At 46.6% G+C, this 57,671-nt stretch carries 48 protein-coding genes, 5 tRNA genes and 3 rRNA genes (2 of these 56 running past the window's edge); 6 read left to right on the top strand and 50 right to left on the bottom strand.

Going from position 1 to position 57,671, the window contains the following annotated elements:
* The 31 genes from rpsQ to ACPUEK_RS03920 form a co-directional block, all read right to left on the bottom strand.
* Nucleotides 1-151, bottom strand: partial view of a 30S ribosomal protein S17 gene (gene rpsQ, locus ACPUEK_RS04070; protein WP_055462811.1) — the 5' portion only. Its footprint begins 116 nt before the window's first position; 151 of the gene's 267 nt are visible here — the first part of the coding sequence; its start codon is at nucleotides 149-151; the stop codon falls past the left edge of the window.
* A gap of 1 nt (nucleotide 152) precedes the next feature.
* A complete protein-coding gene (gene rpmC, locus ACPUEK_RS04065) occupies nucleotides 153-344 on the bottom strand; it encodes a 50S ribosomal protein L29 (RefSeq protein ID WP_055462810.1) in 192 nt (63 codons plus the stop codon).
* Entirely contained in the window at nucleotides 345-758 is a 414-nt protein-coding gene (rplP, locus tag ACPUEK_RS04060; protein ID WP_067037074.1) for a 50S ribosomal protein L16, read from the bottom strand.
* A gap of 10 nt (nucleotides 759-768) precedes the next feature.
* Complete coding sequence (gene rpsC, locus ACPUEK_RS04055) at nucleotides 769-1,449, bottom strand: 30S ribosomal protein S3 (RefSeq protein ID WP_067037072.1); 681 nt, start codon at nucleotides 1,447-1,449, stop codon at nucleotides 769-771.
* Nucleotides 1,450-1,463: 14 nt separating this feature from the next.
* The gene (gene rplV / locus ACPUEK_RS04050; RefSeq protein ID WP_067037070.1) at nucleotides 1,464-1,796 is read right to left on the bottom strand and encodes a 50S ribosomal protein L22; all 333 of its coding nucleotides are present in this window, start codon (nucleotides 1,794-1,796) and stop codon (nucleotides 1,464-1,466) included.
* A gap of 14 nt (nucleotides 1,797-1,810) precedes the next feature.
* Nucleotides 1,811-2,086, bottom strand: a complete 276-nt coding sequence (rpsS, locus tag ACPUEK_RS04045) for a 30S ribosomal protein S19 (RefSeq protein ID WP_067037068.1) — start codon at nucleotides 2,084-2,086, stop codon at nucleotides 1,811-1,813.
* A 15-nt stretch (nucleotides 2,087-2,101) separates the two neighbouring features.
* Nucleotides 2,102-2,926 carry a 50S ribosomal protein L2 gene (rplB, locus tag ACPUEK_RS04040; RefSeq protein ID WP_067037066.1) on the bottom strand — a complete coding sequence of 275 codons (825 nt, stop codon included), beginning with the start codon at nucleotides 2,924-2,926 and terminating at the stop codon, nucleotides 2,102-2,104.
* Between the two features lie 14 nt (nucleotides 2,927-2,940).
* A complete protein-coding gene (rplW, locus tag ACPUEK_RS04035) occupies nucleotides 2,941-3,237 on the bottom strand; it encodes a 50S ribosomal protein L23 (RefSeq protein ID WP_067037064.1) in 297 nt (98 codons plus the stop codon).
* A complete protein-coding gene (gene rplD, locus ACPUEK_RS04030) occupies nucleotides 3,234-3,839 on the bottom strand; it encodes a 50S ribosomal protein L4 (RefSeq protein WP_067037062.1) in 606 nt (201 codons plus the stop codon). The genes rplW and rplD overlap by 4 nt, the downstream gene beginning before the upstream one ends.
* Before the next feature lie 10 nt (nucleotides 3,840-3,849).
* Complete coding sequence (rplC, locus tag ACPUEK_RS04025) at nucleotides 3,850-4,488, bottom strand: 50S ribosomal protein L3 (RefSeq protein ID WP_067037060.1); 639 nt, start codon at nucleotides 4,486-4,488, stop codon at nucleotides 3,850-3,852.
* A 127-nt stretch (nucleotides 4,489-4,615) separates the two neighbouring features.
* Entirely contained in the window at nucleotides 4,616-4,927 is a 312-nt protein-coding gene (gene rpsJ / locus ACPUEK_RS04020) for a 30S ribosomal protein S10 (protein WP_012071937.1), read from the bottom strand.
* Between the two features lie 196 nt (nucleotides 4,928-5,123).
* The gene (gene tuf / locus ACPUEK_RS04015) at nucleotides 5,124-6,347 is read right to left on the bottom strand and encodes an elongation factor Tu (RefSeq protein ID WP_067037058.1); all 1,224 of its coding nucleotides are present in this window, start codon (nucleotides 6,345-6,347) and stop codon (nucleotides 5,124-5,126) included.
* A 41-nt stretch (nucleotides 6,348-6,388) separates the two neighbouring features.
* Nucleotides 6,389-8,476 (bottom strand): elongation factor G, encoded by a 2,088-nt coding sequence (gene fusA / locus ACPUEK_RS04010; RefSeq protein ID WP_067223473.1) that lies wholly within the window; start codon nucleotides 8,474-8,476, stop codon nucleotides 6,389-6,391.
* A gap of 18 nt (nucleotides 8,477-8,494) precedes the next feature.
* A complete protein-coding gene (gene rpsG, locus ACPUEK_RS04005; RefSeq protein ID WP_067037053.1) occupies nucleotides 8,495-8,968 on the bottom strand; it encodes a 30S ribosomal protein S7 in 474 nt (157 codons plus the stop codon).
* Nucleotides 8,969-9,064: 96 nt separating this feature from the next.
* A complete protein-coding gene (rpsL, locus tag ACPUEK_RS04000) occupies nucleotides 9,065-9,436 on the bottom strand; it encodes a 30S ribosomal protein S12 (protein ID WP_013659444.1) in 372 nt (123 codons plus the stop codon).
* 133 nt (nucleotides 9,437-9,569) lie between these two features.
* Entirely contained in the window at nucleotides 9,570-13,772 is a 4,203-nt protein-coding gene (gene rpoC / locus ACPUEK_RS03995) for a DNA-directed RNA polymerase subunit beta' (RefSeq protein ID WP_067037051.1), read from the bottom strand.
* A 66-nt stretch (nucleotides 13,773-13,838) separates the two neighbouring features.
* Nucleotides 13,839-17,939, bottom strand: coding sequence for a DNA-directed RNA polymerase subunit beta (gene rpoB, locus ACPUEK_RS03990; RefSeq protein WP_067037154.1), 4,101 nt, complete (start codon nucleotides 17,937-17,939; stop codon nucleotides 13,839-13,841).
* A 187-nt stretch (nucleotides 17,940-18,126) separates the two neighbouring features.
* Nucleotides 18,127-18,498, bottom strand: coding sequence for a 50S ribosomal protein L7/L12 (rplL, locus tag ACPUEK_RS03985; RefSeq protein WP_067037049.1), 372 nt, complete (start codon nucleotides 18,496-18,498; stop codon nucleotides 18,127-18,129).
* 78 nt (nucleotides 18,499-18,576) lie between these two features.
* Nucleotides 18,577-19,077: a 50S ribosomal protein L10 gene (gene rplJ, locus ACPUEK_RS03980; protein WP_067037047.1), complete on the bottom strand. Its 501-nt coding sequence runs from the start codon at nucleotides 19,075-19,077 to the stop codon at nucleotides 18,577-18,579.
* Nucleotides 19,078-19,293: 216 nt separating this feature from the next.
* Nucleotides 19,294-19,989: a 50S ribosomal protein L1 gene (rplA, locus tag ACPUEK_RS03975; RefSeq protein ID WP_067037046.1), complete on the bottom strand. Its 696-nt coding sequence runs from the start codon at nucleotides 19,987-19,989 to the stop codon at nucleotides 19,294-19,296.
* Nucleotides 19,989-20,423: a 50S ribosomal protein L11 gene (gene rplK / locus ACPUEK_RS03970; RefSeq protein ID WP_067037044.1), complete on the bottom strand. Its 435-nt coding sequence runs from the start codon at nucleotides 20,421-20,423 to the stop codon at nucleotides 19,989-19,991. Before rplK ends, rplA begins: the two co-directional genes overlap by 1 nt.
* A 48-nt stretch (nucleotides 20,424-20,471) precedes the next feature.
* Nucleotides 20,472-21,005, bottom strand: a complete 534-nt coding sequence (gene nusG / locus ACPUEK_RS03965) for a transcription termination/antitermination protein NusG (RefSeq protein ID WP_067037042.1) — start codon at nucleotides 21,003-21,005, stop codon at nucleotides 20,472-20,474.
* Between the two features lie 9 nt (nucleotides 21,006-21,014).
* The gene (gene secE, locus ACPUEK_RS03960; RefSeq protein ID WP_067037040.1) at nucleotides 21,015-21,383 is read right to left on the bottom strand and encodes a preprotein translocase subunit SecE; all 369 of its coding nucleotides are present in this window, start codon (nucleotides 21,381-21,383) and stop codon (nucleotides 21,015-21,017) included.
* A gap of 40 nt (nucleotides 21,384-21,423) precedes the next feature.
* Nucleotides 21,424-21,499 (bottom strand) — tRNA-Trp (locus tag ACPUEK_RS03955).
* 118 nt (nucleotides 21,500-21,617) lie between these two features.
* Nucleotides 21,618-21,693 (bottom strand) — tRNA-Thr (locus ACPUEK_RS03950).
* 6 nt (nucleotides 21,694-21,699) lie between these two features.
* A tRNA-Gly gene (locus ACPUEK_RS03945) sits at nucleotides 21,700-21,774 on the bottom strand.
* 7 nt (nucleotides 21,775-21,781) lie between these two features.
* Nucleotides 21,782-21,865 (bottom strand) — tRNA-Tyr (locus tag ACPUEK_RS03940).
* 76 nt (nucleotides 21,866-21,941) lie between these two features.
* Nucleotides 21,942-22,685 carry an SPOR domain-containing protein gene (locus ACPUEK_RS03935; RefSeq protein WP_067037038.1) on the bottom strand — a complete coding sequence of 248 codons (744 nt, stop codon included), beginning with the start codon at nucleotides 22,683-22,685 and terminating at the stop codon, nucleotides 21,942-21,944.
* The gene (locus tag ACPUEK_RS03930; protein WP_244502837.1) at nucleotides 22,686-23,420 is read right to left on the bottom strand and encodes a type III pantothenate kinase; all 735 of its coding nucleotides are present in this window, start codon (nucleotides 23,418-23,420) and stop codon (nucleotides 22,686-22,688) included.
* Nucleotides 23,404-24,357 carry a biotin--[acetyl-CoA-carboxylase] ligase gene (locus ACPUEK_RS03925; protein WP_067223484.1) on the bottom strand — a complete coding sequence of 318 codons (954 nt, stop codon included), beginning with the start codon at nucleotides 24,355-24,357 and terminating at the stop codon, nucleotides 23,404-23,406. Before ACPUEK_RS03925 ends, ACPUEK_RS03930 begins: the two co-directional genes overlap by 17 nt.
* A 24-nt stretch (nucleotides 24,358-24,381) precedes the next feature.
* Entirely contained in the window at nucleotides 24,382-25,530 is a 1,149-nt protein-coding gene (locus tag ACPUEK_RS03920; protein WP_425642399.1) for an alpha/beta hydrolase, read from the bottom strand.
* A 100-nt stretch (nucleotides 25,531-25,630) separates the two neighbouring features.
* On the opposite strand from ACPUEK_RS03920, the gene ACPUEK_RS03915 reads away from it, so the two are divergent.
* Nucleotides 25,631-26,062, top strand: a complete 432-nt coding sequence (locus ACPUEK_RS03915) for a GNAT family N-acetyltransferase (protein ID WP_067223491.1) — start codon at nucleotides 25,631-25,633, stop codon at nucleotides 26,060-26,062.
* 41 nt (nucleotides 26,063-26,103) lie between these two features.
* On the opposite strand, the gene ACPUEK_RS03910 is transcribed toward ACPUEK_RS03915, so the two are convergent.
* The 8 genes from ACPUEK_RS03910 to ACPUEK_RS03875 form a co-directional block, all read right to left on the bottom strand.
* A complete protein-coding gene (locus tag ACPUEK_RS03910) occupies nucleotides 26,104-27,678 on the bottom strand; it encodes a glucan biosynthesis protein (RefSeq protein ID WP_425642397.1) in 1,575 nt (524 codons plus the stop codon).
* A 1,026-nt stretch (nucleotides 27,679-28,704) separates the two neighbouring features.
* A 5S ribosomal RNA gene (gene rrf, locus ACPUEK_RS03905) occupies nucleotides 28,705-28,819 on the bottom strand.
* Nucleotides 28,820-29,055: 236 nt separating this feature from the next.
* Nucleotides 29,056-31,942 (bottom strand): 23S ribosomal RNA (locus ACPUEK_RS03900).
* A gap of 310 nt (nucleotides 31,943-32,252) precedes the next feature.
* Nucleotides 32,253-33,794, bottom strand: a 16S ribosomal RNA gene (locus ACPUEK_RS03895).
* The 16S, 23S and 5S rRNA genes sit together here, the layout of an rRNA operon.
* A 400-nt stretch (nucleotides 33,795-34,194) precedes the next feature.
* Nucleotides 34,195-34,989, bottom strand: coding sequence for an ABC transporter permease (locus ACPUEK_RS03890; protein ID WP_067222353.1), 795 nt, complete (start codon nucleotides 34,987-34,989; stop codon nucleotides 34,195-34,197).
* Entirely contained in the window at nucleotides 34,986-35,873 is an 888-nt protein-coding gene (locus ACPUEK_RS03885) for an ABC transporter permease (protein WP_425643015.1), read from the bottom strand. The genes ACPUEK_RS03890 and ACPUEK_RS03885 overlap by 4 nt, the downstream gene beginning before the upstream one ends.
* Nucleotides 35,866-36,948 (bottom strand): ABC transporter ATP-binding protein, encoded by a 1,083-nt coding sequence (locus tag ACPUEK_RS03880; RefSeq protein ID WP_425642395.1) that lies wholly within the window; start codon nucleotides 36,946-36,948, stop codon nucleotides 35,866-35,868. The genes ACPUEK_RS03885 and ACPUEK_RS03880 overlap by 8 nt, the downstream gene beginning before the upstream one ends.
* A 73-nt stretch (nucleotides 36,949-37,021) precedes the next feature.
* Nucleotides 37,022-38,134: a substrate-binding domain-containing protein gene (locus ACPUEK_RS03875; RefSeq protein ID WP_425642394.1), complete on the bottom strand. Its 1,113-nt coding sequence runs from the start codon at nucleotides 38,132-38,134 to the stop codon at nucleotides 37,022-37,024.
* A 287-nt stretch (nucleotides 38,135-38,421) separates the two neighbouring features.
* Here ACPUEK_RS03875 and ACPUEK_RS03870 point away from each other — a divergent pair, with 287 nt between their 5' ends.
* Nucleotides 38,422-40,395: a methyl-accepting chemotaxis protein gene (locus ACPUEK_RS03870; RefSeq protein ID WP_425642393.1), complete on the top strand. Its 1,974-nt coding sequence runs from the start codon at nucleotides 38,422-38,424 to the stop codon at nucleotides 40,393-40,395.
* Between the two features lie 72 nt (nucleotides 40,396-40,467).
* Here ACPUEK_RS03870 and serA read toward each other — a convergent pair whose 3' ends face one another.
* The gene (gene serA / locus ACPUEK_RS03865) at nucleotides 40,468-41,697 is read right to left on the bottom strand and encodes a phosphoglycerate dehydrogenase (protein ID WP_067222342.1); all 1,230 of its coding nucleotides are present in this window, start codon (nucleotides 41,695-41,697) and stop codon (nucleotides 40,468-40,470) included.
* Between the two features lie 226 nt (nucleotides 41,698-41,923).
* On the opposite strand from serA, the gene ACPUEK_RS03860 reads away from it, so the two are divergent.
* Nucleotides 41,924-42,352 carry a hypothetical protein gene (locus ACPUEK_RS03860; RefSeq protein WP_067222340.1) on the top strand — a complete coding sequence of 143 codons (429 nt, stop codon included), beginning with the start codon at nucleotides 41,924-41,926 and terminating at the stop codon, nucleotides 42,350-42,352.
* 47 nt (nucleotides 42,353-42,399) lie between these two features.
* Here ACPUEK_RS03860 and trmA read toward each other — a convergent pair whose 3' ends face one another.
* From trmA to tkt, 10 genes are all read right to left on the bottom strand, one after another.
* The gene (gene trmA / locus ACPUEK_RS03855) at nucleotides 42,400-43,494 is read right to left on the bottom strand and encodes a tRNA (uridine(54)-C5)-methyltransferase TrmA (RefSeq protein WP_425642392.1); all 1,095 of its coding nucleotides are present in this window, start codon (nucleotides 43,492-43,494) and stop codon (nucleotides 42,400-42,402) included.
* A 91-nt stretch (nucleotides 43,495-43,585) separates the two neighbouring features.
* On the bottom strand, nucleotides 43,586-44,497 hold the full coding sequence (locus tag ACPUEK_RS03850; RefSeq protein WP_425642391.1) for a hypothetical protein: 912 nt from the start codon (nucleotides 44,495-44,497) through the stop codon (nucleotides 43,586-43,588).
* A 59-nt stretch (nucleotides 44,498-44,556) separates the two neighbouring features.
* Entirely contained in the window at nucleotides 44,557-45,252 is a 696-nt protein-coding gene (gene mtnN / locus ACPUEK_RS03845) for a 5'-methylthioadenosine/S-adenosylhomocysteine nucleosidase (RefSeq protein ID WP_082866249.1), read from the bottom strand.
* A 2-nt stretch (nucleotides 45,253-45,254) separates the two neighbouring features.
* Nucleotides 45,255-47,819 carry a hypothetical protein gene (locus tag ACPUEK_RS03840; RefSeq protein ID WP_425642389.1) on the bottom strand — a complete coding sequence of 855 codons (2,565 nt, stop codon included), beginning with the start codon at nucleotides 47,817-47,819 and terminating at the stop codon, nucleotides 45,255-45,257.
* Nucleotides 47,807-48,925, bottom strand: coding sequence for a hypothetical protein (locus ACPUEK_RS03835; RefSeq protein WP_067222319.1), 1,119 nt, complete (start codon nucleotides 48,923-48,925; stop codon nucleotides 47,807-47,809). The genes ACPUEK_RS03840 and ACPUEK_RS03835 overlap by 13 nt, the downstream gene beginning before the upstream one ends.
* Nucleotides 48,926-49,047: 122 nt before the next feature.
* Nucleotides 49,048-49,132: transfer RNA gene (locus ACPUEK_RS03830), tRNA-Leu, on the bottom strand.
* A 91-nt stretch (nucleotides 49,133-49,223) separates the two neighbouring features.
* Nucleotides 49,224-50,291 (bottom strand): class II fructose-bisphosphate aldolase, encoded by a 1,068-nt coding sequence (gene fba, locus ACPUEK_RS03825; RefSeq protein ID WP_067033883.1) that lies wholly within the window; start codon nucleotides 50,289-50,291, stop codon nucleotides 49,224-49,226.
* Nucleotides 50,292-50,545: 254 nt separating this feature from the next.
* On the bottom strand, nucleotides 50,546-51,709 hold the full coding sequence (locus tag ACPUEK_RS03820; protein ID WP_067222316.1) for a phosphoglycerate kinase: 1,164 nt from the start codon (nucleotides 51,707-51,709) through the stop codon (nucleotides 50,546-50,548).
* Between the two features lie 28 nt (nucleotides 51,710-51,737).
* Entirely contained in the window at nucleotides 51,738-52,772 is a 1,035-nt protein-coding gene (locus tag ACPUEK_RS03815; protein WP_425642386.1) for a type I glyceraldehyde-3-phosphate dehydrogenase, read from the bottom strand.
* 66 nt (nucleotides 52,773-52,838) lie between these two features.
* Nucleotides 52,839-54,839 carry a transketolase gene (gene tkt / locus ACPUEK_RS03810; RefSeq protein WP_425642385.1) on the bottom strand — a complete coding sequence of 667 codons (2,001 nt, stop codon included), beginning with the start codon at nucleotides 54,837-54,839 and terminating at the stop codon, nucleotides 52,839-52,841.
* A gap of 366 nt (nucleotides 54,840-55,205) precedes the next feature.
* Between tkt and metK the strand changes: the two genes are divergently transcribed.
* The 3 genes from metK to ACPUEK_RS03795 form a co-directional block, all read left to right on the top strand.
* Nucleotides 55,206-56,369, top strand: a complete 1,164-nt coding sequence (gene metK, locus ACPUEK_RS03805; protein ID WP_067033894.1) for a methionine adenosyltransferase — start codon at nucleotides 55,206-55,208, stop codon at nucleotides 56,367-56,369.
* Between the two features lie 51 nt (nucleotides 56,370-56,420).
* Nucleotides 56,421-57,152 (top strand): 16S rRNA (uracil(1498)-N(3))-methyltransferase, encoded by a 732-nt coding sequence (locus ACPUEK_RS03800; RefSeq protein WP_425642384.1) that lies wholly within the window; start codon nucleotides 56,421-56,423, stop codon nucleotides 57,150-57,152.
* Between the two features lie 138 nt (nucleotides 57,153-57,290).
* Nucleotides 57,291-57,671, top strand: partial view of a TolC family outer membrane protein gene (locus ACPUEK_RS03795; RefSeq protein WP_425642383.1) — the 5' end (the start) only. It continues 1,260 nt past the right edge of the window; only the first 381 of its 1,641 coding nucleotides appear in the window; the start codon lies at nucleotides 57,291-57,293; the stop codon falls past the right edge of the window.

The raw sequence follows: 57,671 nt of genomic DNA, 5'->3' as shown, positions 1-57,671 counted from the left end.
CATGAGCGTGCAGTTTAGATGAACGACGAACGAACTTACCGTATAAAGGGTGACGTTCCGTACGCTCAACTAGTACTACGATGGACTTATCCATCTTATCGCTTACTACTTTACCAGTAGCTGTACGAGCTTGAGTTTCTACACTTGCCATCTTAGTTACCTGCCTTATCATTTAGCACGGTTTTAACACGTGCGATATTGCGGCGAACTTGCGAGAGCAAATGAGTTTGAGCCAACTGACCAGTGGCCTTCTGCATGCGCAGTGTAAATTGCTCACGTAGCAGTTCGATCAAGGTCTGCTGTAGCTCAGCTACAGACTTTTCTTGCAATTCTTTTGCTTTCATCTACATCACCGTACGCGTTACGAAAGTTGTGGATAGAGGAAGCTTAGCCGCCGCTAGCGCAAACGCTTCGCGTGCTAGAGACTCAGATACGCCCTCAACTTCATAAAGCATCTTGCCTGGTTGGATTTGAGCCACCCAGTATTCTACGCTACCTTTACCTTTACCCTGACGCACTTCTAGAGGCTTCTGAGTAATCGGCTTGTCTGGGAATACACGGATCCAAATTTTGCCGCCACGTTTGATGTGACGAGTCATTGCACGACGCGCCGCTTCAATTTGACGAGCAGTAAGACGACCACGTTCAGTCGACTTCAATCCGAATTCACCAAAGCTAACTTGGTTTCCGCGAAGTGCTAGACCGCGGTTACGGCCCTTTTGCATCTTACGGAACTTAGTACGTTTCGGCTGTAACATTTACTACCCCCTACTTAGACTTCTTCTTCTGTGCGCCTTTGTCAGCTCGCACTTGTTCAATACCGCCCAAGATTTCGCCTTTGAAGATCCACACTTTAACACCAATGATGCCGTAAGTAGTGTTTGCTTCATAAGTAGCGTAGTCAATGTCAGCACGTAGAGTGTGTAGAGGCACACGACCTTCACGGTACCACTCTGCACGAGCAATTTCAGCTCCGCCTAGACGACCACTTACCTGAACCTTGATACCTTTCGCACCAGCACGCATTGCATTTTGCACTGCACGCTTCATAGCACGACGGAACATAACACGACGCTCAAGTTGACCCGCAATGTTTTGCGCGACCAATTTAGAGTCTAGTTCTGGCTTACGAATTTCTTCGATGTTGATGTGAACTGGAACACCCATCATTGCTGATACAGCGTTACGTAGTTTTTCAACATCTTCGCCTTTCTTACCAATCACGATGCCTGGACGGGCAGTGTGAATTGTAATACGAGCAGTCTGTGCAGGACGCTGGATCTCGATGCGAGACACAGAAGCCTGAACAAGTTTCTCTTCAAGGAACTTACGAACCTGAAGATCGTTTAATAGTTGCTTAGAGTAGTTTTGGTTGTTCGCATACCAAGTAGAAGTATGGTCTTTAACTATCCCTAGGCGAATTCCGGTTGGATGAACCTTCTGACCCATTGGGTTTCTCCTAATTAGTCAGCGACTTTAACTGTAATATGGCAACCGCGTTTTAGAATACGGTCAGCACGGCCTTTGGCACGTGGCATGATACGTTTCAGAGTCATAGCCTCATCAACGTAAGCCGTAGAAACACGCAAGTCATCTACATCAGCACCTTCGTTATGCTCAGCGTTAGCTATCGCAGACTCTAGTACTTTCTTGACAATTACTGCCGCCTTTTTAGGACTGAACGTTAAAATGTTCAGTGCTTCGCTAACAGATTTGCCGCGGATTTGATCTATAACCAAACGGGCCTTCTGCGCTGAGAGGCGAGCACCCTTCAATGAAGCGCTTACTTCACTCATGTTAATACCCCTTATTACCGTTTGGCTTTCTTGTCCGCAGCATGACCCTTGTAAGTACGGGTCGGAGCGAACTCACCCAATTTATGACCGACCATGTCTTCAGATACTAGAACTGGGACATGCTGGCGACCATTATGGACAGCGATAGTCAACCCTACAAATTCAGGGAAGATAGTAGAACGGCGCGACCAAGTTTTAATTGGACGACGGTCTTTCTTTTCTACCGCAGCCTCTACCTTTTTCAACAAATGAAGGTCGATAAAAGGACCTTTTTTTAGTGAACGTGGCACAGTCGTTTCCTCTTATTACTTAGTACGACGTCGTACAATAAGTTTATCAGTACGCTTGTTCTTACGAGTTTTGTAACCTTTCGTAGGAACACCCCAAGGTGTAACTGGGTGACGACCACCAGAGCTACGACCTTCACCACCACCATGCGGGTGATCCACAGGGTTCATTGCCGCACCGCGAACTGTAGGACGAACACCACGCCAGCGCTTAGCACCAGCTTTACCAAGAACACGTAGAGTGTGCTCAGAGTTAGATACTTCACCTAGAGTTGCACGACACTCAGTTAGAACTTTACGCATTTCACCAGAACGTAGGCGAAGAGTAACGTAACGACCTTCACGAGCAACAAGCTGAGCAGAAGCACCAGCAGAACGTGCAACTTGTGCACCTTTACCTGGCTTAAGCTCGATACAGTGAACAACACTACCTACAGGGATATTTTGCAGAGGCAAAGTATTACCCGCTTTAATAGGAGCACTTGCACCGTTAGAAACAACAGTACCAGCTTCCATACCTTTGGAAGCGATAATGTAACGACGCTCACCATCAGCATATTTTACTAGTGCAATGTTTGCAGAACGGTTTGGATCATATTCCAAACGTTCAACTACCGCTGGGATACCATCTTTGTTACGACGGAAATCTACGATACGGTAATGTTGCTTATGACCACCACCTACGTGACGCGTAGTGATGCGTCCGTTGTTGTTACGGCCACCAGACTTGCTTTTTTTGTCAAGTAAAGGAGCGTATGGCGCACCTTTATGCAAGTCAGTGTTAACAACCTTAACAACGTGACGACGGCCTGCAGACGTTGGCTTACATTTTACAACAGCCATTGACCTATCTCCCCTTATTCAGCGCCCAAGAAATCAATTTCTTGGCCTTCCGCCAAACGAACGTACGCTTTTTTCACGTCGTTACGCTTGCCTAGACCACGAGCTGTACGTTTAGTTTTACCATTCTGGTTCAACGTGCGAACAGACTCTACTTTGACTTCAAACAACGCTTCGATTGCTTGTTTAATCTCTGGTTTCGTCGCATTGTTTACAACGCGGAATACATACTGACCGTTACCTTCGGCAACGATAGTCGCTTTCTCAGAGATGTGTGGACCTAACAATACTTTATAAATGCGTTCGCCGATCATGCTAGTGCCTCCTCAACTTGTTTCAGAGCACCAACTGTCAACAACACTTTGTCGTATGCGATCAAGCTAACAGGGTCAATAGACGCTGCATCACGAACGTCAACGTTCGGAATGTTACGCGCAGCTAGGAACAGATTACTGTCTAGCTCTTGCGCAACTACAAGCGCGTTTTCAACATTCAATTCAGCCATTTTAGCTTTGAACAGCTTAGTTTTTGGAGCTTCGATAGAAAGCTCTTCAACTACTACAAGACGATCTTGACGAGCAAGCTCAGACCAGATGGTGCGCATTGCTGCACGGTACATCTTCTTGTTTACTTTCTGAGAGTGATCTTGGTTTTTCGCAGCGAACGTTACGCCACCAGAACGCCATAGAGGACTACGGATCGTACCAGCACGCGCACGGCCAGAACCTTTTTGTTTCCAAGGTTTGCGACCACCACCAGCTACTTCAGAGCGAGTTTTCTGTGCACGAGTACCTTGACGAGCACCAGCCAGGTAAGAAGTAACAACCTGGTGAACTAGCGCTTCGTTGTATTCACGTGCGAAGGTTACGTCAGAAACTTCTACAGTTCCCTCAGCACCTGTTAGATTCAAGTTCATTGTCTACCCCTTAGCGAGCTTTAACTGCTGGTTGAACGATTACGTCACCATTAACAGCGCCAGGAACCGCACCTTTTACAAGGATAAGGTTACGCTCAGCATCAACGCGAACAACTTCAAGAGATTGAGTCGTTACTTGAGCTGCGCCCATGTGACCAGCCATCTTTTTGCCTTTCCAAACACGACCAGGTGTTTGACATTGACCGATGGAACCAGGAGCACGGTGAGACAATGAGTTACCGTGAGTAGCATCTTGCATGCTAAAGTTGTGACGCTTAATTGCACCTTGGAAGCCTTTACCTTTAGATTGACCAATTACGTCAACTTTAGTTACAGCTTCGAAATCCGCAACAGTTAGCTCATCACCAACATTGATTTCTTTTTCGTCACCAGAAAGGCGGAACTCCCACAAACCACGACCCGCTTCAACGTTCGCTTTTGCATAATGTCCTGCAGCAGCTTTGTTTACACGGCTTGCACGGCGAGTACCTACAGTAACTTGAACAGCTGAGTAGCCATCAGTTTCTGAGTCTTTCACCTGCGTTACACGGTTCGGTTCGACCTCGATAACGGTTACTGGCACGGATACACCATCTTCGTTGAAGATACGTGTCATTCCGGCTTTACGTCCGACTAATTGAATAGCCATTTTATACCTCAATTGCCAGTTGTGTACGGGGCTATCACCCGCTACGGCTGATCATTCCAGATCATTCCACTATTGTGCTTAGGCCAACAGATACCTGTTGGTTATCGCACCCCTAAACCTTTGGGAATTAACCCAAAGAAATTTGTACTTCCACGCCTGCCGCAAGGTCTAGCTTCATTAGAGCATCAACAGTTTTTTCAGTTGGCTCAACGATGTCTAGAACACGTTTGTGAGTACGGATTTCGTATTGGTCACGTGCATCTTTGTTCACGTGAGGAGAAATCAGTACTGTGTAACGTTCTTTGCGAGTAGGAAGCGGAATCGGACCACGTACTTGAGCGCCTGTGCGCTTAGCAGTGTCCACAATCTCTTGCGTTGAAGCATCAATCAAACGGTGATCGAAAGCTTTCAAACGAATACGGATCTTTTGGCTTTGCATTTCCAACTCCAAATACTATGTTCAGATAAGTCATCTGTACAGAATTTGACCTACCATCCTTATTTAAGGACGGCGAATGTTAGCCGTTTAAAAATTGGTTGTCAAGTAACCAATTTGAAAACAGCACCTATAAAAAAAGGCCGCCCTGTAGAGCGACCTTTTTATGCAGCTATAAATAAATTAAGCGAAGCTTGAATTATTTAAGAACTTTAGCAACAACACCAGCACCTACTGTACGACCACCTTCACGGATCGCGAAACGTAGACCTTCGTCCATCGCGATTGGGTGAATTAGAGATACAGTCATCTGGATGTTATCACCAGGCATTACCATTTCTACGCCTTCTGGAAGCTCACAAGCACCAGTTACGTCAGTTGTACGGAAGTAGAACTGTGGACGGTAGCCTTTGAAGAATGGCGTGTGACGACCACCTTCATCTTTAGACAGAACGTATACTTCTGCTTCGAAATCAGTGTGTGGGTTAATAGAACCAGGCTTAGCTAGTACTTGACCACGCTGAACGTCATCACGCTTAGTACCACGTAGTAGTACACCACAGTTCTCACCAGCACGACCTTCGTCTAGAAGCTTACGGAACATCTCAACGCCAGTACAAGTTGTTTTTGTAGTATCTTTGATACCAACGATTTCAACTTCTTCACCAACTTTAACGATACCACGCTCAACACGGCCTGTTACTACAGTACCACGACCTTGGATAGAGAATACGTCCTCGATAGGCATGATGAATGCACCGTCGATTGCACGCTCTGGCTCTGGAATGTAGTTATCTAGAGCTTCAACTAGTTTAGTTACAGCTGTAGTACCCATTTCGTTGTCGTCTTGGCCGTTAAGAGCCATTAGAGCAGAACCTGGGATGATTGGAGTGTCATCACCTGGGAAGTCGTACTCAGATAGAAGATCACGTAGTTCCATTTCTACAAGCTCTTGCATCTCAGCGTATTCTTCAGTGTCCGCACCGCCACAGTCTTCAGCTAGAAGGTCTGCTTTGTTTAGGAATACAACGATGTAAGGTACACCTACTTGACGAGAAAGAAGGATGTGCTCACGAGTTTGAGGCATTGGACCATCAGTCGCACCACAAACAAGGATCGCACCGTCCATTTGAGCAGCACCAGTGATCATGTTTTTAACATAATCGGCGTGTCCAGGACAGTCTACGTGTGCGTAGTGACGAGTTGGAGAATCGTACTCTACGTGAGACGTTGCGATCGTGATACCACGCTCACGCTCTTCTGGAGCATTATCGATACCGTCAAACGCTACTGCTGTACCGCCAAATACTTCAGCACATACGCGAGTAAGTGCTGCTGTTAGGGTAGTTTTACCGTGGTCAACGTGACCGATTGTACCAACGTTAACGTGTGGTTTACTACGTTCGAACTTTGCTTTTGCCATGATACATACACCTTATGATTAGTAAGTATGATGATTAAATTTCAATTTTTAATGATCGCGTCTGCCACACTAGCTGGCGCTTCAGCGTATTTCAGGAATTCCATTGCATAGCTTGCACGCCCTTGCGACAAACTACGCACATCTGTTGCATACCCAAACATTTCGCCTAACGGCACTTCTGCTCGAATAATTTTACCAGATACGGAATCTTCCATCCCCTGAACAAGTCCTCGGCGACGATTCAGGTCTCCCATCACGTCTCCCATGTACTCTTCAGGAGTTACAACTTCTACTTTCATCATGGGCTCAAGAACACAAGGTTCTGCATCTGCAGCACCTTTCTTCAAGCCTTGAGAAGCTGCAATTTTAAAAGCCATTTCATTAGAGTCAACATCATGGTAAGAACCATCGAACAATACCACTTTCAACCCAAGCAATGGGTAGCCAGCAATAACACCGTTCTTCATTTGCTCTGAAATGCCTCTTTCGACAGCTGGGATGTATTCCTTAGGAATAGCACCGCCGACAATCTCATTCACAAATTCCAAACCCTCTTTATCGGTTGGAATAAGCTTCATGACTACATGACCGTACTGTCCTCGGCCACCTGATTGCCGCACAAATTTGTGGTTAACTTCCACTTCTTTGCGAATTTTCTCTCGGTAAGATACTTGTGGTTTACCGATATTGGCGTCAACTTTAAATTCACGCTTCATTCGATCCACCAGTATATCTAGGTGAAGCTCACCCATACCAGAGATAATGGTTTGACCCGTCTCTTCGTGTGTCTCTACGCGGAAAGAAGGATCTTCCTGCGCAAGCTTACCAAGAGCCACAGCCATTTTATCTTGATCCGCTTGAGATTTTGGCTCAACAGCGACAGAGATTACAGGCTCAGGGAACTCCATACGCTCGAGAACAACAACATCTTTGCCGTCACACAACGTATCCCCTGTTGTCACATCTTTCATACCAATCAAAGCTGCAATATCGCCTGCGCGTACTTCTTTGATTTCTTCACGGTTATTCGCATGCATCTGAACCATACGGCCCACACGCTCTTTCTTGTGTTTAACCGAGTTGTACACTGCGTCGCCTGAACTCAGAACGCCAGAGTATACACGTATAAAAGTTAACGTACCCACGAACGGATCCGTAGCAATCTTAAATGCTAAGGATGCAAATGGTGCGCTGTCATCCGCTTCACGAGCTACAACGGTCTCAGCATCTTCTAAGGTGCCTTCAATCGCTTTCACTTCTAATGGCGAAGGTAGATATTCAACAACAGCATCAAGAACTGCCTGCACTCCTTTATTTTTGAATGCAGAACCACAGGTCACTAATACAACTTCGTTAGCTAGCGTACGAGCTCGCAACCCTTTCTTGATATCTTCAATAGACAGGTCACCTTCTTCAAGGTACTTATCCATCAACTCTTCATTTGCTTCCGCGGCGGCCTCGAGCATTTTTTCACGCCACTCTTCAGCAACGTCAACCAAGTCTGCAGGTACATCTTCAAGATCATAGGTCATACCCTGATCTTCTTCGTTCCACATAATGGCTTTCATACTCAACAAATCAACCACACCAGCGAACTCGTCTTCGGTGCCAATGTTGATTTGAATAGGTACTGCATTTGCGCCCAAACGCTCTTCAAGCTGCCCTACGACGCTGAAGTAATCCGCACCTGTACGATCCATCTTATTGACGAACACCATACGAGGCACTTCATATTTGTTTGCTTGACGCCACACAGTCTCTGTCTGAGGCTGCACACCAGAGGATCCACACAACACCACAACGGCACCATCAAGTACACGCAAAGAACGCTCTACCTCGATAGTAAAGTCTACGTGCCCTGGGGTATCGATAATATTGATACGGTGCTGATCGAACTGCTGATTCATGCCACTCCAGAAGCAAGTTGTTGCTGCTGAAGTGATCGTGATCCCACGCTCTTGCTCCTGCTCCATCCAGTCCATGGTGGCTGCACCATCATGAACTTCACCGATCTTATGAGAAAGACCGGTGTAGAACAGAACACGCTCAGTAGTTGTCGTCTTACCCGCATCAACGTGCGCACAAATACCAATATTGCGGTAACGATTGATGGGTGTCTTACGTGCCACTTAAGCTTCTCCGGACGATTAGAAACGGTAGTGAGAGAACGCTTTGTTCGCTTCAGCCATACGGTGAACGTCTTCACGTTTCTTAACAGCTGAACCTTTGTTCTCAGACGCATCTAGAATTTCGCCTGCTAGACGTAGTGCCATTGACTTCTCACCACGTTTGCGAGCTGCGTCAACCAACCAACGCATAGATAGCGCTGAGCGACGAGCTGGACGAACTTCTACAGGTACTTGGTATGTAGCACCACCAACACGGCGAGATTTAACCTCAACCATTGGCTGGATAGACTCAAGTGCTTTTTCGAAAACCGACATTGGGTCTTCAGATTTAGTACGCTGCGCTACTGTTTCCAAAGCATTGTAAACGATGCTTTCTGCAACAGATTTCTTACCACTAACCATTACGTGGTTAATGAATTTAGCAAGCAGTTGGCTTCCGTGTTTAGGATCTGGAAGTATTTCACGCTTTGCGACTACGCGTCTTCTAGGCATGGGTTATGTCCTCTTCAGGTGAGTCCGAGACCATCTCTGTGCTCGGCCTTACTGTATTAAAAAATTATGTCTAAACGATTAAAGCAGCTTAATAGCTTACTTAGGACGTTTAGTACCGTATTTAGAACGGCCTTGCTTACGATTTTGTACGCCAGAAGTATCTAGGCTACCACGTACTGTGTGGTAACGAACACCTGGAAGGTCTTTTACACGACCGCCACGAATCAGCACTACGCTGTGTTCCTGTAGGTTGTGGCCTTCACCACCGATGTATGAAGTTACTTCGAAGCCGTTCGTCAAGCGAACACGACATACTTTACGCAAAGCCGAGTTCGGCTTCTTAGGCGTAGTAGTGTATACACGTGTGCAGACGCCACGGCGTTGCGGACAAGCTTGCAACGCAGGAACGTCACTTTTTGCCACTTTACGTTTACGTGGTTTACGAACCAACTGGTTAACGGTTGCCATTTAACAAGCTCCACATCCAAGTCTATTGGCGGAAATCGCCAAAAATAACGAGGCGCAAGTTTAATTTGCGCCTATAAAACAGTCAATAGGGAGGCGAACAAAAATTCACCTCCCATGCATATATCAACAGTGTTTAGTCTTTTAATGCTGCACTTAGCGCTTCTTCGACATCAGAAGCACTTACTGAAGCACTACCTTCAACTGCTGCTTTCGCAAGCTCTTTCTTAGCTTTGCGACCGCTATGGTAAGCCAAACCTGTTCCGGCTGGAATCAGACGACCTACTACAACGTTTTCTTTCAGACCACGTAGATGGTCTTTCTTACCAGTTACCGCACCTTCGGTTAGTACACGAGTCGTCTCTTGGAACGATGCCGCAGAGATAAATGACTCAGTTGCCAATGAAGCTTTAGTAATACCAAGTAGTACGCGCTCATACTTAGAAGGGAAACGACCTTCTGCTTCCGCAGCTTCGTTCGCTTCTTGCATTTGTGTGTATTCTACTTGGTCACCCTGAATCAGGTTAGTATCACCCGAGTCAGCGATGTCTACTTTACGAAGCATCTGACGCACAATAACTTCGATGTGCTTATCGTTGATGCCTACGCCCTGTAGACGGTAAACCTCTTGTACTTCGTTGGTAATGTAGTCAGCTAGGGCTACAACACCTTGAAGACGCAAGATATCATGCGGGTTTAAAGGACCGTCAGCAATGATCTCACCTTTAGCAACTTCTTCACCGTCGAAGATGTTAATTTGACGCCATTTCGGAATCAGGGTTTCGATTGGATCGCCACCATCTTGTGGTGTGATAACCAAACGGATCTTACCTTTTGTCTCTTTACCAAAACTTACCACACCCGTTGCTTCTGCCATGACAGCAGGATCTTTCGGACGACGCGCTTCAAATAAGTCAGCTACGCGTGGAAGACCACCGGTAATATCTTTGTTACCTTGAGACTCTTGCGGGATACGCGCTAGTACTTCACCAGACTTTACTGTTGATCCATGATCCAAGCTCAAAAGAGCCTTCTCAGGCAGCATGTACTGTACTGGCATTTCCGTACCAGGAATCATCACTGGCGCACCACTCTCATCTACTACCGAAATAGTTGGACGAATGTCTTTACCAGACGATGGACGATCACGCATTTCTAAGACTTCGATAGTCGTTAAGCCCGTAAGCTCATCCGATTGACGACGAATAGTGACACCCTCATCCATACCAGAGAATTCAAGCTTACCTTGCATCTCCGAAACGATTGGGTGGGTATGCGGATCCCAGTTAGCAACCACTTGACCTGCGGTCACTTGATCGCCTTCACGGATACTTAGCACAGCACCGTATGGAAGCTTGTAACGCTCTTTCTCACGGCCAGCCTCATCAGCAATCGCCAATTCAGATGAACGCGATGCAACCACTAGCTGACCGTTTTCACGCTCAATGCTCTTCATCTTATGGAAACGTACAGTACCGGCGCTCTTAATTTGAACACTGTCTACTGCAGACGCTCGAGAGGCCGCACCACCAATGTGGAACGTACGCATGGTAAGCTGTGTACCTGGCTCACCGATTGACTGTGCAGCAACAACACCAACAGCTTCACCAATGTTAACCAAATGGCCTCGTGCTAGGTCACGACCGTAACACATGCCACACACACCGTGCTTCGTCTCACAGCTGATAACAGAGCGCACGATCATCTCGTCCACACCTGCAGCTTCAATGGCACGCACACTGTGCTCATCAATAAGAACGCCAGCTTCAACAACAAGCTCGCCTTTCGAATCGATAACATCTTGCGCGACGACTCGGCCCAGCACTCGCTGACCTAGAGGTACAACTACGTCACCACCTTCGATCAAGGCACTAACAAGCAAACCTTCTTTCGCACCACAGTCTACTTCAGTAATAACCAAGTCTTGCGCAACGTCTACTAGACGACGCGTTAGGTAACCCGAGTTAGCTGTTTTCAAGGCCGTATCGGCAAGACCCTTACGCGCACCGTGAGTTGAGGTAAAGTACTGAAGTACCGATAGACCTTCACGGAAGTTCGCAGTGATCGGCGTTTCGATGATGGAACCATCCGGTTTCGCCATCAAACCACGCATACCGCCAAGCTGACGCATCTGAGCCACACTACCACGGGCACCAGAGTCGGCCATCATATAAACAGAGTTAAATGACTGCTGCTCAACTTCTTTGCCATCTTTATCGATAACCGTTTCTTTCGCCAAGTTTTTCATCATGGCTTCAGTAACGGTTTCGTTAGTACGCGACCATAAGTCGATTACCTTGTTGTACTTCTCGCCCTGTGTCACAAGACCATCAGCAAACTGGTACTCAATTTCTTTAACTTCTTCTTCCGCTTGCGCAATGATCGTCGCTTTTTCTGGCGGGATAACGAAGTCATCAACACCTACAGAAGAACCAGACGCTGTTGCGTATTCGAAACCTGTGTACATTAGTTGGTCAGCAAAGATACAGGTTTCTTTCAAGCCAACTTTACGGTAACACTGGTTGATCAAGTTAGAGATCGCTTTCTTCTTCATCGGTTGGTTAATTACCGAGAATGGAAGGCCATCAGGAACAATATCAAACAACAATGCGCGACCAACGGTTGTGTCTGCGATAAATGTAGCAGGTACTTTCTCGCCTTCTAGCGTTGTATCCACTTCGCTGACACGCACTTTGATCTTCGCGTGCAATTCAACTTGCTTCGATCCGTATGCACGATGTACTTCTTTGATATCAGCAAAGGCCATGCCTTCGCCTTTCGCGTTAATCTTATCACGCGTCATATAGTACAGACCCAATACAACGTCCTGAGAAGGAACGATGATCGGCTCACCATTGGCAGGCGATAGGATGTTGTTGGTAGACATCATCAACGCACGTGCTTCAAGCTGTGCTTCAATCGTCAACGGTACGTGTACCGCCATTTGGTCGCCATCAAAGTCGGCGTTGTAAGCCGCACACACTAATGGGTGCAACTGAATCGCTTTACCTTCGATTAGGATCGGCTCAAAAGCCTGGATACCCAAACGGTGAAGTGTTGGCGCACGGTTCAACATCACTGGATGTTCGCGGATAACCTCATCTAGGATATCCCATACTTCTGGTGTTTCACGCTCAACCATTTTCTTCGCGGCTTTAATGGTTGTTGCCATGCCACGAAGTTCTAGTTTAGAGAAAATGAATGGCTTGAATAGCTCAAGTGCCATTTTCTTAGGCAAACCACACTGGTGCAAACGTAGTGATGGACCTACTGTAATTACAGAACGGCCAGAGTAATCTACACGTTTACCCAAAAGGTTTTGACGGAAACGACCCTGCTTACCTTTGATCATGTCAGCCAAAGATTTCAGAGGGCGCTTGTTTGAACCTGTGATTGCACGACCACGACGACCGTTATCTAATAGCGCATCGACAGACTCTTGCAACATACGCTTTTCGTTACGTACGATGATGTCTGGAGCTGACAGCTCAAGAAGACGCTTAAGGCGGTTGTTACGGTTAATCACTCGACGGTATAGATCGTTCAAATCAGACGTCGCAAAACGGCCGCCTTCTAGTGGCACTAGAGGACGAAGATCTGGCGGCAATACTGGTAGAACGTTTAATACCATCCACTCTGGGTTGTTACCAGAATGATGGAAAGCTTCGATCAGTTTAAGACGCTTAGAAAGCTTCTTAATACGCGTCTCAGAGTTCGTAGCGTTCAACTCTTCACGCATGGTGCTGATTTCTTCAGGCAAATCCATGTCACGTAGAAGCATTTGAATCGCTTCGGCACCCATACGAGCGTCAAATTCGTCACCAAATTCTTCTAGTGCTTCGAAGTACTGCTCATCGTTCAGTAGCTGACCTTTCTCAAGCGTTGTCATGCCTGGGTCAATCACGATGAATGATTCGAAGTAAAGTACACGCTCAATATCACGCAGTGTCATATCCATGATAAGACCGATGCGTGATGGAAGAGATTTCAGGAACCAGATGTGAGCAACAGGTGAAGCCAACTCGATGTGTCCCATGCGTTCACGACGCACTTTCGACAACGCTACTTCAACGCCACACTTCTCACAAATGACACCACGGTGCTTCAGACGCTTGTATTTACCACACAAGCACTCGTAGTCCTTAATAGGACCAAAAATTTTGGCACAGAACAGGCCGTCACGCTCAGGTTTGAACGTACGGTAGTTGATGGTTTCTGGCTTTTTAACTTCACCATAAGACCATGAACGAATCATATCTGGAGAAGCTAAGCCAATGCGAATCGCATCAAACTCTTCTGATTGTCCCTGTGTTTTTAGAAGACCTAATAAGTCTTTCATGGATATTCGCCCCACTCGTAAGGCTGGGAAGGCTTACCTTCCCAGCAGGTCAAATGTGATTCGTGCTTATTCGTTTTCTAGCTCGATGTCGATACCAAGAGAACGGATTTCTTTCACCAATACGTTGAAGGATTCAGGCATGCCTGGTTCCATGCGGTGATCACCATCTACGATGTTTTTATACATCTTAGTACGGCCGTTCACGTCGTCCGACTTAACAGTCAACATTTCTTGAAGCGTGTAGGCAGCACCGTATGCTTCTAGTGCCCATACCTCCATCTCACCGAAACGCTGACCACCGAATTGCGCTTTACCACCCAACGGCTGTTGAGTAACCAAGCTGTACGAGCCAGTAGAACGAGCGTGCATCTTATCATCTACCAAGTGGTTCAACTTCAGCATGTACATGTAACCAACAGTTACAGGACGTTCGAAGGCATCACCAGTACGGCCGTTGAAAAGTTTGATTTGACCACTCTCGTTGATGCCAGCAAGGCGAAGCATACGCTTAATCTCCGCTTCTTTAGCACCATCAAAAGCACCAGACGCCATCGGCACACCTTTTTTAAGGTTCGCCGCTAGCACAAGAATCTCTTCATCAGAGAAGCTGTCTAGGTCTTCTGAACGAGCTGGGCGCAAATCGCCTTCATAGCCGTTATAGATTTCGTTTAGGAAAACACGAAGTTCTTTAACAGTTTCAGCTTTTTCACGCTCAATTTTGAGCATTTCGTCGATCTTGCGACCCAAGCCTTTCGCTGCTGCACCCAAGTGAGTTTCCAGTACCTGACCTACGTTCATACGAGATGGTACACCCAACGGGTTTAGTACGATGTCAACTGGATCACCGTTTTCGTCATACGGCATATCTTCAACAGGCATAATCTTAGAGATAACACCCTTGTTACCATGACGACCGGCCATTTTATCACCTGGCTGGATACGGCGTTTAATCGCTACGTAAACTTTAACGATCTTCAACACACCTGGTGCCAAATCGTCGCCTGTTTGCAGTTTACGTTTTTTATCTTCGAATTTCGCATCAAGCTCTTTACGACGCTCAATCAAAGCCGCTTGCGCTTTCTCAAGCTGTTCACTGGCTTCTTCATTCGCTACGCGGATCTTAAACCACTCAGGGTGATCAAGATCAGCTAAGTAGTCTTCAGTGATCAAAGCATTGCGAGCAAGGCCAGGACCACCTTCAGCTTGTTGACCAATCAACGCTTCAGCTAGACGCTCAAACGTTGCTTTTTCAACGATACGGAATTCTTCATTTAGATCTTTACGCACTTCATCCAATTGAGATTTCTCAATCGACTTAGCACGATCATCTTTTTCGATGCCATCACGTGTAAAGACCTGTACGTCGATAACAGTACCACGCGTACCTGTTTTTACACGTTGTGAGGTATCTTTCACGTCTGATGCTTTCTCACCGAAGATCGCACGCAAAAGTTTTTCCTCTGGTGTAAGCTGTGTTTCGCCTTTAGGCGTCACTTTACCAACTAGAATATCACCAGGTTCTACTTCTGCACCGATGTAAACCACACCTGAACTGTCCAGTTTCGACAGAGCACCCTCACCTACGTTCGGGATATCAGAGGTAATTTCTTCAGGCCCAAGCTTCGTATCACGAGCCACACACGTTAGCTCTTGGATATGAATCGAAGTGAAACGATCTTCTTCTACTACGCGCTCAGATACTAGGATCGAGTCCTCGAAGTTGTAACCATTCCAAGGCATGAACGCGATTCGCATGTTTTGACCAAGGGCAAGATCACCCATGTCGACAGACGGACCGTCGGCCATGATGTCACCACGTGATACTTTGTCGCCTTTCAGCACCAAAGTACGCTGGTTAATACATGTGTTTTGGTTCGAACGAACGTATTTCGTTAGGTTGTAGATGTCTACACCCGCTTCGCCAGCCTCTGTCTCTTCAGAGTTCACACGAACGACGATGCGGCTTGCATCAACAGACTCGATTTCACCACCGCGACGGGCAACGATACAAACACCAGAGTCTTTCGCTACGTTTTTCTCCATACCAGTACCGACCACTGGTTTCTCAGCGATTAGCGTTGGTACAGCCTGACGTTGCATGTTCGATCCCATCAAGGCACGGTTAGCGTCATCGTGCTCTAGGAATGGAATCAATGATGCCGCAACGGATACAACCTGACGTGGCGACACGTCCATTAGATTCACTTTTTCTTTTGGAATCAGAGTCGTTTCATGCATGTGACGAACCTGAACCAGTTCATCCACCAAACGACCTTCTTCATCTACGTTCACAGATGCCTGTGCAATAACGTATTTCGCTTCATCGATCGCCGAAACGTAAACCGTTTCGTCAGTCATTTTACCATCAACCACTTTACGGTAAGGCGTTTCTAGGAAGCCGTAGCTATTAGTACGCGCGTAAGTAGATAGCGAGTTGATCAGACCGATGTTTGGACCTTCCGGTGTTTCGATTGGACACACACGACCGTAGTGCGTTGCGTGTACGTCTCGAACCTCGAAGCCAGCACGCTCACGGGTTAGACCGCCGGGGCCTAATGCCGAAACACGACGTTTGTGAGTCACTTCCGAAAGCGGGTTGTTTTGGTCCATGAACTGTGACAATTGGCTTGAACCGAAGAACTCTTTGATCGCTGCCGCAACCGGCTTCGCATTCAAAAGATCTTGTGGCATTAAACCATCCGCTTCTGCCATAGACAGACGCTCTTTAACGGCACGCTCTACACGTACTAAACCAACACGGAATTGGTTCTCGGCCATTTCGCCGACAGAACGGATACGACGGTTACCAAGGTGGTCAATATCATCGACCATACCGTTACCGTTACGGATATCTAGCAATGTCTTAAGAACATCAGTGATGTCATTATTGTCTAGGATACCTAGACCTTCATCTTCATCACGACCTAAACGACGATTGAACTTCATACGACCAACACCAGAAAGATCGTAACGATCTTCTGAGAAGAACAGGCCTTGGAACAAGGACTCTGCAGATTCTTTGGTTGGTGGCTCGCCAGGACGCATCATACGGTAGATTTCTACCAATGCCTCTAGCTGGTTATTTGTAGGATCGATACGTAAGGTATCAGAAATAAACGGCCCGTGATCAAGATCATTCGAGTAAAGAACCTGAATTTCTTTGATGCCAGCAGCAACCAGTGCCTCTAGCAGATCAACAGACATTTCTGTGTTCGCTTCAGCAATCAACTCACCCGTGCTTGGATGCACAAGGTTTTTAGCTGTCACTTTACCCAACAGGTACTCAAGAGGAACTGAGAGACGCTCAAGACCTACTTTTTCCATCTGACGGATATGTTTAGCCGTAATACGACGACCTTCTTCAACGATCAACTCGCCGTTTTGATCAGCGATGTTAAACTGAGCTGTTTCACCACGTAAGCGGCTTGCAATCAGCTCCATTTCAACGCCATCACGGCTTAAATAGAAACCTGTTGTATCGAAGAAAGTATCGAGAATTTGTTCAGTATCAAACCCTAATGCACGCAACAAAATCGTTACAGGCAGTTTACGACGGCGGTCGATACGAACGAACACGCAGTCTTTTGGATCAAACTCGAAGTCCAACCAAGAACCACGGTAAGGAATCACACGAGCAGAATGTAGAAGTTTACCTGATGAATGCGTCTTGCCACGGTCATGGTCGAAGAACACACCAGGTGAACGGTGTAATTGAGAAACAATAACACGCTCAGTACCATTGATAACAAAGGTACCGTTTTCTGTCATGAGTGGAATTTCACCCATGTATACTTCTTGCTCACGAATGTCTTTGATTGCCTTGTTCGCAGACTCTTTATCATAAATGATAAGGCGCACACGAACACGTAAAGGAGCGGCATACGTAACACCACGCAACTGACACTCTTTTACATCAAATACTGGCTTGCCCAAACGGTAATCGACGTATTCTAGCGCCGCATTGCCGGAAAAGCTGACCATTGGAAAGACAGATTTAAAGGCCCCATGCAGACCCAGTTCCCCACGCTCTGCAGGATTTTTACCTTCCTGCAAGAAGTTACGGTAGGATTCAAGCTGAATTGCCAGCAAGTATGGCACATCCAAAACGGGCGGCAGTTTACCGAAATCCTTACGGATACGTTTTTTCTCAGTATATGAGTAAGCCATCAGCATTCCCCAGCTTGTGCACATTGACGCAAAAGGCCTCTTAATCAGGCCTACCGAAATCGAGAGATTTATCTCTCAATATAATAATAAATATTTAATCGGGTTTTAGAAACCCAAAAAGGCCGGTGGCAAAATACCACCAGCCGATCCGACTAGATGTCGAACTTTTGAGAAACAAGCAACATTATTACTTGATTTCGACAGAAGCACCTGCTTCTTCAAGAGCTTTCTTAAGCTCTTCAGCTTCTTCTTTAGAAGCGCCTTCTTTAACAGTTGCTGGAGCGCCGTCAACCATTGCTTTCGCTTCTTTAAGGCCTAGACCAGTTGCGCCACGTACAGCTTTGATAACGTTAACTTTCTTATCACCAGCACCAGTAAGAACTACGTCGAACTCAGTTTGTTCTTCAGCAGCCGCGCCAGCATCGCCAGCAGGACCTGCAGCTGCAGCAACAGCTGCAGTTACGCCGAATTTTTCTTCCATTGCTTCGATCAGTTCAACAACGTCCATTACAGACATTTCTGCTACTGCATTGATGATATCTTCTTTAGTTAGAGCCATGACTCAGATTTCCTAACATTTTGTAGTTGCCTGTAGGGCAACAAAAACCAATTGAATTCAAGTAAGTGCGTTTCAGTATTACGCTGCTTCTTGTTCTTTCTGATCGCGAATCGCCGCAAGAGTACGCGCAAGTTTGCTTGTCGCACCTTGAATAACGCTCATTAGTTTCGCGATTGCTTCGTCGTATGTTGGCAATGTTGCCAAACGATCGATGTCGCCAGCTGGGATCAACTCACCGTTGAACGCCAATGCTTTCACTTCAAATTTGTCGTTCTCTTTCGCAAAAGTTTTCAACAAACGAGCCGCCGCACCTGGGTGCTCGTTAGAAAATGCGATAAGAGTTGGACCAACGAAGCTTTCTGTCAAGCATTCGAAGTCAGTGCCTTCAACTGCGCGGCGAGCCAGTGTGTTACGTACTACACGTACATAAACACCCGCTTCGCGTGCTTGTTTGCGAAGAGCAGTCATGTCAGTCACGGTTACACCGCGAGAGTCAGCTACTACAGCAGACAAGGCGCCTTTAGCAACTTCGCTAACTTCGGCGACAATGGCTTTTTTGTCTTCTAGACCTAATGCCACTGGTTTTCTCCTGGATTAGCAGGGCTACGCCCCAAATTTACCAACTCTCCGAAAGAAACCTTTCGGAGTACTTACTGGTGATTTGGATCCAGTTTATGTTCTGAATCGGGCCACACCATCTGCGCAGGACAAGTGCTTCTCAACACTATAATTAAATCATCGACTCCTGCGGTCTTTGACGGCCTATACACAAGGTACAGACCCCAAAGCTCTGACTTAGAAGCTTAACGCACCTAAATCAATTTGTAGACCAGGTCCCATTGTAGAGGACAAAGTCACTTTCTTCATGTAGATACCTTTTGAAGACGCTGGTTTAGCACGACGCAAGTCAGCTAGAAGCGCTTCAAGGTTACCTAGGATAGCATCTGCAGCGAAGTCGATAGAGCCAACGCCAGCGTGGATGATACCATTTTTGTCAGTACGGTAACGTGCTTGACCTGCTTTTGCATTTTTAACTGCAGTCGCAACATCAGGTGTTACAGTACCCACTTTAGGGTTTGGCATAAGACCACGAGGACCAAGAATCTGACCTAGTTGACCAACGATACGCATCGCATCTGGAGAAGCGATTACAACATCAAAGTCTAGGTTGCCAGCTTTAACTTGTTCAGCAAGGTCTTCAAAACCAACGACATCTGCACCCGCTTCTTTAGCGGCATCAGCGTTTGCACCTTGAGCGAATACAGCAACGCGAACGTCTTTACCTGTACCGTTAGGAAGCACTGTAGAACCACGAACAACCTGATCAGATTTACGTGGGTCAACGCCAAGATTTACAGATACGTCAACAGACTCTTTGAACTTAACAGTAGAAAGTTCAGACAGAAGAGACATTGCTTCTTCTACAGAGTACAGTTTTGTTGCGTCTACTTTTTCAGCGATCAAGCGAGCGCGTTTAGTTAGCTTAGCCATTAGTTCACACCTTCAACGTCTAGACCCATTGCACGTGCACTACCTGCGATAGTACGTACGGCAGCATCCATGTCAGAAGCAGTCAAATCCGCTTGCTTCGCAACAACAATCTCTTCTAGTTGAGCACGAGTAACCGTACCAACTTTCTGAGTGTTTGGACGTGGAGAACCACTCTTCAAACCCGCTGCTTTTTTAAGCAAAACAGAAGCCGGAGTAGATTTCGTTTCAAATGTGAAGCTACGGTCACTGTATACAGTGATGATAACTGGTGTAGGAAGACCCGCTTCAACGCCTTGTGTTTTCGCGTTGAATGCTTTGCAGAATTCCATGATGTTCACACCGTGTTGACCTAGTGCAGGACCAACTGGTGGACTTGGGTTCGCTTGACCCGCTTTAACTTGTAGCTTGATATAAGCTTGGACTTTCTTAGCCATTTTTTACTCCAGATGGGTCACAGCCCGAAGGCTACCCGATTAGTGCTATCAGGTTTTCTCAACCTGACTAAATTCCAAATCAACCGGTGTCGAGCGCCCAAAAATAAGCACCGCCACTTTGATTCGGCTTTTATCGTAGTCAACCTCTTCAACCACACCATTAAAGTCAGCAAATGGACCTTCGTTAACACGAACCACTTCACCCACTTCAAACAATGTTTTCGGACGAGGTTTATCCACACCCTCATTGACTCGCTGCAGAATCGCATCTGCTTCACGATCAGTGATAGGGGATGGCTTGTCCGCTGTACCGCCAATAAAGCCAAGCACACGCGTTGTACCTTTGACTAGATGCCAAGAGTCATCATTCATATCCATTTGGACCAACACATAGCCCGGATAGAACTTACGTTCACTCTTACGCTTCTTGCCATCGCGAATCTCAACTACTTCCTCTGTCGGAACCAGGATATCGCCAAAATAATCTTCCATACCCATAATGCCAACACGCTCATTGAGCGAGCGCATTACGTGCTTTTCATAACCTGAGTACGCTTGTACCACATACCATCGTTTCGCCACGAGCAACTCCTAACCTATTACTGCGGAAACGATCCAACCAAGGAGCGAATCAACTCCCCACAGTACGAGAGACATAAAAATAACAACCGCCAAAACGATCAACGTTGTTTGAACCGTTTCCTGTCTCGTTGGCCATACAACACGACGAATTTCGGTCTTCGCCTCTTTCGCTAATTTCGCAAAAGAACGCCCTTTAGCCGTATTCAGCGCAACAAAGCCAGCAATACCAGCTAGAACCAAAACAGCAATCAAGCGATACAGCAATGACTCAGCAGAAAAATAATTGTTCCCAACGACCGCCACAGCAGTAAGAAGGACAACAATCGCCCACTTAAAAACGTCTCCGCGAGACTCTTGAGTTTCAGCACTCGAACTCATACTTCAGGTGATCCCTAGCTAAGAAATTGGATACGAAATATGGCAGGCCAAGAGGGACTCGAACCCCCAACAGCCGGTTTTGGAAACCGGTGCTCTACCAATTGAACTATTGGCCTACATTCGTATGGGCGGAGAATTATACCGACTCACTTAGATTTAGCAAGCAGTATTGCCCAAAAAACAGACAATAAAATTGGCAACTATAAATCTGCCAGTTTTAGCATTGAGAAATGCTGGAGCTCATGAGCAGATTTGAACTGCCGACCTCACCCTTACCAAGGGTGTGCTCTACCAACTGAGCTACATGAGCATAAGCTGGAGCGGGTAGCGGGAATCGAACCCGCCTCTTCAGCTTGGAAGGCTGAGGTAATAGCCACTATACCATACCCGCGAATTAATGGTGGAGGGAGGTGGATTCGAACCACCGAAACTTTCGTGGCAGATTTACAATCTGCTCCCTTTGGCCACTCGGGAACCCCTCCACGATTTCCAAAGCATTGGTAACAACGCCTCAAAAGGTGGGAGCCATTATATGAATCAGATTTTCAATTGCAAGCACTAGCAAGGATTTTTTTCTATTTTTATTAACAGCTTGGATAAATCCAATGTTTGTAAGAAATTTCGCCATGCCTGCTCTGTTATCGGTTGATCCAACAGTAATTCATAGAGCTTTACACTCCGCTGATGTGGATACACGTTTACGGGCATCCCTGAGCGCTCTGAAATCGACTCCTGCGCCTGCTCTGCCCGCTCCTGAGAAGAAAACAAACCTAATGAAATTCGATTTTTCATGTCGCCACGAGAAATGATATAGCTGTCTATACGCTTTAATTTTAGTCGAGCAACTATATCCTGTGCCTGGGCTGTTGTTGCAGGCGCTGATATATAAAGCCAAAATTTATCTCGCTTACCCGTCGCTTCTTGCTGAGTAAATGCTATTTTTGCTTCGTTGAAAGCCTCAGTTACTAATCGGCGATCTGCATCACGCTCTAATACCACAACTGGGCAGAGCAGGTTTTCTGTCTCAACGACTGTCGCAGCGTCATTTTTCAACATATTATTTACAGCCTGCCCTACCTCATTCGCTACGCTTTCAGCCGTCGACGCAGGCGCATTCGAATACACATTTGTGCTCATGGCAACATTACTATCAGGCAGTTCTTCTCCAATTAAATATATTTTCTCACTCACTGGTGGGGCATATACAGGCGCTTTCTCTATTTTGGTATCAGCCGCAGAAAAGCCCAACCATGCAACAAGCCCAGCGTTAGCGAGAATCATCAGCAAAAATAACCATTTCATTTATTTAGCACCCTTCAATCGAGCATCCAATACAAACTTGGCACCTTTCGCCACAAGATGCTCATCTAACACATAATCAATCGCTAAACGGTTCATTAGTGCTTGGCTTCCCCCACCGGTCGCCAACCATTTCGCCTGCCCATGCCTCTCATATAATCGCTGAATAAACCCTAAAGCCATCTCTAAACAGCCTGCCGATACGGCATCCGCCGTGCTACTAGGAACCCCTTCTTCTAAAGAGACTTCCGCGGCATCATAGCGTATCTTAGCAGTTTGACTGACTAGGCTTGACTCCATCAACGCTAACCCTGGAACAATATAGCCACCTAGATGAACCCCCTCGTCGCTTACGAAGTCTGCTTTTATCGCTGTTCCAGCATCTATAACAACCACTGGTCCACCATAGACATGATAGGCCGCGATTGCAGCCAACCATCGATCCACCCCTAATCGTTGTGGCTCCGCATAAGAATTAATCACACCACATGCCTCTGATTCGGCCTGAATGCTATGCATCGCTGCTTCAGGATAAGATCGGCGCAAGAGCGAAGTAAGTACGGCATCATGTTCAGCAGAACGCACGCTCGCGAGCACAATGTTTTGAGGTGAGCCGATGCGATCTGTACTCGGTAACTCTTGCGCCCATTTATCCGTTATTCTATCCCCTTTAAAGAGGGTCCACTTAACTCGGGTATTACCGGCATCAACGATCAGCGTACTATTGTTTGCGCACACTAATTTCCCCTCCATGAAGAAGCTCGACCCCTTCATTGGTTTCTAGCTTTAGCGCTCCATTCTCATCAACTCCTCGGGCGATCCCGACTTGCTGACGCACACCGCTATAAACAGTCACAGGCTGATTGTAAAGTATATCTAATGCTTGCCATTGCGAATGATAGTGCTCTAGGCCTTTGCCTTTCTCAAAAACTTCACACATTTCCACTAAGCCTTGAGTAATTTGAGCAATAATGTCATTACGATCCGGCGTATAAGACAAACGTGACGTTAGGTCTGTCCAAGGCTGATCCACTCTCTTTTGCTGCTCTGTTGTCGATTCAACGTTTAAGCCAATACCTATAATGACACGACATACATCTTGATCTGCAACCAACTCCAGCAAAATACCGCATATTTTATGACCATCTACGTGAATATCATTGGGCCACTTCAAACCAGGGTTAGATACCCCCAAGCGTCGCAACACCTGAGCAATAACCACCCCAACCGCCAAACTCAGCCCTTCAACGACACTTGGGCCTTGCTCAAACTTCCACGCGAATGACATGGTTATGTTTTTCGCCACTCCGCTTTCCCAAACACGACCACGTCGCCCTTTACCTTGCGTTTGATGCTCTGTCACTACCAACGCAGGCAACCGAGCCCCCAACGCCACTTTCTGTTTTAATACATCATTCGTTGATGGTGTTTCAAAAGGAATGTCGATTGCAACACTTGGATCAACGCCTGCGCTTCGCAAACGCGCCTCTTCTAACAATATGATCGGCTCAGGAATGCGATAACCTCTTCCTTTGACAGAATGGACCGTAATACCAAATGTCTCTAGTTTCTTAAGGCGCTTCCAAACGGCTGCCCGAGTGACCCCTAAGGCCTCCCCAAGTTCTTCACCTGAATGAAACTTACTGTCACTCAGCAAGGCTAGAACTTCTCTCATGTAGAGCACTCCGCTTAACTATTCTTACAATTCACGTGTTTTCGACACAAAGACGGATACACGTTCCATTAAATCATCAAAATATGGGTTCCAAGACAGCCTTGCTGCGACGTCACTCAGTGAAGACAGTTGATCTGATCGCTCGCCAAACCAATTATGCTCAGCTTCACGACACTCTTGATAACGACTTTCTTCACCTAGGTACCACGAGCAAATACGGTATTCACCCTGCTCACCGTAATACGGATTATCAGGCGCCCCATGCACTGCCATATGAGCCAGCCCAAAGATACGTTGTTCGGGCAAGTCGGTATTAATGATCTCCACCTGTTCATCAAAGGCCGCTTGCTGATTCGCGCTGTAGAGCACCATTTCACTGTATGGGTGATCTTTGAATGACGTATTAAAAACCTCTAGAGTCACTGACGAGTCAACTGTTGCATCTTCTTCAGATAGAGCCAAAAACACAGGCACTTTGGCTGGTGCATCCACTACAATCTGTCGCACTTCTTTCGCTAATTTATAGGCTTCTGCAATCGCTGGGACAGGGATTGATGCATACTTTGCATAGTCATCTGACTCATGATGATCTAGCCAATTAATAAAAGGAGAAAGCAACGGTGCAAGCCAATCAATACTGCTGTTGATCTTGAATAAAGGGGAAAACAAAACGACGCCTTCAACGACAGAAGGATTATTCCATGCATACTCTGTCACCAGCGCACCACCGGTTGAAAAGCCCGCCAGATAGACAACATCAACCTGTTGAGAAAACTGCTCTGTCGCATTGGCTACCGCTTGACGCCAATCATCGCGTGTGACGTTAATAAGGTCTTCCGCTTTAGTACCGTGCCCAGGTAGTATCATCACTCGAGTATAAAAGCAGCTATCCGACAGCGCTTGGGCGGAGTCTCTTAAAGCAAAAGGAGAGTCAGAAAGACCATGAAACATAAGGACACCAATTTTCGGCCCCGAGCAAGACTTATCAGGAAAACGCTCATAGGGCAGCACGGCCTCTACCTCCATAGCACCTTTATTTGCGTCTACCCAAGCCTTACGGTCAGTGATGAAATGACTAAGGCGTTCACGGTATTCCACAAAAGGCTCGTCCTTCAATTGCACCCACTCATTAGCAGAAATACAACACGATATACTGGCAAGTAGAAAAGTCATTACAAATCGATGCAGGCGCATTGTTCTATCCCATTGAGCATTTAAACGAAACGCTTATCATAGCGGATATAAAACAAATCACTAGCATCAGGCAACGAATTTGAACAGTTCAATCGACCCAAGGCCCGTTGAAGCTCTATGGTTTCCGCTTGTTAAGAAGTTCTATCAAGCGTATTACCCAAGCGCAAAGCCAAACAAATCAGAGCCAGTATGGGTTATTAAAGATGGAGCGTTAATAAAGTCGGCTGTGCGACTAAAACCGCTAACACACTGTGTACTTCTAACCGGACTCGTCACACACCCCGACTATCGAAATAGAGGTTATGCCGCAGCGCTTTTAGCCGCCCTAAAGCCAACGCTCGAAAAACAAGCCAGTTACTGTTTAAACCAGCCGGAACTTATAGAGTTTTATCAACGCAGCGGCTTTGAACTGATTGGGAACGAAAACATCCTACCCCAAGATCTTTACGGAAGACTGCAACGTTATAGAGCAAAGCAACCTAACCTAGTTGCTATGCGGTTCGTCAGTTAACACTTGAATTAAAAGCGCCCCAAATCATGGGGCGCCTCTAATTACTTTAAATGACCGGCATTATGCAGAGCGCGATCGTCTTTAGCTGGAGGCGTCCATTGATACATCCATGTTTCAGACAGTCTTTGACCATTCGCTTCCAAATATACTTTGATATTAATCGGCTCTTGCGAGTCGTCTAAAGGAACTAAATCGAACATGGCACGGTAACCACCAATGTGCGCTTGAGGGCGGGCAGAGGTAATCTCAACACGCCCACGTGAGGCTTCGATCACAGGCTTCACTTCAGCCGTCTTACCTAGCATATCGAAAATATCACCTTCGAAGTCGATCGCAAAACGCTTGCTATAGTATTCACGCTTCTTACCCACTACGCCACCGATGCCAGTATAAGTGCTCTGCACCGTAGCTTTACCAGATTCAAACGGTGCTTGACTGCCCCAATACATGTTATAGCTGAATAAAAGCTCTTGCCCTGGCTTGATGTCTTGAGCAGGGTTCCAAAATGCAACAATGTTATCGAATGTTTCATCCAGCGTTGGAATCTCGACTAATTGCACCGAGCCCTTGCCCCAATCGCCAATCGGCTCAATCCAGAGACTAGGACGCTTTTCATAAAACACACCATCGTCTAAATAGTGATCAAAGTTGCGATCGCGTTGCATCAAGCCAAATCCTTGAGGATTGTTGTCCATATAGGCATTGAAGCGCAGCTGTTCAGGGTTACCTAATGGCCGCCAAATCCAATCGCCATTGCCGGTCAATAGCTCTAAACCATCAGAGTCGTGAATCTCAGGACGCCAGTCATAGTTTGTACGACGGTCATTTTCACCAATCATGTACATGCTGGTCAGTGGCGCTACCCCTAAACGCTCAATTTTTTTGCGTGGGTACAACGCTGAGTCAACACGCATGGTCAACGGCTCTCCAGCCTTCATATCAAAGCGATATGCACCTGTAATACTCTCAGAATCCATCAACGCGTAAATCGTTATCGTGTCTGAGCCCGGCTGCGGTTTTTCAAACCAAAAATGCGTAAAGACAGGAAACTCCTCAGGCTTATCCATCGCCGTGTTCACCGCTAGACCACGTGCTGACAAACCATACTGCATTTCAGCCCCGACAGCACGGAAGTAGCTCGCCCCTAAAAATGCAACGATATCACGCTCCCAGTCTGTGCCGTACTGCATGCGAAAACCTGCAAAACCTAAGTCTTTTGGTAAGCGATCGCCATTAACGGGGGTTTTACCGTAGTCAAACATGTCTGCATCGTATTCCACCGGATGCGACTTACCGTCCTCAATGACGTTGATTTGAACCGGGGATACAAACCCTTGCCCTAAGTGGAAAAAGCCCGCGCGAAAATCCGTGTCTTCTTGCTGCCATAGACTTTCATCGCGTTTGAAGTGCAATTGCTGGTATTCATCCCAGTCGAGACTAGACAGTACTTCCGGCACCTCACCTTGATGACTCTTATAAGCCTTCTCAGAAAGATTTTTGGCATACCCTTTAAGCCATGCGTAATCAAACTCACTCCCTTCCTCAGGGTTCACTGATGGCGTTACAGCACATGCTGTCACACTTGCCAATGCACTCACAGCCAACAGCGCTTGCATAGCGCTTTTCTTTAGCTGTCCCAGAAACATCCTTTGCTTAAGACTTTGATAAGATGACAAAACGATACCCTTTGAATTCCCATGAAGTAATGAGTACTAATGCTACGAAAAGACGTTTTAGACATATACCTGACTTTAGGTAAAGAAAGTTGAATTAGTCAGCACTAAATTCATAAGAGAAGCAAATGGATATTCGGCCTTTCTGACCGATACCATAAGACGCAGTCTCTTGATGTCACGCGTCGAAGCATGAGACAGGCGCAAGCGGGGCACAAAAGGGATGCGCAATCTAGCTGCGTTGAGGTGTTGAGGTGCGGAAAACCGCAGACACAAAAAAGCCCTGACAGCATCGCTATCAGGGCTTCCTTTGTAGGATGCTTGACGATATCTATGCCCTTGCGGGACTCTCACAGGGGACCATCGGCGATGGTGAGCGCCTGCGGCGTGTTGAGAGCCACTTCTGAGTTCGGGATGGGATCAGGTGGTGCTAATAAGGCGCACGCTTTTGATGTCATGCGCTAACGCGTCGAAGCATGAGACAGACGCAAGCGGGGCACAAAAGGGATGCGCAATCTAGCTGTGTTGAGGTGTTAAGGTGTTAAGGTGTTGAGATGCAGAAAACCGCAGACACAAAAAAGCCCTGACAGCATCGCTATCAGGGCTTCCTTTGTAGGATGCTTGACGTTATCTATTCTTGCTGGACTCCCACACTACCATCGGCGATGGTGAGCGCCTGCGGCGTGTTGAGAGCCACTTATGAGTTCGGGATGGGATCAGGTGGTGCTCTGTTTCTGTTTTTCTGAACACCTTCTCTGACTGATGCCAGAAGGCGCACGCTTTTGATGTCACGCGCTGACGCGTCGAAGTATGAGACAGACGCAAGCGGGGCACAAAAGGGATGCGCAATCTAGCTGTGTTGAGGTGTTAAGGTGTTAAGGTGTTAAGGTGTTAAGGTGTTGAGATGCAGAAAACCGCAGACACAAAAAAGCCCTGACAGCATCGCTATCAGGGCTTCCTTTGTATGATGCTTGACGACGACCTACTCTCACATGGGATCTCCCACACTACCATCGGCGATGGCGCCTTTCACTTCTGAGTTCGGGATGGGATCAGGTGGTTCAACGCCTCTATGATCGTCAAGCAAACGGGTTTGCGATCGTTTTGGGGGGCTTATGTTTGCCTTAGCCAAAACACGCAAGTTCGTGAACTTGAGTCTTTAACAATAAAACTTTTGAAATAGTGATAACCAAGTATCAAACCAGTACCTCCAAGGATGGAGGCAATACTGAAAATTGTCTGGAACAATTTCAGTAGTGTCGTAATCTGTAGTACAGCGAGTATGTTTTCTTCACACTCTCAAAACCATTTTGGTGTTATATGGTCAAGCCTCACGAGCAATTAGTATTGGTTAGCTCAATGCCTCACAGCACTTACACACCCAACCTATCAACGTCCTAGTCTCGAACGGCTCTTTAGGGCACTTTAAGTGCCAGTGAGATCTTATCTTGAAGGAGGCTTCCCGCTTAGATGCTTTCAGCGGTTATCCCGTCCGAACATAGCTACCCGGCAATGCCACTGGCGTGACAACCGGAACACCAGAGGTTCGTTCACTCCGGTCCTCTCGTACTAGGAGCAACTCTTCTCAAATCTCAAACGTCCACGGCAGATAGGGACCGAACTGTCTCACGACGTTCTAAACCCAGCTCGCGTACCACTTTAAATGGCGAACAGCCATACCCTTGGGACCGGCTTCAGCCCCAGGATGTGATGAGCCGACATCGAGGTGCCAAACACCGCCGTCGATGTGAACTCTTGGGCGGTATCAGCCTGTTATCCCCGGAGTACCTTTTATCCGTTGAGCGATGGCCCTTCCATACAGAACCACCGGATCACTAAGACCTACTTTCGTACCTGCTCGACGTGTCTGTCTCGCAGTTAAGCGCGCTTTTGCCTTTACACTCTATGCATGATTTCCGACCATGCTGAGCGCACCTTCGTGCTCCTCCGTTACTCTTTGGGAGGAGACCGCCCCAGTCAAACTACCCACCACACAGTGTCCTCGATCCGGATAACGGATCTGAGTTAGAACCTCAAACATACCAGGGTGGTATTTCAAGATTGGCTCCATGAGAACTGGCGTCCTCACTTCAAAGCCTCCCACCTATCCTACACAAGTAGGTTCAAAGTTCACTGTGAAGCTATAGTAAAGGTTCACGGGGTCTTTCCGTCTAGCCGCGGATACACAGCATCTTCACTGCGATTTCAATTTCACTGAGTCTCGGGTGGAGACAGTGTGGCCATCGTTACGCCATTCGTGCAGGTCGGAACTTACCCGACAAGGAATTTCGCTACCTTAGGACCGTTATAGTTACGGCCGCCGTTTACTTGGGCTTCGATCAAGAGCTTCGCTTGCGCTAACCCCATCAATTAACCTTCAAGCACCGGGCAGGCGTCACACCCTATACGTCCACTTTCGTGTTTGCAGAGTGCTGTGTTTTTAATAAACAGTCGCAGCCACCTGGTATCTTCGACCGACTGATGCTTACGGAGCAAGTCCTTCACATCGGCCGGCGCACCTTCTCCCGAAGTTACGGTGCCATTTTGCCTAGTTCCTTCACCCGAGTTCTCTCAAGCGCCTTGGTATTCTCTACCTGACCACCTGTGTCGGTTTGGGGTACGGTTCGATCATATCTGAAGCTTAGAAGTTTTTCCTGGAAGCATGGCATCAACCACTTCGCCCAAAAGAGGGCTCGTCGTCAGTTCTCAGTCTTAAAGGGACCCGGATTTGCCTAAGTCCCAAACCTACCGCCTTAAACACAGACAACCATCGCTGTGCTGGCCTAGCCTTCTCCGTCTCTCCATCGCAATATGTACGAGTACAGGAATATTAACCTGTTTCCCATCGACTACGCATTTCTGCCTCGCCTTAGGGGCCGACTCACCCTGCCCTGATTAACATGGGACAGGAAACCTTGGTCTTCCGGCGGGGGAGTTTTTCACTCCCCTTATCGTTACTCATGTCAACATTCGCACTTCTGATACCTCCAGCCTGCTTTACAGCTTGACCTTCAACGGCTTACAGAACGCTCCTCTACCATACTAGTAAACTAGTATCCGTAGCTTCGGTGTACAGTTTGAGCCCCGTTATATCTTCCGCGCAGGCCGACTCGACTAGTGAGCTATTACGCTTTCTTTAAAGGATGGCTGCTTCTAAGCCAACCTCCTAGCTGTCTAAGCCTTCCCACATCGTTTCCCACTTAACTGTAACTTTGGGACCTTAGCTGACGGTCTGGGTTGTTTCCCTTTCCACGACGGACGTTAGCACCCGCCGTGTGTCTCCCGCGCTCATACTCATTGGTATTCGGAGTTTGCATGGGGTTGGTAAGTCGGGATGACCCCCTAGCCCAAACAGTGCTCTACCCCCAATGGCAATACGCGAGGCGCTACCTAAATAGCTTTCGAGGAGAACCAGCTATCTCCGAGCTTGATTAGCCTTTCACTCCAATCCACAAGTCATCCCCGGACTTTTCAACGTACGTGGGTTCGGTCCTCCAGTTAGTGTTACCCAACCTTCAACCTGCTCATGGATAGATCGCCCGGTTTCGGGTCTAATGCTAGCAACTGAACGCCCTATTAAGACTCGGTTTCCCTACGCCTCCCCTAAACGGTTAAGCTTGCTACTAACATTAAGTCGTTGACCCATTATACAAAAGGTACGCAGTCACGGAACTAAGTCCGCTCCCACTGCTTGTACGTACACGGTTTCAGGTTCTATTTCACTCCCCTCACTGGGGTTCTTTTCGCCTTTCCCTCACGGTACTGGTTCACTATCGGTCAGTCAGGAGTATTTAGCCTTGGAGGATGGTCCCCCCATATTCAAACAGGATATCACGTGTCCCGTCTTACTCGATTTCATTGAAAAGGCATTTTCGTATACGGGGCTATCACCCACTATGGCGGCCCTTTCCAGAGCCTTCTACTAACACCAATTCAACTTAAGGGCTAATCCCCGTTCGCTCGCCGCTACTAAGGGAATCTCGGTTGATTTCTTTTCCTCCGGGTACTTAGATGTTTCAGTTCCCCGGGTTCGCCTCGTATGGCTATGTATTCACCATACGATACCCGCAAGCGGGTGGGTTTCCCCATTCGGACATGTTCGGATCAAAGCTTGTTTATCAGCTCCCCGAACCTTTTCGCAGATTACCACGTCCTTCATCGCCTCTGACTGCCAAGGCATCCACCGTGCACGCTTGGTCACTTGACCATATAACCCAAAATAGTCTTATCTATTCTGAACTACATACCAACGAGCTTTTGTGTCTCAGTTGGATTTACGATCATAGAAAGTCCTCTAGGTTAAAGAGTCTTTCCACCGGTTTGACGCTTGATTATCGTCTATTTCAAAAAGTTAAATTGTTAAAGAGCAAGTTTAGTGCAAAGCACTAAGTCAGAAACTAATAAAACAACCGATAGGCTGTCATTAGCGTCTTGCTTAATGTTTTAAGCACCGCACTTTGAATAGATAGTTACATCAGATAATTTGTGTGAACGCTCACCAGAGCCTCTATATCGTTTAAGGAGGTGATCCAGCCCCAGGTTCCCCTAGGGCTACCTTGTTACGACTTCACCCCAGTCATTGACCACTCCGTGGTAACCGCCATCCCCGAAGGGTTAAGCTAGCTACTTCTGGAGCAATCAACTCCCATGGTGTGACGGGCGGTGTGTACAAGGCCCGGGAACGTATTCACCGTGACATTCTGATTCACGATTACTAGCGATTCCGACTTCATGGAGTCGAGTTGCAGACTCCAATCCGGACTACGACGCACTTTGTGGGATTTGCTTACTCTCGCAAGTTCGCGGCCCTCTGTATGCGCCATTGTAGCACGTGTGTAGCCCTACTCGTAAGGGCCATGATGACTTGACGTCGTCCCCACCTTCCTCCGGTTTGTCACCGGCAGTCTCCTTAGAGTTCCCACCCGAAGTGCTGGCAAATAAGGATAAGGGTTGCGCTCGTTACGGGACTTAACCCAACATTTCACAACACGAGCTGACGACAGCCATGCAGCACCTGTCTCAGTGTTCCCGAAGGCACCAATTGATCTCTCAAAAGTTCACTGGATGTCAAGAGTAGGTAAGGTTCTTCGCGTTGCTTCGAATTAAACCACATGCTCCACCGCTTGTGCGGGCCCCCGTCAATTCATTTGAGTTTTAACCTTGCGGCCGTACTCCCCAGGCGGTCTACTTATCGCGTTAGCTGCGCCACTAAAGATAAAATCCCCAACGGCTAGTAGACATCGTTTACGGCGTGGACTACCAGGGTATCTAATCCTGTTTGCTCCCCACGCTTTCGCACCTCAGTGTCAGTATCGGTCCAGGGTGTCGCCTTCGCCACTGATGTTCCTTCCTATATCTACGCATTTCACCGCTACACAGGAAATTCCACACCCCTCTACCGTACTCTAGCCTGCCAGTATCGGGTGCAATTCCAAGGTTGAGCCCTGGGCTTTCACATCCGACTTAACAAACCACCTACGCGCGCTTTACGCCCAGTAATTCCGATTAACGCTCGCACCCTCTGTATTACCGCGGCTGCTGGCACAGAGTTAGCCGGTGCTTCTTCTGAAGCTAACGTCAAGATAATTGGATATTAGCCAATCACCCTTCCTCACTTCTGAAAGTGCTTTACAACCCGAAGGCCTTCTTCACACACGCGGCATGGCTGGATCAGGCTTGCGCCCATTGTCCAATATTCCCCACTGCTGCCTCCCGTAGGAGTCTGGGCCGTGTCTCAGTCCCAGTGTGGCTGATCATCCTCTCAGACCAGCTAAAGATCGTCGCCTTGGTGAGCCTTTACCCCACCAACTAGCTAATCTTACGCAGGCTCATCTAATAGCGAAAGGTCCGAAGATCCCCTCCTTTCCCCCGTAGGGCGTATGCGGTATTAGCATGCGTTTCCACATGTTGTCCCCCACTACTAGGCAGATTCCTACGCGTTACTCACCCGTCCGCCGCTCGTCAGCAAATTAGCAAGCTAATTCCTGTTACCGCTCGACTTGCATGTGTTAAGCCTGCCGCCAGCGTTCAATCTGAGCCATGATCAAACTCTTCAGTTTAAAAAGCTTGCTCAAACTCATGAATCACGTCTGACTTTAACTATGTTCAATCAACTACCTAAGTAATCGACCAAACGTAAAGCGAATTGACATGGTCACTCATTTAAGACTTCAAAATTTTTAGAAGTCTCCAGCGAGCGCCCACACAAATTATCTGATTATCTATTTTAAAGAGCGTCTGACGCGTTGTGCTTCGTTGTTGTGAAGCGTTGTCCGTGTCAGTGGAGGCGTATAATACGCATCTGAATTTTCAGTGCAAGCGGTTTTTATAATATTTAATAAAAAAGCCACTAAAACGTAATATTCACCCAAGGGGTATGTAGTTTTAGACGTTTTTTTAGTCAAAGGCAAGCATAAAAGATCACGAAACGATCAATGCGCACATTTCAGAAGAGTTAATCTATGCTGAAGCCCGTTCTCTACGACGCTTTATTTCGTAAGCAACAGCTAAAACAATAGTAATCGCAATAAGCACCAAACCTAATGCATTCACTGCCGGTGTCAGTCCAGTGCGAACTTTGGAGGCAATATAGACAGTAAGCGTTGTGTCGTAGCCTTTTACAAAAAGCGTCGTGTTGTAGTTTTCAAAAGATTGCAAAAAAGCAATCACAGCAGCTGAGTAGATAGCAGGCTGTAAATAAGGCAAAAGTATACGGCGAAACGTTTGCCATTGCGTAGCACCTAAACTCAATGCAGCATTTTCCAACGTGCGATCAAAACGCTGCAATCGCGCCAGTACCATTAACATCACATAAGCTGATATAAAGGTTGTTTGTGCGATAACCGTTAATACGATACCGCCATTTACGGATAGCCCACGCCAAAAAATAAGTGTGGAAATACCGACAATAACACCGGGAGTTAACAAGGGAGACATCATCAGCGAGTAAAGAAATGTTTTGCCGCGCCCTTCTACTGAGGACAAGAACAACGCACAACTAACACCAACAGGTACCGCTACTAATAATACTCCCAATGCCACTAAAGCGCTGTTACCCAATGCTTCCCACATCGCGTTATCTTGCGCTAGCGCCTCAAACCATTTCAGCGTGGTGCCTCGCCACGGCGATACCGTAGGAAAGCGGCTATCATTAAATGTCGCTAACCCCATGATTATTAGCGGGGTAAACAAATACAGAAAAAATACACCTATGTAGAAACGCACACCGAATTTTAGGATCGCAGCTGAATTCATCGGGCGATGTCTCCTAATCCCACTTTAAACACCTTCATCACCAAAGCAATAAAACCAATACATATAATCAACAGTAAGAAGGCATAGGCGGCCCCCTGATTCCAATCCCCACCCTCAAAGAACCAGTTGTAAATAATTTGGGTAAACCAACGGCTGCCTGGTGAGCCGAGCAATGCCGGAACAGCATAACTTCCTGCTGCTAGCATAAAGGTCATAATACAACCAGTGGCGATGCCCGGTTTGGCATGAGGAATAACAACGCGATAATGAGTCCGCAGCCAGCTTGCGCCCAAGTTGCGAGCAGCTTTAATCTGATTGCTATCCAAACTTTCAATCGCATTATAAATTGGAAAGATCATAAACAAGATGTAGGCGTACACCATGCCAATCAATACACCACCATCACCAGATAAAAACCGCACAGGGCGATTAATCAGTCCCAATTCCAACAACAATGCATTCAGTGGTCCTTTATAGGCCAAAATGATGTACCACGAAAACGTTCGTAGGATCTCATTAATCCAAAACGGGATAATAAGTAACAGCAAACATAAGGCTGCCTGTCTTGGCGTAGCGACTTTCGCTAAATAAAAGGCCAATGGGTAACTCACAACCAATGTGAGAAATGTCACCAGCACACTTGACCAGATGGTTTTAAAGAAAATCGACAAATGGATCGTATTATTGAATAAAGTAGCGTAGTTACTCAGAGTATATTGATCTTGAATGCCACCAATCTCTCCCGGCAATAAGTTTGGCTTCAATGAATAATTCACCATAATCAATTGCGGTAGTATTACTAAGCCAATCAGCCATACCGCAATCAGTGCCACAATCGCGACAGATAACGGACTACCAAAGCGCTGCTTTAATTGACTAAACATCATTGGCCTCGCCTGCAATCACAATGGCATCCTGACGGTCAAAAGATAACGTTAACGCACTCCCTGCAATCATGGCTTCATTGTATTGATTAGCTCGTAGTTGTATCGCAACAACTTGCTGATTAGCTAAACTAGCCGTTAACGTCAGATAAGACCCCTCAAAGTTGACTTCGGCCAGTGTGGCAGACAGAGTAAACTCGCCTTCACATCCAAGCTTCAACCCTTCAGGACGCACAAATAACGTAGCGCTTACGCTGGGCATTATCGGTCGCTTTATACGGCCAGCCAATGATCCAAGGCTACCCGCATCCACAACTGCGTAACCCTCACTAGACTCAAGTACACGGCAAGGAATCGCGTTATTCTCCCCCACAAACGACGCAACAAACGCTGTTTCCGGCTCTCGATACAACGTTATAGGATCCGCTACTTGTTGCAGTTTACCTGCAGACATCACCGCCACACGATCAGACATCGTCAGAGCTTCACCCTGATCATGGGTAATATAGATGAAAGTAATACCTGTTTTACGTTGGATCTCTTTCAATTCCGTCCGCATATGCTGTCGTAATTTCAAATCTAGAGCAGACAAAGGCTCATCTAACAACAACACCTGAGGCTCAACCGCCAAGGCACGTGCGATCGCGATGCGTTGCTTCTGCCCACCAGACAACTCCGACACCTTCTTCTCTCCACTTCCCTCTAGCGCCACCAATTCAAGCAGCCGATCGGATGTTTTCTTACGCTCAGCTTTCGATACGCCACGCACCTCTAAGCCAAATTCAATGTTTTCTGCAACCGTCATTAGCGGAAAAAGGGCTAAGTTTTGAAAGATCATCGATGTGGGGCGCTTATTAGCAGGAACCCCTGCCATAGACTGATCGCCAATATAAACACCGCCTTCACTTGGCTCTAAAAATCCACTGATCATATTTAATATGGTCGTTTTACCGCACCCCGATGGTCCAAGAAAACTAAAGAACTCACCGGACTCAATTTTCAAGTCCATTTTCTCGACAGCAGTAAATTCGCCAAAACGCATGATGGCATTATTTAGGTGTACACTACGATCCATATAACCTTCTTAACTGGGTATTCATTAAACGATAAAGGCCCGCTCAGGGGCGGGCCTTTGAAAGGCAATTACATTATGCGGACAAGTAACGATCTTGATACTCGTTACGTAGAGCAACGTACCAAGGCTCTTGAATTGGCCACCACCAAAGGTTGGCAAGGTCTTGATCTGAATAGGAGTTATTAAAAAACTCTTTGGTTGCTTGAGGCAATAGCTCTGCCGCCCCTTTGGAGGTAGAGTTATAGCCCGTTGCTTTCACAAACATCGCACCCGCTTCTGGTGTGTAATACCAGTTAATGAACTCGTATACGGCATCAACATTATTAGCATTTTTAGGAATCACAAAACCTTCCATCCATGCTAGGGCACCTTCTTTCGGTGCGCCATAGACTACTGGCTCCCCTTCCTGCGACAGTTTAAAGGCCGTGCTGTCCCAAGTTTGGCCAATCACTGCACCATTGGTTCTAAACGCACCTTGCGCTTCATTTTCTGTCGACCAGAACTGCGCCACCATATCTTTATGCTTAGTCGCTTCTTTTAAGATCACATCAAAGTTCGCGCGCATGGCTTTTTCGTTTTTATAAGACTCTAATAACGGAAATGGTAGCTTGCCCATTTTTTCAAGCCACAAACCAATACCCACTAACGCCGAATGGCCGCGAACCGTCACGCCATCTGCATGCTCTGGCTTCCAAAGATCACCATAGCTGAGATTATTTGGATCCACATCCGCATATTCCTTGTTATACGCAATCGCCTCGGTCCCCCAATCAGACGGTGCAAAATAGCGCTTACCATCCACAACACCACCAACTTCTGAACCAGATAAAGCACTCTCTAAACACCCATCCCATTTGATACGTGTCGTATCCAAGGGCTGGACTAACTCATAGTCCACATAACCTGGCACACGATCAACGGTCGGCATAATGATGTCAAAGCCCGTACCATCGGTTGCTCGAAGAGAGTTCATTAATTCATCATTGGTACCATAAGGCGTAAAGGTCGCATTGATGCCTGTCTTTGCCTTAAAGTCAGCCAGCATTTCATCGGTGATGTAACCTGCCCATGCATAAATCTTTAACTCTTTATTTGCAGCGATTGCAGAACTGATAGAAAAGGGTGTTGCAGCAACCGCTCCTGCAATGGAGGCCCCTTGCAGAAACTGGCGACGAGAAATGGACATATGGACTCCTTGTTTGTTTTAGACACACGCTTCCTAACAGAGGAAGTGTCATACCAAAATTGGTTTATCCGTATCAGTATTGGTCAGAGTTATTACAATTTAGTGACGAAAAAATGAACAGTCAAGAGTTTTCAAACCACTCGGACAGGTTTTAGTTTACATTACGCTACATTAACCACCACATTGTGTACATTTTGATACACTTAAGCCTCCGCAACATAACTGTCACAACTCAATAATATTGTTAGCGCATCAATCACCTTGCCGAGAATTATAGAGAGACAATTTTGAAAATCTCCCATGTGACACGCGCCACAACATTTAGCTATCTTGTGATCGCCGCAGCGCTCGCCGCGCTTCTATTATGGAGCACTCAAAGCTATCGGACAGCTTTTGAGCAAAATGATGCTTTTAATAAGGTATGGGAAGCCTCTGCAATACAATTAGAGCAAAAAATTGAACGCTATTTAACTTCGGGTGAAGCTTCGTTGCTACAAGAGTCTGAGGTATTTATCACCGAAAGCATCAAACCTATGTTGACCTCTCTACCTACTGATCTACAGGTACCGTTAAGCAAACGTTTAGATGCGATTGTCATGAGCTTACAAACCGACGTTCGAGCAGCAGGCAAGCTATCCGGCAATCCTCTCGCTCTTATTGAAAACAACGAGCGCCAGATGCGTCTGTCCCTCGATTACTTGAACGGCACTATCAACAACACTAGCGACAGCATAAAGAGCGACTTAGTCATGCGCTATCTTACTGCTCAAGGCAATCTCTTCACGGCGCTATCTTCGTTACAGCAAGCCGCTAAAGATTATTTGAACAACCCTTCTTCAGATAACCGTAAGATAGTGAGCGAAGCAAACCAAAAACTGATTAATCAAGTCACCCTTTTCTCTCAATTACCCGCATGGCAAGCATCCAATACGGGCAGTGATGACAGTACTGACGACCTATCAGCATTAATGGGTTGGGGAAGCACTGAGGCAACAGAAGAGACCAGCGATACCTTTGATGAAACTAAGAGCGAGCTAAACACGTGGGCGAATCGCTACATGAAAGACATCGAAAACAGTTTAGCAGTGATAGAGCAAGCGAACCGCGCCAAGACCTCCATTCGACAACTTATTGACGATCTCAGCGACGAACTTGATAAAGGCACCGCAACAATTCAAGCTGCCACTGCAAAAACAGAACGCAATACTCTGATCGCTTTTGGCGCATTTGTGATCATCATGTTGTTAACCACCCTCATCACTCACTTATTCCAAAGCCGTGTTGTCGTGAACAGCGCAAAGGATCTATACAACGCAGTGAAAGCATTGGTTGAAAGTGATGATATACACACGCTCAAAGTCACCAATAGCAAAAATGAGCTATCAGAAGTTGCACGCTATTTAAATCGTTATCTTGAGCAAATCGCAGTGCAACGACAACAACGTGATACTGAGCTTAAAAACATCTCCACGTCTTTGAATGAGATGCTAAGTGCCTTCGGCCAAGTTCATAAAATTAGTGTTGCATCAAAAGAAGCACTGGAGCAAACCGTTGAACAAGCGGCTCATGTAGACGTGCTAGCAAATAAAGCTGAAGTGCGCGCAAAAGAGGTAGAAAGCTATGCGCACGACACCAGCGACGCAATGGAGTTGAGCTCGAAACAAGTATCAACACTTGAAAGCGCCAATACAACAACGGTAGAACGCTTACAGAAAAGCAAAACTGCATTAGGCAGCTTGGAAAACTCTGTGTCCAACGCCAACTCTATTGTCAGCGGCATTCGTGACATCGCTGAGCAAACAAACTTACTGGCTCTAAATGCTGCTATTGAAGCGGCTCGTGCAGGTGAAGCAGGCCGAGGTTTTGCGGTAGTGGCCGATGAAGTCAGATCCTTGTCAGGTCGAACACAACACTCCCTTGAAGAGATCACATCCATTTTTGAATCATTAACCAGTTCAACATCCAACTTACGTAAGAACTTAGGATTGATTGAAGCCGCGACTTCAGAGCAACGTTCATTAACGACAGAGCTAGGCCACTCTGCTCAGGAAGTACAAGAGAAGTCGTATCAGTCGACGGTACTTTCACGTAAAGCCTCAGGGTATGCCGAAGATCAAAAACGCAGCGTAAGTATGCTGACAGAAACTGTAGAAAAAGTCCGCTCTCAGGCAGATGAATCAGAGCGATTCCTTGCGGACATGACAAAGAATGTCCGACAAAAAATTGACGACATTACCAGCACGTTAGGTATTCGCTCATAACATGCTCATTCAGATACAAAAAAGCCAGCGCTTTTCACACTGGCTTTTTAAATTCAGAACGAAGCCGGACACTTAAAACAGAACGCGCGCCTTAATCGTACCTTCTACTTCTTTCACTTTTTCAAGTGCTAGCTCACCAGTATCGGAGTCGACTTCCATCACCATGTAACCAAGTTTCTCGGTGGTGCGTAAGAACTGACCTGAGATGTTAATATCGTTGTCAGAGAAGATCGCGTTGATCTTAGTCAGCACACCCGGACGGTTTTCATGGATATGCAGGATACGGTGCTTATCAGCTTGAGCAGGTAACGCGACTTCTGGGAAGTTAACCGCTGCCGTCGTCGTACCAATATCAGAGTACTGAATGAGTTTAACCGCGACTTCAACACCAATGTTTTCTTGCGCTTCCATTGTTGATCCACCGATATGCGGCGTCAAAATGACATTGTCTAACCCACGCAGCGGCGACACAAACTCTTCGGCATTGCCTTTTGGTTCCACTGGGAATACGTCGATCGCGGCTCCAGCAACATCACCTGCTTTTATCGACTCGGCAAGCGCTTCAAGATCAACGACCGTACCACGGGATGCGTTTAGGAAAATGGCACCTTTTTTAATCTGAGCAATCTCATCTGGGCCCATCATCAATTTGGTACTTGGGGTTTCAGGTACATGCAGAGATATCACATCGGATGTTGATAGCAGCTCCTCAAGTGATTTAACTTGGCGGGCATTACCCAATGGGAGCTTAGTAATAATGTCATAGAAGCACACTTCCATACCCAACGATTCTGCCAACACACTAAGCTGCGTACCGATACTACCGTAACCAACGATGCCCAAACGTTTGCCACGAGTTTCGAAAGAGCCAACAGCGGATTTCAGCCAACCACCACGGTGACATACCGCGTTTTTCTCAGGGATACCGCGAAGTAAAAGTATCATCTCGGCCAGAACTAACTCAGCCACACTTCGTGTATTGGAGAACGGCGCGTTAAAGACAACAATCCCTTTACTGGAAGCGGCATCAAGGTCTACTTGATTGGTACCGATGCAGAAACAGCCGATCGCTGCTAGCTTATGTGCATGCTCCAGTACTTTGGCGGTTAACTGTGTGCGAGAGCGAATACCGATAAAATGGGCATCGGCAATTTTGTCGATCAGCTCATCTTCTGGTAAAGCCGTTTTATGATACTCAATGTTTTCATATCCAGCGGCATTCAGCGCTTCAACCGCAGATTGATGAACACCTTCTAATAACAAAATTTTGATTTTTGCTTTTTCTAAAGAAGTATTACTCATGATTTTTTATATATCTCTATGGTTTCTTATGGGGGTATTTTTAAAAGATATGTTACCACACTCGCTAAATTGTCGTAGTAGCAGATGCCGGAATGAGCTTCATCTTTAATAGAGTAATACTCAACTGAACAAGAATTTACATCTTATCTACGCATTTTAACTGGCAAGACAGCGCCATCGGCACTAGAATCAAGGTGTTCAAAAGATAATCAATGAGAGGTGAGCTATGGCCATCGAAGGAATTAACAACAGCATCGTTAGTCAGTTTAACGACCCAGAATTGACGAATACACCTGTTGTTCAACCCAACACAGGTAACGGGAGCAATAGCCAAACGGCAAATGCCGCACCGCAGTCTGTGGATGTGTCTGTCAGCATCTCACCCGAAGCTCAGCAGTTAGCTCAAGACAATGTTGCCGCAAGAACCGTTGCTCAAACGTCTGCCACAGAAGTTGGTGCTGATGTGGCCACGGCCTCTGAGTTTGGAGCCAATGCAACATCTAATAACGCCGCTGTTGCTGCTCAGGTTTCGGGCAACTCCGGTAGCACATTAAACGCTACACCATCGAACTCCAGCCAGAGTGGTAGCGTTGCATCACAATACAATATTAGCCCTGATTCTGCTCTAGGCCAGACGATCAACTTCTCCGCCTAACCCTTCTGTACTCTTGCATTAAATGCTGTCTAGAACACTAGAACGACTTATCGTCGTTCTAGAAATACACCGGCTTCAACATGATGGGTATAGGGGAATTGATCGAACATCGCAAAGCGTGTCACCTTGTGCGTCGTTAACAATGCATCTACGTTATTCTTAAGTGTCTCGGGGTTGCATGAGATGTATAGAATTTGATCAATCTTTCGAACCAACTCAACCGTACCATCGTCCAATCCTGCTCGTGGTGGGTCTACTAACACCGCCGAAGGATTCAACGTATCCATACCCGCTTGAACCAATGCTTTAGGTAAAGCCCCATCACCATTAAGCGCATCAGACACGTCTTCACTGGCCATTTTAACCACTTGTACGTTACTGACACCGTTCATAGCAACATTTAAACTTGCAGAGTTGACCGAGACTTTTGCTATTTCAGTACCAATCACTCGATCAAATCGACGCGCTAATGGAATGGAGAAATTTCCATTACCACAGTACATTTCCAACAAGTCACCAGAACATCCTTTCGTCACATCAAGAGCCCATTCAAGCATTTTCTCACTGATACCCGCATTGGGTTGTGTAAAACTGTTTTCGACCTGCTGATAGTGATACTTGCGACCCTGTACCGTTAGCGTCTCCATCACAAAGTCCCGTGTGAGGATTTGCTTACGCTTACGGCTACGGCCTATGAAATGACATGCAGGGAATGACTCATTAAGCTCTACCGCTGCTTGATGCCACTCATCGTCAATAGGCTTGTGGTATAACATACTGATCAGCGCTTCGCCGGTCGTTGTCGTGAGAAAATCTACTTGGAATAATTTATACCGCAACACAGGAATATCACGAATCGCATCCAATAACTTAGGCATCAGTTCATTAATCAGCGTTGACGCAGCCAAAAATTGATCAACCCGAATGGGAGTGCGCGGGTCAGCGGAGTCAAACATGGCATAGAACAAGTCATCGCCATCATGCCAGATACGGAACTCTGCACGCATCCGGTAATGGCTTGGAGCACTTTCGAACACCTCTAGCTCTGGCATATCAAGGTCTGCCATCAGCTCAAGCAATGAGTCTTGCTTCGTCTGTAACTGAGCTGCGTAATGTTCTGGTTGAATTTGATCTGGTCTCATGCAGTTTTCCGCTAAAGGTTCGAGAATATGGGCGCGGCATTATACAAAGAGTCTGCTTACTTTGCGAACGATGACCGCTGAAACAAGGTGATTAAAGAAACCCTGGGCCTAATAGCACTTCTAGTGAGGCACTCAGAGATACCTCTGCTTTGTAGTCGTTATCACGCTCATAGGTCACCTGTGGTTTTAGCTGACCAATTAACCAGTCATCATACAAAAGACGCTGGTATTCAACGTAATACAAAAAGCTCTCTGCTCGAGGTGTTGAGCCTTCCTGCAGGTAACTGATTTGATAGCGCAGTCTACTCTTGTCTGAGAAGTCGTGATTCAAAAACACGTTTTGGCGCCAATACGTGTCTGAATCAATTTCTAAATACGTCACACCAAAATCGGCACCAAACTCATAACGATCACCAATCGGTCTTAATGCTTTAATGCCGTAACGACCACCGTACCCAAGAGAGTAATAATCAAACAACGACTCTTCTTGTTTAAAAGACCATTGCCCTAACCCATAGTCTTGCTCAAAGGTAATACGTACAAACGGGTCAACCGGCATTTTTAATAACAAGCCCATATCAATGTTCGCATTCCACTCTTCTTTGAAATAACGCAGCATGGTCGCGAAGCGAGTATTTTGAGCAGATTGTAAAATATTCTGACCCGGCTCATTATCAACACGTCGATTATCTTGTGTCAGTTGATCCGCATCCGACTCGATGATCAGATCCAGTCGATCTTCTGTATAAGGTAAATGCAGTCTTGCATCCAAGTTAAAGAAGCCAGATATACCTTCCTTTCCCTCAATAATGGAGCCAAATCGCATGCTGACAAAGCTGGTCGAGGCATCTTCATGTCGCTGGCCTGAAAAGAAAGCATCAAGCCCATTTGACCATTCACCTACTTTGGTTGACATGGTCTCATGGGTCGACTTCCACCATTCACGCTCCGGCTGTTCAGAGGAAGTCGTCTCAATAGGGTCGGCATAACTAACCTGCGCCACTAGCGCAAGCCCGCACAACACTGTCCTTATACAAAACACACTCTTAAACAGCCCAGTCATTACATTTCTCGCAACATTGCGCGGATCATCAGTGATGAGTTCTGTGCCGCCACAGTCAAGTACTCGTCAAAACTTGCTGGGGACTCTTTATCGGCCACATCAGATAAAGAGCGCACAACAACAAAAGGAACCGAAAACTTATGACACACTTGAGCCACCGCAGCCGCTTCCATTTCAACCGCTTTAAGGGAAGGAAATGCCGCCCGCACTTTCGCCACACGTTCAGCTTCACACATAAACACATCGCCTGTCCCGATCAAGCCGACTTTTGCTTTCGCCTGGCCTACGGAAGCTACCGCTTGCAGCGCCTTATCAACCAACACTGAATCGGCACTGTATGTTGCCGGCATACTCGGCAACTGCCCAAGGGCATATCCAAATGCGGTGACATCGACATCATGATGAACCACTTCATCTGAAATAATCACATCACCCACTTCCAGCTCTGCATCAAATCCACCTGCTGAACCAATGTTAATGACTATAGATGGATCAAAGCTGGCCATCAGTAATGTCGTAGAAACCGCTGCATTAACTTTACCAATTCCCGATTTAAGCAGTACGACGTCTTTGCCATCAAGCTGTCCAGAGTAAAACTCACAGCCAGCAACACTTGTTTCTTGTATGTCTGTCATCCATTTTTTGATAACAGCGACTTCTTCATCCATCGCACCGATTAAACCGATTACACTCATATTCATTCGCCTTTAACATTTAAATTTTGCAGTAGAGCTTCAAGCGCACCATCGTTCGGAAGCCGTCCTTCAACATCAATAAAACGCATTGTATCAGGTCGATCTAAAAAGTCTTCCAGCACGATCCATTTAGTATTCCCTAGATGCTCCAAATGGTATTTCATCGCTAACTGCGCCGTTGCTTTGTCTAATACCACAACCACGACTGGACTATGATGTCTGAGCACTGACATTAGATTAATAATATCGACTTCTCGACGCGCCACGAACCCGCTAGCGTTTAGCTCAGACTGCCAAATCACTTGGCTAATATGCGTACCGCCAGTGATAATGAAGTTGGTTGCGTGGGTGGCCCAATCGCCCAAGCTGATTTTGGACGCGGCCCCTAAAGCAACCACCATTGAGGCTAAACGAAACGGCATTAATTGATGTGCCAACATAGTTTCACCAGGCAGCTCATCAGAGCGATGATTGCCTACATGAATAACAGGTAACGCTTGGCTTCGACTTGACGTCAATAACTTATCAACGCCACTTTTAGCTAATTCTATATCACCCACGCCGACAAACATCACATCGTATTTTGTGCGATACGGCGTGCCCGCACCGAAGAACTCTGCAAACGATGAATACACCTCAACACGCATTCCTATCGACTTTAATAGTTCGAGTAATCGATTGCTCTCGGTATAATCATTTTTTACCAAAACAGCATGCTTACCAATGACATTAAGTGAACGATCATGCTGAGCTTCAGGCATAAGCGTCGCCATCATCACAAAACGGCTCGCATCGGATGCGTCCACGCGGCCTTTCACCAATTTAGGATATTCGTGACTCAACCACTGCAAAGCAGGCGTCATTTCTTCGAGCCCAAACAACTTAATCACTAAACTGTTCTTCTCCCACCCGATATGGATGTATCGGCCGGATATCGAACTGTTGATACATAACAGAAACGCCACCATTAGCATTGATCGGTGATCTTGTGTCCATTCCGCAACGAGTTGTGCATCACTTAACGAGAGCTCGACACTGAAGTCCTGCTGTTTTGAACTGGGTACAAGACTTAGATCCAATTCATCTTGTACCTGCACCACAAGCTCTCCAAGTGGCATTTTTTTCGAAGCTGCACTATCAAGATGGCTAATCTTCGTTAGCAAATCTCCTATGACATTCAACCAACGCACCGTCGATTGTGGTGACGTTTCTAAATGATCTTTACAACTCGCCAGTTCTTGCAATATTAACTGTGACGGTGGATGAGGCCGGTCTAATGTATGCTGCGGGAAACGATGCGTTAGGTGCCAACGTAAGCGACGGATCTCACTCACATCTCGACCCACCAACATCACACTACGAAAACCATGCTCATTGATAAAAGAGTACGTATTAAAATCGTATACTCTATCGGATTCAGGGAACTCTAATTCGAATCCACCACCATACTCACCTTTTAACGCACGCTGAATTGGCTGATGACAAGCGATAGGTGTCATATCAAAGACCGTGCTAGCAAACTGATAACTAGGAAATAGCCCTTTCGCTTCTTTATTCATATTCGTAACGCGCGAAGACTCATCACAAAATAAAATGGCGGATTGTAGAGAGTTAGACAACAACTCTAAATGCTGCTCACGCACTTTGAGCTGCACTTGGAAGCGGTTCATTTGAGCGAGCAGCGGCTGGAACTCTAAAAAATCCATTGCGCCCTCCCGACCCAATGCAGGCAGACCCGTTATCGGCACAAACATGACCCGCTGCGCATAAAACTGTATCAACCAATACATTAACAAGAAGCATATTAAGACCACCGCACAGCCAATCATGACCACGCCACTAAACGACTCAGTAAGGGGTCGAGCAAAGCGCAATTCTACCGTGAGGTTATCTTCTAACTCGGGAATAGAGAGAATGCTATCGTGAGTAATGTAAGGTATATCATCAGAGAAGCTTCTTTGCTTCTCTACCAGTAATACATTGCCCACTAGGTCTTTAATACGTATGAAGTCTGCATCTGCGCTGGTAATTAGGTCACTCGCCAGTGCTAAGTTATTATTAAGTGAAATGAAACCGTAGAAGAACCCCTGACTCTGCCCAACACTGTTGCTCCCAAGGGACTTTTTGAACACTAGCATTTCACCTCGGTCACTGGAAGACACATGCCGCCAAGCGTTTATTTGAGCGCCTTGAATAAGGCTATCAGGCGTGTCTTGTGTATACAGCCTAACTCTAGGATCCTCCATTACTTGGCCATTCTCTAAGACTACGTAGAAAAAATCCAAGCCGCCAAAGAACAACACATCATGAAGCTGAAACAGGCCATCGATGGTTTCTCCATCATTCACTTGCTCAGACAAATACTTAACTTCAAAATTGGCGCGATCCAAGTACGCCGAAAAACTCATGCTGAGTGTTTGTGTACGTTGATGCAATGATGCCAATGAATGGCCTCGCTGGGTATAGTAATCCATTACCCAAACGGCCGAGCACAAAACAAGCGCTCCAAGTATAAAAGGAATGAGCACTTTACGAGAAAAGCGCTTACGCAGGCTTATCGTGGCCATAACGACATCGAGTAAGGGAGTGCTTGTTGCAAAAGAATGTTACGGGTCTGCTCATCCATGTCTTGTACCAATAAACTAAAAGATTCCATATATACAGCGGGTAAAAGACGAGATTCAATGTCTGCTTTGATCGCTTCCGCTGCAGCTATAGCCCTATAATCCAAATCTCCAACAACTGTAACCATAATAATCCCTTGCTTGTAGGCGTCCTCCCAGTCTTTCAGGCCTAGCCAAGCATTAGTACTTACCAACACCTGTTGCTGACGACTTAAAGCTCGCACAACACCTTCGCTAAGGTTCGGCGTGCAAGAGAAAATAAAATGCGACGATCCTAACGCTTGACTCTCTTTCACAATTTGCAGCGCAACACGTTGAGCTGCTTGAGCATTGTCTTTCAATTGATAACGATGGCGTACTTGATAGCCTTCCCGATAGAGTTCATTTAGAAAAATCTGACAGCCAGTTTCATTTTTATAAGGGTCATCAACCGATAATGTATCAATCAGCGTGCCTTCATCAAGCATACGGACCAAATAGCTTGCCAAGCTTTGCATCATTTTGGCCCGATCAATACCTATATACAGCAGCGGCGGATGCATATGCCACGATGAAAATGGTGCAATAACCCCCCTTATTAGCACTTCTGTTTCCCCAGCTTTAAGTATCCGTTCTAATAAGGGCCGATTATGATCATCAACTCGGTCAACAATCATATAATCAAAATTAGCCGCCTCAATCTTCTGGAAGGTATTCAAGGTAGAGTCGATACCGTCACGACGGTCTATATGGAACACATCTAGCCGAAAATCAATGCTAAGCTCTTTCATACGCTGCTTAAACGTCATCATCCACGCTCGATTAAATGCAATGGATGGATCACTGTGCAGTATGACGGCGATTTTCTGAGTATCAGGATGAGTCGCTAATAAAGGAGCAGGTTGCGAGCGAACACGCACCGACAATTGCTCAATGAGGGGGATTTGACTAGGGTTAGCGTCTAAAAAGCGCTTCAAACTGAACGAGGACTGGCCAAACGTGTACGCACTTACCCCTTGAGATAAAAGAGTAATCGTTAAGCAGATGAAGAAAAATCGTAGCTGACGCATAGGCTTCGTTGGTCTTTAAATGGTTAAAGACATTCTAACGAGAACCACTTTGAATGAAATACAAACGCGTAAAAAAGGCATAAAAAAAGCCGAGTTACAAAGTAACTCGGCTTTTTAAAATATGGTGCGGAAGGAGAGACTCGAACTCTCACGCCGTGAAGCACTGGAACCTAAATCCAGCGTGTCTACCAATTCCACCACTCCCGCAAGGAATGGCGAGCATTATAGAGAAACCATTTTCATGGTCAACACTTTTTTTAAAAACTTTTAAAAAAATGCTCGTCAAACAAAACCTTATTTAGAAACGACGACCGTTAGCGTATTCGCCGTGCTCGTAACGAATCGCCATTTCTTCAAGGTCGATGGTTTGAATACGAGACGCTTGGCCTGCACAACCAAAGGCTTCGTAACGATCAATACACACAGCCTTCATCGCTTTGATGCTTTCTGTTAAGTATTTACGTGGATCAAAGTTACCTTTGTGCTCAGCAAGACTACGACGGATCGCACCCGTTGCGGCTAGGCGAAGGTCGGTATCGATGTTGACTTTACGAACACCGTAGCGGATCGCTTTTACGATCTCTTCTACAGGCACACCGTATGTCTCTGGAATTTCACCACCAAATTCGTTGATGATTTCTAACCAGTCTTGCGGCACTGAAGAAGAACCGTGCAATACGATATGAGTGTTTGGCAGCAACTCAACAATCTTCGCAATACGCTCGATGTCTAAGATGTCCCCAGTTGGCGGACGAGTAAATTTGTACGCTCCATGGCTTGTACCAATCGCTACTGCTAGCGCATCGATGCCCGTTGCGTTTACGAAGTCTACCGCTTCTTGAGGGTCCGTCAGCATCTGGTCGTGCGACAAAATACCTTCTGCGCCGACACCATCTTCTTCACCCGCTTGACCTGTTTCTAATGAACCAAGTACACCCAGTTCACCTTCTACAGACACACCACACGCATGAGCGAACTCTACGGTACGACGCGTCACATCAACGTTGTATTCGTAGCTAGCAGGCGTTTTACCATCAGCCATTAAAGAGCCGTCCATCATAACCGATGAAAAACCAAGCTGAATAGAACGCTGACAAATGGCTGGGCTCGTACCGTGATCCTGGTGCATGACTACCGGGATATGTGGGTAATCTTCAATCGCCGCTGCAATCAGGTGGCGAAGGAAGTGAGAGCCAGCGTATTTACGCGCGCCTGCAGAAGCTTGCATGATAACAGGTGAGTTCACCTCGTCTGCTGCTTCCATGATCGCTTTGACCTGCTCCATGTTATTCACGTTAAACGCAGGCAAGCCGTAATCATGCTCTGCTGCATGATCCAGCAATTGACGCATACTTATTAAAGGCATAAAAGTTTCCTCTGACAATGAAGTTTTTGGTGTCTAAACAGTGCATCCAATCAAGAGACACCGTGTGATTTTATATTCATGCGCATGTGTGTCACATGTGGCGTTTCGCCTTATCGTTATATTGTCAGTCTGTCTAATGAAAGACTGGTCACTCTCTAAGTGTTTATAATTATAAAAGATGAGAAAGTCCTAGGACTCACCTCATCCTGCAGGGTATTCCCCGTCTTATTCAAGTGCAAGCACGTAGCTTTACACTAATTTTGCGTGCGTGACTCCAACATAGCAACCGCTGGAAGTACTTTTCCTTCGACAAACTCAAGGAAAGCGCCACCACCCGTTGAAATGTAAGACACTTTGTCTGCAATCTCATACTTGTCTACTGCCGCTAGCGTGTCACCGCCACCTGCAATAGAGAAACCATCACTGTTGGCAATAGCTAGCGATAACGCTTTAGTACCTTCGCCAAACTGATCAAACTCAAATACACCAACTGGCCCATTCCAGATGATCGTTTTTGAACTCTCTAGCAGTCCCGCTAATTTAGAAGCAGCTTTCGGACCGATATCTAAAATCATATCGTCTTCAGCTACATCCTTCGCATCTTTAACCGTCGCGGTCGCCTCTGCGGAGAACTCTGTCGCGACAATAACGTCTTCCGGCAAAGGAATGTTCACTTTTTCCATCAATGCTTTGGCTTGCGGAATCAAATCTTTTTCATAAAGTGATTTGCCAACAGGAAACCCAGCTGCTGCCAAGAACGTATTAGCAATACCGCCACCGACGATCAACTGATCGACTTTATCAGACAATGACTCCAGCACCGTTAGCTTAGTCGATACTTTTGAACCGCCAACAATCGCTGCCATTGGACGAGCAGGTTTCGCCAGCGCCTTCTCTAAGGCTTCAAGCTCGGCCGCCAATAATGGACCAGCACAAGCGATCGGAGCAAATTTACCCACACCGTGTGTTGATGCTTGAGCACGGTGAGCTGTACCAAAGGCATCCATGACATAAACATCACATAAAGCAGCCATCTTCTTAGAAAGCGCCTCATCGTCTTTTTTCTCGCCTTTGTTAAAGCGCACGTTTTCAACCAACACAAGTTGACCCGCGGCAACCTCAACGCCATCTAACCAATCTTTTACCAGAGGGACATCTTGACCCAAAAGACCCGCAAGGTGATCGGCAACGGGTTGTAGTGAGTATTGCTCTTCGTACTCCCCTTCTGTTGGACGACCAAGGTGAGACATCACAATCACTTTCGCACCCGCCTCTAATGCCAACTTTAATGTTGGCAATGCAGCTCGAATACGGGCATCACTGGTTACTTTGCCTTCTTTCACAGGCACATTAAGGTCTTCACGAATCAATACGCGTTTGTTCGCTAGATCCAAATCGGTCATTTTAATTACGGTCATGCACGATTCCTCGTCGTTTTTAAAACCATCAGTGCTGAGCACTGTTTTCCAATTGTTGTTGCCAATAGCACGCCACATCCAGCATGCGATTCGCATAACCCCATTCGTTATCAAACCAACACAGAAGCTTCACCAGCCGACCGTCTACCACTTGGGTTTGTGTACCATCGATGATGACGGAGCGCGGATCATGATTAAAGTCTACCGACGCATGGGCTTCCTGAGTGTAACCTAATAATCCCGCGTACTTAGACGAAGCAGCGGTTTGAAGGGCGGTATTTACTTGTTCTGCTGTCACATCTTGCTTGGTACGTACCACCATATCGATCAACGAGACATTAATCGTCGGTACACGTACCGCATTGGAGCTGATTTTACCTTCTAATTCGGGCATCAAACGCGCAATACCGCGATCCAGCCCCGTGTTCACAGGAATAATCGAGCTCATGGCTGAGCGCGTTAGTCGCAAATCTTTGGTGTGATAAGCGTCTATAATAGGTTGGTCATTCATAGCGGAATGAATGGTTTGCGTTGCACCATGCTCTACACCTGCCAACTCTTGTAACGTATCTAACACAGGGATAACACAGTTTGTCGTACAAGATGCCGCAGAGACGATCGTCTGATCCGCAGACATACAGCTTTCATGGTTAAACCCAAATACAATCGTCGCATCCACATCGGCAGATGCCGGCTGAGATAACAGTACTCTTGGCACACCCGCGTCGATAAAGCGCTGTATCTCATCTCGTTCGGTAAACGTACCCGAACACTCCAAGACTAGGTCTACTTTTAAAGTCGCCCAATCCAGCTCTTCCGGAGACATAGCACTAAAACACCGAATCGCGTCCTCACCGATCAATAGACTCTGACCTTCAACGGAAACAGGTTTCGGAAAGCGACCATGAGTCGTATCGTAACGAGTCAAATAACTGATCGTTTCAATATCTGACAACTCGTTAATTGCGACAACGTGTAAACGGTCTTGGTAACCATTTTCATAAATCGCACGTAAAACAGATCGACCAATACGGCCATAGCCATTAATTGCTATTCGCAACATAGTTCTCTTATCACATTGATCCAACAAAAAAGAGGAGCGCTAAGCTCCTCTTTCGTTGCGAAGCCGTTAGGCGTTCAGCAGTTTCTCTGCTGTTTCAACAACATTTTCGACAGTGAAACCGAAGTACTTCAACAGATCGCCACCCGGTGCAGATTCGCCAAATGAACGCATGCCAACCATCGCACCACCAAAGCCAACGTATTTGTACCAGTAGTCAACATGTGCTGCTTCAATTGCTACACGCTTAATGACACTGCTTGGTAGGACAGACTCTTGGTACGCTTTATCTTGCGCATCAAACGCATCGGTAGACGGCATAGAGACAACGCGCACCTTAGTGCCTTTTTCAGTCAGCGCTTGCGCTGAATCCATGGCTAGAGATACTTCAGAACCCGTTGCAATCAAAATCAATTCTGGTGTGCCTTCACAGTCAGAAAGCACGTAACCACCTTTCGCGATATCTGCCACTTGCGCATCGGTACGAGACAACGCAGGTAAACCTTGGCGACTGAACACAAGTGCCGTAGGGCCTTTACGACGCTGGATACCCGCTGACCATGCCACCGCTGTTTCCGTCGCATCAGCAGGACGCCATACGGACATATTTGGTGTCATACGTAGGTTAGCAAGTTGCTCAACCGGCTGGTGCGTAGGACCATCTTCACCTTGACCAATCGAGTCATGGGTGTAAACAAAGATGTTTTGAATGCCCATCAGTGCAGACATACGTACTGCGTTACGTGCGTATTCCATAAACATCATGAAGGTCGCACCGTAGTTGATGAAGCCACCGTGTAGCGATACGCCATTCATAATGCCGCTCATACCGAATTCGCGTACACCGTAGTAAATGTAGTTACCCGCTGGGTCTTCTTGAATGCCTTTCGAGCCAGACCACAACGTTAGGTTGGAGCCTGCCAAATCGGCAGAACCGCCTAGCAGTTCAGGAAGCATTGCTCCAAATGTGCCGATCGCATTTTGTGATGCTTTACGGCTGGCAATGTTCTCGCCCTTGTCTTGGCACTCTTTGATGTAAGCCGCGGCTTTTTCTGTGAAGTCAGCTGGCAATTCACCTTTAACAACACGGCGGTCAAACTCAGCCGCTAGTTCTGGGTAAGCCGCTTGGTAAGCTTCAAATTTCGCTTCCCACTCAGATTGCGCTGCCGCACCTTTTGATTTTGCATCCCAACCTTCGTAAACGTCTGCTGGAATCTCGAATGGTGCTTCTGACCAACCTAGGAACTCACGGGCTGCAGCGATTTCGTCATCACCTAGTGGTGCACCGTGGCAGTCATGTGAACCTGATTTATTTGGTGAGCCAAAACCAATGATGGTTTTACAGCAGATCAGTGTTGGTTTAGAAGTTTCTGCTTGCGCAGCTTCAATGGCGGCTTTAATTGCTTCAGGGTCATGACCATCTACGTCAGCAATCACATGCCAACCGTAAGATTCAAAACGCTTAGGTGTGTCGTCAGTGAACCAACCTTCTACATGACCATCGATAGAGATACCGTTGTCATCCCAGAATGCAACCAATTTGCCTAGACCAAGCGTACCCGCTAGTGAACAAGCTTCGTGGGAAATACCTTCCATCATACAACCGTCACCAAGGAAGCAGTATGTGTTGTGGTCAACTACTGTGTGGCCTTCACGGTTAAACTGTGCTGCCAATGTCTTCTCAGCGATGGCCATACCCACAGCATTACTAATACCTGCACCCAAAGGGCCAGTCGTTGTTTCAACGCCATCAGTGTAGCCATACTCAGGGTGACCAGGAGTTTTCGAGTGTAGCTGACGGAATTGCTTTAGCTCTTCCATTGGCAAGTTATAGCCAGAAAGATGCAACAGGGAATAGATCAACATTGAACCATGGCCGTTTGACAAAATAAAACGGTCACGATCGACCCAGCTAGAATTGCTTGGGTTGTGTTTCAGAAAGTCATTCCAAAGCACTTCTGCAATATCAGCCATGCCCATTGGCGCGCCTGGGTGTCCAGATTTTGCTTTTTGAACCGCGTCCATACTCAGTACGCGTATAGCATTAGCAAGTTGTTTACGAGACGGCATTGATCATCCACTCCTGGTTAATGTACGAAATGTCGGCTTCATTCTCCACGCTAAGCCCAAGCCTTGCAACGGCATCAGGCGGCATCTGCTTACTAATTAAGCAAAGAAAATGAAATTGCACAAAGATGGACAATAGCATAGCAAAAAAGCACCGAAAGCACCCTACCCTTAATGCACAATTGCTTGAATTTTAGTCGCCATTAGTTCATTATCCGCAGCACAGCGTCGATTTGTTTCGGCTTGCGGACGCTATATAAATTCAGCTAAACAGAAGCATGATACGCCTGTTTAGCAAACCATTTCAGCTAAGCGGGTTTTTTTATGCCTGTTTGGCGCTCTAGAATTTACATCTATAGAGGCACAAACATGTCAGAATATTCTCTATTTACCTCAGAATCTGTTTCGGAAGGTCATCCAGATAAAATTGCAGACCAAGTATCCGATGCGATCTTGGATGCCATCATCAAAGAAGATCCAGAAGCACGTGTTGCATGTGAGACGCTTGTTAAAACAGGCATGGTCTTGGTTGCTGGTGAAGTACGCACCAATGCTTGGGTTGATATCGAAGACATCGCCCGCGGCGTTATCCGTAACATTGGTTACAACAGCTCTGATATGGGCTTTGACTGGGAATCCTGCGCAGTCCTTAACGCAATTGGTAAACAATCGGCTGATATCGCTGTCGGTGTAGATGAAGCCAACGAGAAAGAACTAGGCGCCGGAGACCAAGGTCTAATGTTTGGTTTCGCAACCAATGAAACTGACGTTTTAATGCCTGCTCCGATCACATACGCCCATCGTTTGGTTCAACGCCAAGCCGAAGTACGCAAAAACGGCACGCTAGAATTCCTACGCCCCGATGCCAAAAGCCAAGTTACCTTCCGCTACGATGAAAACGGCAAACCATGCGCGATCGATGCGGTGGTACTCTCTACACAGCACAGTGCCGATGTAAAACAAGCCGATTTACGTGAAGCAGTGATGGAAGAAATCATCAAGCCTGTTCTGCCAGAAGAATGGCTATCGAAAGAGACTAAATTCTTTATTAACCCAACAGGCCAATTCATCATTGGTGGCCCTGTGGGTGACTGTGGCCTAACAGGTCGTAAGATCATCGTTGATACTTACGGCGGTATGGCGCGCCACGGCGGTGGTGCATTCTCAGGTAAGGATCCCTCGAAAGTAGACCGTTCAGCCGCTTATGCAGGTCGTTACGTCGCGAAAAACATTGTTGCCGCAGGTCTTGCTGACAAGTGCGAAATCCAAGTGTCTTACGCTATTGGCGTGGCCGAGCCCACGTCAATCAGTATCAACACCTTTGGTACAGGCAAAGTCAGTGACGAGTTGATTTCTCAGCTAGTACGCGAACAATTCGATCTGCGCCCAGCAGGCCTAATCAAGATGCTCGATCTTAAACGTCCGATCTACCTACCAACAGCGGCTTACGGCCACTTTGGTCGTGAAGAAGAAAACTTCACATGGGAACGCACGGACAAAGCTGACACATTACGTAACGCTGCTGGTTTATAATTACCGCAATTTCCGTTATAAAAGCCCTCTCAATAGAGGGCTTTTTATTTTATGCGAATTCCACGTATCTTCGTCGACCTACCACTGGCTGAACACAGCACATTTGACTTCCCTGATAGCGCTTTTCAGCACTGTTGCAAAGTACTGCGATTAAAGGAAAATCACCCAATCGTTTTATTTAATGGTCAAGGCGGACAATACCAAGCTAAGCTGCTCAATGTGCAAAAGCGTAGCGCTCAAGTGGCAGTGGATACATTTGAAGCTCTGAGCAACGAATCACCTCTCTTGGTCACCATAGGGCAATCCATCTCACGCGGGGAACGCATGGACTATGCGATTCAGAAAGCCGTTGAGTCAGGTGTTTATAAAATACAGCCGTTATTCAGTGAACGTTGCGAGGTACGCTTAAACGATGCCCGACTCGAAAAGCGTGTACAGCATTGGCAGCAAGTTGCCATCAGTGCCGCAGAACAATCAGGCCGAGGGATTGTACCAGAAGTGTGTTTCCCTATTGATTTGCAAGATTGGGTTAGCAATTGTAACGAAATGTTAAAACTGACATTACATCACCATAGTGCACGCCCTTTGAATCAGTTCACTCGACCAGACAACCAGAAAATTGCCCTGCTAATCGGCCCAGAAGGTGGCCTTTCAAAGGCTGAGGTTGATCTTGCAGAACAACAAGGCTTTTCTGCTATCGCTTTAGGACCTAGAGTATTACGCACAGAAACAGCGCCCATTGTGGCCCTTACGGCGTTAAATTTACTCTGGGGCGATCTATAGCGGTTACATTTCATAACATTAGAATTCGACCTGTAACACAAATATGCCTCCAATGATGTACAAAAACCATCTAGAATTTGGATAAATTATGTACACATTGTTTTCTATTTTTAACGTCTTACACTTTAGGTGACGCCCATGTTTCGAAAAAAGTTAATTGTCAGTGGTATTGCACTGGCTACTTCTTTTTGTGCCCTACCTGTAATGGGCATCACTCTTGAAGAAGCTACTTACACAGCAGTTGAAAATAATCCAAAAGTTCGCCAAGCCATCGCTCTATTCAGAGAGAGCTTGGAGGAAACGGAAATTTCAAAGGGAAATGGCTTTTTACCCTCTATTGACTTGAATGCTGGCATTGGTCATGAAACGACTTACGACTACCAAGGAACGGGGGAAGATGTATCGTTAACGCGCCGAGAGCTTGCGCTAACGCTGACCCAACCTATTTTTAATGGGTTCAATTCTACCTATGATGTAAAACGATTGAAGGCCGAAGCCGAGGCTAATCGCTGGAACGCT

The organism is Marinomonas gallaica (genome assembly GCF_049821165.1).
Taxonomy (GTDB): domain Bacteria; phylum Pseudomonadota; class Gammaproteobacteria; order Pseudomonadales; family Marinomonadaceae; genus Marinomonas; species Marinomonas gallaica.
This window is presented reverse-complemented; position numbering and strand designations above follow the sequence as displayed.

What these genes read in the sequence shown, in the direction of transcription:
- rpmC (WP_055462810.1), bottom strand. Translation starts at nt 344, where the DNA reads ATGAAAGCAAAAGAATTGCAAGAAAAGTCTGTAGCTGAGCTACAGCAG.
- rplP (WP_067037074.1), bottom strand. Translation starts at nt 758, where the DNA reads ATGTTACAGCCGAAACGTACTAAGTTCCGTAAGATGCAAAAGGGCCGT.
- rpsC (WP_067037072.1), bottom strand. Translation starts at nt 1,449, where the DNA reads ATGGGTCAGAAGGTTCATCCAACCGGAATTCGCCTAGGGATAGTTAAA.
- rplV (WP_067037070.1), bottom strand. Translation starts at nt 1,796, where the DNA reads ATGAGTGAAGTAAGCGCTTCATTGAAGGGTGCTCGCCTCTCAGCGCAG.
- rplB (WP_067037066.1), bottom strand. Translation starts at nt 2,926, where the DNA reads ATGGCTGTTGTAAAATGTAAGCCAACGTCTGCAGGCCGTCGTCACGTT.
- rplW (WP_067037064.1), bottom strand. Translation starts at nt 3,237, where the DNA reads ATGATCGGCGAACGCATTTATAAAGTATTGTTAGGTCCACACATCTCT.
- rplD (WP_067037062.1), bottom strand. Translation starts at nt 3,839, where the DNA reads ATGAACTTGAATCTAACAGGTGCTGAGGGAACTGTAGAAGTTTCTGAC.
- rplC (WP_067037060.1), bottom strand. Translation starts at nt 4,488, where the DNA reads ATGGCTATTCAATTAGTCGGACGTAAAGCCGGAATGACACGTATCTTC.
- rpsJ (WP_012071937.1), bottom strand. Translation starts at nt 4,927, where the DNA reads ATGCAAAGCCAAAAGATCCGTATTCGTTTGAAAGCTTTCGATCACCGT.
- tuf (WP_067037058.1), bottom strand. Translation starts at nt 6,347, where the DNA reads ATGGCAAAAGCAAAGTTCGAACGTAGTAAACCACACGTTAACGTTGGT.
- rpsG (WP_067037053.1), bottom strand. Translation starts at nt 8,968, where the DNA reads ATGCCTAGAAGACGCGTAGTCGCAAAGCGTGAAATACTTCCAGATCCT.
- rpsL (WP_013659444.1), bottom strand. Translation starts at nt 9,436, where the DNA reads ATGGCAACCGTTAACCAGTTGGTTCGTAAACCACGTAAACGTAAAGTG.
- rpoC (WP_067037051.1), bottom strand. Translation starts at nt 13,772, where the DNA reads ATGAAAGACTTATTAGGTCTTCTAAAAACACAGGGACAATCAGAAGAG.
- rpoB (WP_067037154.1), bottom strand. Translation starts at nt 17,939, where the DNA reads ATGGCTTACTCATATACTGAGAAAAAACGTATCCGTAAGGATTTCGGT.
- rplL (WP_067037049.1), bottom strand. Translation starts at nt 18,498, where the DNA reads ATGGCTCTAACTAAAGAAGATATCATCAATGCAGTAGCAGAAATGTCT.
- rplA (WP_067037046.1), bottom strand. Translation starts at nt 19,989, where the DNA reads ATGGCTAAGCTAACTAAACGCGCTCGCTTGATCGCTGAAAAAGTAGAC.
- rplK (WP_067037044.1), bottom strand. Translation starts at nt 20,423, where the DNA reads ATGGCTAAGAAAGTCCAAGCTTATATCAAGCTACAAGTTAAAGCGGGT.
- secE (WP_067037040.1), bottom strand. Translation starts at nt 21,383, where the DNA reads ATGAGTTCGAGTGCTGAAACTCAAGAGTCTCGCGGAGACGTTTTTAAG.
- ACPUEK_RS03935 (WP_067037038.1), bottom strand. Translation starts at nt 22,685, where the DNA reads ATGAAATGGTTATTTTTGCTGATGATTCTCGCTAACGCTGGGCTTGTT.
- ACPUEK_RS03925 (WP_067223484.1), bottom strand. Translation starts at nt 24,357, where the DNA reads ATGAGAGAAGTTCTAGCCTTGCTGAGTGACAGTAAGTTTCATTCAGGT.
- ACPUEK_RS03920 (WP_425642399.1), bottom strand. Translation starts at nt 25,530, where the DNA reads ATGACTTTTCTACTTGCCAGTATATCGTGTTGTATTTCTGCTAATGAG.
- ACPUEK_RS03910 (WP_425642397.1), bottom strand. Translation starts at nt 27,678, where the DNA reads ATGCAAGCGCTGTTGGCTGTGAGTGCATTGGCAAGTGTGACAGCATGT.
- ACPUEK_RS03890 (WP_067222353.1), bottom strand. Translation starts at nt 34,989, where the DNA reads ATGAATTCAGCTGCGATCCTAAAATTCGGTGTGCGTTTCTACATAGGT.
- ACPUEK_RS03885 (WP_425643015.1), bottom strand. Translation starts at nt 35,873, where the DNA reads ATGTTTAGTCAATTAAAGCAGCGCTTTGGTAGTCCGTTATCTGTCGCG.
- ACPUEK_RS03880 (WP_425642395.1), bottom strand. Translation starts at nt 36,948, where the DNA reads ATGGATCGTAGTGTACACCTAAATAATGCCATCATGCGTTTTGGCGAA.
- ACPUEK_RS03875 (WP_425642394.1), bottom strand. Translation starts at nt 38,134, where the DNA reads ATGTCCATTTCTCGTCGCCAGTTTCTGCAAGGGGCCTCCATTGCAGGA.
- serA (WP_067222342.1), bottom strand. Translation starts at nt 41,697, where the DNA reads ATGAGTAATACTTCTTTAGAAAAAGCAAAAATCAAAATTTTGTTATTA.
- ACPUEK_RS03860 (WP_067222340.1), top strand. Translation starts at nt 41,924, where the DNA reads ATGGCCATCGAAGGAATTAACAACAGCATCGTTAGTCAGTTTAACGAC.
- trmA (WP_425642392.1), bottom strand. Translation starts at nt 43,494, where the DNA reads ATGAGACCAGATCAAATTCAACCAGAACATTACGCAGCTCAGTTACAG.
- mtnN (WP_082866249.1), bottom strand. Translation starts at nt 45,252, where the DNA reads ATGAGTGTAATCGGTTTAATCGGTGCGATGGATGAAGAAGTCGCTGTT.
- ACPUEK_RS03840 (WP_425642389.1), bottom strand. Translation starts at nt 47,819, where the DNA reads ATGGCCACGATAAGCCTGCGTAAGCGCTTTTCTCGTAAAGTGCTCATT.
- ACPUEK_RS03835 (WP_067222319.1), bottom strand. Translation starts at nt 48,925, where the DNA reads ATGCGTCAGCTACGATTTTTCTTCATCTGCTTAACGATTACTCTTTTA.
- fba (WP_067033883.1), bottom strand. Translation starts at nt 50,291, where the DNA reads ATGCCTTTAATAAGTATGCGTCAATTGCTGGATCATGCAGCAGAGCAT.
- ACPUEK_RS03820 (WP_067222316.1), bottom strand. Translation starts at nt 51,709, where the DNA reads ATGACCGTAATTAAAATGACCGATTTGGATCTAGCGAACAAACGCGTA.
- ACPUEK_RS03815 (WP_425642386.1), bottom strand. Translation starts at nt 52,772, where the DNA reads ATGTTGCGAATAGCAATTAATGGCTATGGCCGTATTGGTCGATCTGTT.
- tkt (WP_425642385.1), bottom strand. Translation starts at nt 54,839, where the DNA reads ATGCCGTCTCGTAAACAACTTGCTAATGCTATACGCGTACTGAGTATG.
- metK (WP_067033894.1), top strand. Translation starts at nt 55,206, where the DNA reads ATGTCAGAATATTCTCTATTTACCTCAGAATCTGTTTCGGAAGGTCAT.
- ACPUEK_RS03800 (WP_425642384.1), top strand. Translation starts at nt 56,421, where the DNA reads ATGCGAATTCCACGTATCTTCGTCGACCTACCACTGGCTGAACACAGC.